This window comes from Kitasatospora sp. NPDC090308, from assembly GCF_044769485.1.
Taxonomy (GTDB): domain Bacteria; phylum Actinomycetota; class Actinomycetes; order Streptomycetales; family Streptomycetaceae; genus Kitasatospora; species Kitasatospora fiedleri.
In genome coordinates this window covers 638,633-694,200 of sequence record NZ_JBIVXY010000001.1, presented here as the reverse complement: position 1 = coordinate 694,200, position 55,568 = coordinate 638,633, and the positions used below count along the sequence as shown (strand labels likewise).

General features: G+C 75.3%; 51 protein-coding genes, 1 tRNA gene, 1 pseudogene and 1 riboswitch. Of the genes and pseudogenes, 24 read left to right on the top strand and 29 right to left on the bottom strand.

The window, feature by feature from the left end; translation table 11 throughout:
- Positions 1–1,128, bottom strand: coding sequence for a DUF2637 domain-containing protein (locus tag ACIQVD_RS02995; protein WP_400686678.1), 1,128 nt, complete (start codon positions 1,126–1,128; stop codon positions 1–3).
- Positions 1,129–1,344: 216 nt separating this feature from the next.
- On the opposite strand from ACIQVD_RS02995, the gene ACIQVD_RS02990 reads away from it, so the two are divergent.
- Positions 1,345–2,088, top strand: coding sequence for a Tellurium resistance (locus ACIQVD_RS02990; RefSeq protein WP_199847100.1), 744 nt, complete (start codon positions 1,345–1,347; stop codon positions 2,086–2,088).
- 135 nt (positions 2,089–2,223) lie between these two features.
- Here ACIQVD_RS02990 and ACIQVD_RS02985 read toward each other — a convergent pair whose 3' ends face one another.
- A complete protein-coding gene (locus ACIQVD_RS02985) occupies positions 2,224–3,315 on the bottom strand; it encodes a TerD family protein (protein WP_402285593.1) in 1,092 nt (363 codons plus the stop codon).
- A 357-nt stretch (positions 3,316–3,672) separates the two neighbouring features.
- Here ACIQVD_RS02985 and ACIQVD_RS02980 point away from each other — a divergent pair, with 357 nt between their 5' ends.
- The 3 genes and pseudogenes from ACIQVD_RS02980 to ACIQVD_RS02970 all read left to right on the top strand — a co-directional run bounded on the left by ACIQVD_RS02980 (position 3,673) and on the right by ACIQVD_RS02970 (position 8,545).
- Positions 3,673–4,845, top strand: a complete 1,173-nt coding sequence (locus ACIQVD_RS02980) for an HpcH/HpaI aldolase/citrate lyase family protein (protein ID WP_402285591.1) — start codon at positions 3,673–3,675, stop codon at positions 4,843–4,845.
- 329 nt (positions 4,846–5,174) lie between these two features.
- Positions 5,175–7,696 (top strand): annotated as a pseudogene (locus ACIQVD_RS02975) (phosphoribosyltransferase).
- A 30-nt stretch (positions 7,697–7,726) separates the two neighbouring features.
- Positions 7,727–8,545 (top strand): HAD family hydrolase, encoded by an 819-nt coding sequence (locus tag ACIQVD_RS02970; RefSeq protein WP_400686684.1) that lies wholly within the window; start codon positions 7,727–7,729, stop codon positions 8,543–8,545.
- A 38-nt stretch (positions 8,546–8,583) separates the two neighbouring features.
- On the opposite strand, the gene ACIQVD_RS02965 is transcribed toward ACIQVD_RS02970, so the two are convergent.
- Both ACIQVD_RS02965 and ACIQVD_RS02960 read right to left on the bottom strand, forming a co-directional pair.
- Positions 8,584–8,796: a zinc ribbon domain-containing protein gene (locus tag ACIQVD_RS02965; protein WP_402285588.1), complete on the bottom strand. Its 213-nt coding sequence runs from the start codon at positions 8,794–8,796 to the stop codon at positions 8,584–8,586.
- Positions 8,797–8,836: 40 nt separating this feature from the next.
- Entirely contained in the window at positions 8,837–10,090 is a 1,254-nt protein-coding gene (locus ACIQVD_RS02960; protein WP_402285857.1) for a hypothetical protein, read from the bottom strand.
- Positions 10,091–10,273: 183 nt separating this feature from the next.
- Between ACIQVD_RS02960 and ACIQVD_RS02955 the strand changes: the two genes are divergently transcribed.
- A tRNA-Val gene (locus ACIQVD_RS02955) sits at positions 10,274–10,345 on the top strand.
- Between the two features lie 95 nt (positions 10,346–10,440).
- Here ACIQVD_RS02955 and ACIQVD_RS02950 read toward each other — a convergent pair.
- The gene (locus tag ACIQVD_RS02950; protein WP_400686708.1) at positions 10,441–10,794 is read right to left on the bottom strand and encodes a hypothetical protein; all 354 of its coding nucleotides are present in this window, start codon (positions 10,792–10,794) and stop codon (positions 10,441–10,443) included.
- A gap of 146 nt (positions 10,795–10,940) precedes the next feature.
- Positions 10,941–12,287: an acyltransferase gene (locus tag ACIQVD_RS02945; protein ID WP_402285586.1), complete on the bottom strand. Its 1,347-nt coding sequence runs from the start codon at positions 12,285–12,287 to the stop codon at positions 10,941–10,943.
- Between the two features lie 316 nt (positions 12,288–12,603).
- Here ACIQVD_RS02945 and ACIQVD_RS02940 point away from each other — a divergent pair, with 316 nt between their 5' ends.
- A complete protein-coding gene (locus tag ACIQVD_RS02940; protein ID WP_402285583.1) occupies positions 12,604–14,163 on the top strand; it encodes an APC family permease in 1,560 nt (519 codons plus the stop codon).
- A 118-nt stretch (positions 14,164–14,281) separates the two neighbouring features.
- On the opposite strand, the gene ACIQVD_RS02935 is transcribed toward ACIQVD_RS02940, so the two are convergent.
- Complete coding sequence (locus ACIQVD_RS02935) at positions 14,282–14,932, bottom strand: NAD(P)-dependent oxidoreductase (protein WP_402285580.1); 651 nt, start codon at positions 14,930–14,932, stop codon at positions 14,282–14,284.
- Between the two features lie 334 nt (positions 14,933–15,266).
- Here ACIQVD_RS02935 and gcl point away from each other — a divergent pair, with 334 nt between their 5' ends.
- A complete protein-coding gene (gene gcl / locus ACIQVD_RS02930; RefSeq protein WP_402285578.1) occupies positions 15,267–17,048 on the top strand; it encodes a glyoxylate carboligase in 1,782 nt (593 codons plus the stop codon).
- Between the two features lie 59 nt (positions 17,049–17,107).
- Here gcl and ACIQVD_RS02925 read toward each other — a convergent pair whose 3' ends face one another.
- A complete protein-coding gene (locus tag ACIQVD_RS02925; protein WP_158585394.1) occupies positions 17,108–17,260 on the bottom strand; it encodes a hypothetical protein in 153 nt (50 codons plus the stop codon).
- A 99-nt stretch (positions 17,261–17,359) separates the two neighbouring features.
- Here ACIQVD_RS02925 and ACIQVD_RS02920 point away from each other — a divergent pair, with 99 nt between their 5' ends.
- The 4 genes from ACIQVD_RS02920 to ACIQVD_RS02905 all read left to right on the top strand — a co-directional run bounded on the left by ACIQVD_RS02920 (position 17,360) and on the right by ACIQVD_RS02905 (position 21,279).
- A complete protein-coding gene (locus ACIQVD_RS02920; RefSeq protein WP_402285575.1) occupies positions 17,360–17,986 on the top strand; it encodes a TetR family transcriptional regulator in 627 nt (208 codons plus the stop codon).
- Positions 17,987–18,085: 99 nt separating this feature from the next.
- Complete coding sequence (locus ACIQVD_RS02915) at positions 18,086–18,904, top strand: trypsin-like peptidase domain-containing protein (RefSeq protein ID WP_400686722.1); 819 nt, start codon at positions 18,086–18,088, stop codon at positions 18,902–18,904.
- A gap of 147 nt (positions 18,905–19,051) precedes the next feature.
- On the top strand, positions 19,052–19,648 hold the full coding sequence (locus tag ACIQVD_RS02910; RefSeq protein WP_400686724.1) for a TetR/AcrR family transcriptional regulator: 597 nt from the start codon (positions 19,052–19,054) through the stop codon (positions 19,646–19,648).
- Complete coding sequence (locus tag ACIQVD_RS02905) at positions 19,648–21,279, top strand: acyl-CoA dehydrogenase family protein (RefSeq protein WP_402285573.1); 1,632 nt, start codon at positions 19,648–19,650, stop codon at positions 21,277–21,279. Before ACIQVD_RS02910 ends, ACIQVD_RS02905 begins: the two co-directional genes overlap by 1 nt.
- 51 nt (positions 21,280–21,330) lie before the next feature.
- On the opposite strand, the gene ACIQVD_RS02900 is transcribed toward ACIQVD_RS02905, so the two are convergent.
- The 5 genes from ACIQVD_RS02900 to ACIQVD_RS02880 form a co-directional block, all read right to left on the bottom strand.
- A complete protein-coding gene (locus ACIQVD_RS02900) occupies positions 21,331–22,545 on the bottom strand; it encodes a sensor histidine kinase (RefSeq protein ID WP_402285570.1) in 1,215 nt (404 codons plus the stop codon).
- Positions 22,542–23,276, bottom strand: a complete 735-nt coding sequence (gene cseB / locus ACIQVD_RS02895; protein WP_402285567.1) for a two-component system response regulator CseB — start codon at positions 23,274–23,276, stop codon at positions 22,542–22,544. Before cseB ends, ACIQVD_RS02900 begins: the two co-directional genes overlap by 4 nt.
- The gene (locus ACIQVD_RS02890) at positions 23,273–24,145 is read right to left on the bottom strand and encodes a hypothetical protein (protein WP_402285564.1); all 873 of its coding nucleotides are present in this window, start codon (positions 24,143–24,145) and stop codon (positions 23,273–23,275) included. Before ACIQVD_RS02890 ends, cseB begins: the two co-directional genes overlap by 4 nt.
- A 160-nt stretch (positions 24,146–24,305) precedes the next feature.
- On the bottom strand, positions 24,306–24,932 hold the full coding sequence (locus tag ACIQVD_RS02885) for a class F sortase (protein WP_402285563.1): 627 nt from the start codon (positions 24,930–24,932) through the stop codon (positions 24,306–24,308).
- A 31-nt stretch (positions 24,933–24,963) separates the two neighbouring features.
- Positions 24,964–25,353 (bottom strand): sortase-dependent protein, encoded by a 390-nt coding sequence (locus tag ACIQVD_RS02880; protein ID WP_402285560.1) that lies wholly within the window; start codon positions 25,351–25,353, stop codon positions 24,964–24,966.
- A 261-nt stretch (positions 25,354–25,614) separates the two neighbouring features.
- On the opposite strand from ACIQVD_RS02880, the gene ACIQVD_RS02875 reads away from it, so the two are divergent.
- Positions 25,615–26,100: a hypothetical protein gene (locus tag ACIQVD_RS02875; RefSeq protein WP_400686736.1), complete on the top strand. Its 486-nt coding sequence runs from the start codon at positions 25,615–25,617 to the stop codon at positions 26,098–26,100.
- Here ACIQVD_RS02875 and ACIQVD_RS02870 read toward each other — a convergent pair.
- Complete coding sequence (locus ACIQVD_RS02870; protein ID WP_100836016.1) at positions 26,069–26,305, bottom strand: DUF2277 domain-containing protein; 237 nt, start codon at positions 26,303–26,305, stop codon at positions 26,069–26,071. The genes ACIQVD_RS02875 and ACIQVD_RS02870 overlap by 32 nt on opposite strands.
- 96 nt (positions 26,306–26,401) lie before the next feature.
- On the bottom strand, positions 26,402–27,082 hold the full coding sequence (locus ACIQVD_RS02865; protein ID WP_402285556.1) for a 4'-phosphopantetheinyl transferase family protein: 681 nt from the start codon (positions 27,080–27,082) through the stop codon (positions 26,402–26,404).
- Between the two features lie 168 nt (positions 27,083–27,250).
- Between ACIQVD_RS02865 and ACIQVD_RS02860 the strand changes: the two genes are divergently transcribed.
- The gene (locus tag ACIQVD_RS02860) at positions 27,251–28,666 is read left to right on the top strand and encodes a choice-of-anchor A family protein (RefSeq protein ID WP_402285553.1); all 1,416 of its coding nucleotides are present in this window, start codon (positions 27,251–27,253) and stop codon (positions 28,664–28,666) included.
- Between the two features lie 67 nt (positions 28,667–28,733).
- Here ACIQVD_RS02860 and kynU read toward each other — a convergent pair whose 3' ends face one another.
- Both kynU and ACIQVD_RS02850 read right to left on the bottom strand, forming a co-directional pair.
- Positions 28,734–29,963 carry a kynureninase gene (gene kynU, locus ACIQVD_RS02855; protein WP_402285550.1) on the bottom strand — a complete coding sequence of 410 codons (1,230 nt, stop codon included), beginning with the start codon at positions 29,961–29,963 and terminating at the stop codon, positions 28,734–28,736.
- Positions 29,964–30,026: 63 nt separating this feature from the next.
- Positions 30,027–30,854, bottom strand: a complete 828-nt coding sequence (locus ACIQVD_RS02850; RefSeq protein ID WP_400686746.1) for a tryptophan 2,3-dioxygenase — start codon at positions 30,852–30,854, stop codon at positions 30,027–30,029.
- A 165-nt stretch (positions 30,855–31,019) separates the two neighbouring features.
- On the opposite strand from ACIQVD_RS02850, the gene ACIQVD_RS02845 reads away from it, so the two are divergent.
- A complete protein-coding gene (locus ACIQVD_RS02845) occupies positions 31,020–31,457 on the top strand; it encodes an Lrp/AsnC family transcriptional regulator (RefSeq protein ID WP_199846969.1) in 438 nt (145 codons plus the stop codon).
- Here the strand turns inward: ACIQVD_RS02845 and ACIQVD_RS02840 are convergent.
- Positions 31,441–32,010 (bottom strand): TetR/AcrR family transcriptional regulator, encoded by a 570-nt coding sequence (locus ACIQVD_RS02840; protein ID WP_400686749.1) that lies wholly within the window; start codon positions 32,008–32,010, stop codon positions 31,441–31,443. The two genes, ACIQVD_RS02845 and ACIQVD_RS02840, sit on opposite strands and share 17 nt — an antisense overlap.
- Positions 32,011–32,120: 110 nt before the next feature.
- Here ACIQVD_RS02840 and ACIQVD_RS02835 point away from each other — a divergent pair, with 110 nt between their 5' ends.
- Complete coding sequence (locus ACIQVD_RS02835) at positions 32,121–33,518, top strand: MDR family MFS transporter (RefSeq protein WP_402285546.1); 1,398 nt, start codon at positions 32,121–32,123, stop codon at positions 33,516–33,518.
- 139 nt (positions 33,519–33,657) lie between these two features.
- Here ACIQVD_RS02835 and ACIQVD_RS02830 read toward each other — a convergent pair whose 3' ends face one another.
- Positions 33,658–34,296 carry a MarC family protein gene (locus ACIQVD_RS02830; RefSeq protein ID WP_400686753.1) on the bottom strand — a complete coding sequence of 213 codons (639 nt, stop codon included), beginning with the start codon at positions 34,294–34,296 and terminating at the stop codon, positions 33,658–33,660.
- A 17-nt stretch (positions 34,297–34,313) separates the two neighbouring features.
- Entirely contained in the window at positions 34,314–34,631 is a 318-nt protein-coding gene (locus ACIQVD_RS02825; RefSeq protein ID WP_400686755.1) for a barstar family protein, read from the bottom strand.
- A gap of 114 nt (positions 34,632–34,745) precedes the next feature.
- Between ACIQVD_RS02825 and ACIQVD_RS02820 the strand changes: the two genes are divergently transcribed.
- The 3 genes from ACIQVD_RS02820 (at position 34,746) to ACIQVD_RS02810 (ending at position 37,962) form a co-directional block, all read left to right on the top strand.
- Positions 34,746–35,309 (top strand): DoxX family protein, encoded by a 564-nt coding sequence (locus tag ACIQVD_RS02820; RefSeq protein WP_100836008.1) that lies wholly within the window; start codon positions 34,746–34,748, stop codon positions 35,307–35,309.
- A gap of 38 nt (positions 35,310–35,347) precedes the next feature.
- A complete protein-coding gene (locus tag ACIQVD_RS02815) occupies positions 35,348–35,869 on the top strand; it encodes a hypothetical protein (protein WP_400686757.1) in 522 nt (173 codons plus the stop codon).
- 266 nt (positions 35,870–36,135) lie between these two features.
- Complete coding sequence (locus ACIQVD_RS02810) at positions 36,136–37,962, top strand: glycosyl hydrolase family 18 protein (protein ID WP_400686759.1); 1,827 nt, start codon at positions 36,136–36,138, stop codon at positions 37,960–37,962.
- Between the two features lie 135 nt (positions 37,963–38,097).
- On the opposite strand, the gene ACIQVD_RS02805 is transcribed toward ACIQVD_RS02810, so the two are convergent.
- The gene (locus ACIQVD_RS02805; protein WP_100836005.1) at positions 38,098–38,661 is read right to left on the bottom strand and encodes a MarR family winged helix-turn-helix transcriptional regulator; all 564 of its coding nucleotides are present in this window, start codon (positions 38,659–38,661) and stop codon (positions 38,098–38,100) included.
- Between the two features lie 139 nt (positions 38,662–38,800).
- On the opposite strand from ACIQVD_RS02805, the gene ACIQVD_RS02800 reads away from it, so the two are divergent.
- A complete protein-coding gene (locus tag ACIQVD_RS02800) occupies positions 38,801–40,087 on the top strand; it encodes an MFS transporter (RefSeq protein ID WP_402285541.1) in 1,287 nt (428 codons plus the stop codon).
- Between the two features lie 100 nt (positions 40,088–40,187).
- Here the strand turns inward: ACIQVD_RS02800 and ACIQVD_RS02795 are convergent, their stop codons facing one another.
- Positions 40,188–41,207: a MerR family transcriptional regulator gene (locus ACIQVD_RS02795; protein WP_402285539.1), complete on the bottom strand. Its 1,020-nt coding sequence runs from the start codon at positions 41,205–41,207 to the stop codon at positions 40,188–40,190.
- A 121-nt stretch (positions 41,208–41,328) separates the two neighbouring features.
- On the opposite strand from ACIQVD_RS02795, the gene ACIQVD_RS02790 reads away from it, so the two are divergent.
- The gene (locus ACIQVD_RS02790) at positions 41,329–42,921 is read left to right on the top strand and encodes a dolichyl-phosphate-mannose--protein mannosyltransferase (protein WP_402285536.1); all 1,593 of its coding nucleotides are present in this window, start codon (positions 41,329–41,331) and stop codon (positions 42,919–42,921) included.
- A gap of 69 nt (positions 42,922–42,990) precedes the next feature.
- Here the strand turns inward: ACIQVD_RS02790 and ACIQVD_RS02785 are convergent, their stop codons facing one another.
- Positions 42,991–44,451 (bottom strand): hypothetical protein, encoded by a 1,461-nt coding sequence (locus ACIQVD_RS02785; protein WP_402285534.1) that lies wholly within the window; start codon positions 44,449–44,451, stop codon positions 42,991–42,993.
- 373 nt (positions 44,452–44,824) lie between these two features.
- Between ACIQVD_RS02785 and ACIQVD_RS02780 the strand changes: the two genes are divergently transcribed.
- Positions 44,825–45,142 (top strand): antibiotic biosynthesis monooxygenase, encoded by a 318-nt coding sequence (locus tag ACIQVD_RS02780; protein ID WP_111553581.1) that lies wholly within the window; start codon positions 44,825–44,827, stop codon positions 45,140–45,142.
- Positions 45,143–45,192: 50 nt separating this feature from the next.
- On the opposite strand, the gene ACIQVD_RS02775 is transcribed toward ACIQVD_RS02780, so the two are convergent.
- The 6 genes from ACIQVD_RS02775 to ACIQVD_RS02750 all read right to left on the bottom strand — a co-directional run bounded on the left by ACIQVD_RS02775 (position 45,193) and on the right by ACIQVD_RS02750 (position 52,117).
- Entirely contained in the window at positions 45,193–46,050 is an 858-nt protein-coding gene (locus ACIQVD_RS02775; protein ID WP_402285531.1) for an ECF transporter S component, read from the bottom strand.
- Positions 46,047–47,666 (bottom strand): ABC transporter ATP-binding protein, encoded by a 1,620-nt coding sequence (locus ACIQVD_RS02770; protein WP_402285529.1) that lies wholly within the window; start codon positions 47,664–47,666, stop codon positions 46,047–46,049. The genes ACIQVD_RS02775 and ACIQVD_RS02770 overlap by 4 nt, the downstream gene beginning before the upstream one ends.
- A 178-nt stretch (positions 47,667–47,844) precedes the next feature.
- On the bottom strand, positions 47,845–48,996 hold the full coding sequence (locus ACIQVD_RS02765; protein ID WP_402285527.1) for an energy-coupling factor transporter transmembrane component T: 1,152 nt from the start codon (positions 48,994–48,996) through the stop codon (positions 47,845–47,847).
- 2 nt (positions 48,997–48,998) lie between these two features.
- Positions 48,999–49,670, bottom strand: a complete 672-nt coding sequence (locus ACIQVD_RS02760; RefSeq protein ID WP_402285524.1) for an SCO2322 family protein — start codon at positions 49,668–49,670, stop codon at positions 48,999–49,001.
- A complete protein-coding gene (locus ACIQVD_RS02755; protein ID WP_402285520.1) occupies positions 49,667–51,199 on the bottom strand; it encodes a prenyltransferase/squalene oxidase repeat-containing protein in 1,533 nt (510 codons plus the stop codon). The genes ACIQVD_RS02760 and ACIQVD_RS02755 overlap by 4 nt, the downstream gene beginning before the upstream one ends.
- Before the next feature lie 96 nt (positions 51,200–51,295).
- Positions 51,296–51,376, bottom strand: a riboswitch (cobalamin riboswitch).
- Between the two features lie 66 nt (positions 51,377–51,442).
- Positions 51,443–52,117, bottom strand: a complete 675-nt coding sequence (locus ACIQVD_RS02750; protein ID WP_402285518.1) for a TetR family transcriptional regulator — start codon at positions 52,115–52,117, stop codon at positions 51,443–51,445.
- A gap of 220 nt (positions 52,118–52,337) precedes the next feature.
- Between ACIQVD_RS02750 and ACIQVD_RS02745 the strand changes: the two genes are divergently transcribed.
- The 3 genes from ACIQVD_RS02745 to ACIQVD_RS02735 are packed head-to-tail and all read left to right on the top strand — an operon-like array spanning position 52,338 to position 55,534.
- The gene (locus ACIQVD_RS02745) at positions 52,338–53,657 is read left to right on the top strand and encodes a glycosyltransferase family 4 protein (protein WP_402285516.1); all 1,320 of its coding nucleotides are present in this window, start codon (positions 52,338–52,340) and stop codon (positions 53,655–53,657) included.
- A gap of 60 nt (positions 53,658–53,717) precedes the next feature.
- Positions 53,718–54,458: a class I SAM-dependent methyltransferase gene (locus ACIQVD_RS02740; protein ID WP_402285513.1), complete on the top strand. Its 741-nt coding sequence runs from the start codon at positions 53,718–53,720 to the stop codon at positions 54,456–54,458.
- Positions 54,455–55,534, top strand: coding sequence for a prenyltransferase (locus tag ACIQVD_RS02735; RefSeq protein WP_400686786.1), 1,080 nt, complete (start codon positions 54,455–54,457; stop codon positions 55,532–55,534). The genes ACIQVD_RS02740 and ACIQVD_RS02735 overlap by 4 nt, the downstream gene beginning before the upstream one ends.
- The last annotated feature ends 34 nt before the right edge of the window (positions 55,535–55,568 follow it).

Below are 55,568 nucleotides of genomic sequence, written 5' to 3'. Positions count from 1 at the left end.
TCAGCCGAGCTGCTGCTCGATCGCCCGGAGCTTGCGCTCCAGCGAGTCCAGCTTCGGCATCGACAGGGTGTCCTCGTCCATCGTCAGGTCGATGCTCGACGCGTACGAGGAGGAGCTGCTGCTGCTCGACGCGTAGGGGGACGACGACGAGCTGCTGCCGGTGGACTCGACGGCCGCGCGGGGGCGGCGACCGGCGTTCAGGGCGGCGGGCTCCAGGGCGGAGGCGCTGACCCGGTCGAGGGTGGTCTCCTCGGCGGCTAGGGCAGGCTCCGTTGCGGACGGGGTGTCGCCACCGGCCGCGGCCAGGGCCGGGACCTGGCGGGCGTGCCGGGCCCGGGCCAGCACGCCGCCCTGGCGGGCGATCGCCTTCAGCTCGGCCCGCTCGCGGCGGTCGGCGCTGCGGGCGCGGAGCTTGGCGTCCATCTTGGCCTGGCGCTCCTCGCGCACCTCCTCGACGGCCTCGTCCAGGCTGCGGACGTTCTCCAGCAGCATCAGCGACCAGGCCGCGTAGGTCTCGCGCGGGGCGCGCAGCCAGCGGACCACCCGGATCTGCGGCAGCGGGCGGGGCACCAGGCCCTGCTCGCGCAGCGCGGCCCGGCGGGTCTGCTTGAGCGCCCGGTCGAACAGCACGGCCGCCGAGATCGACATGCCGGCGAAGAACTGCGGGGCGCCGTCGTGCGCGCCGCCGCGCGGGGCGTGCACCCAGTTGAACCAGGCGGAGGCGATGGCGAACAGCCACACCAGCATCCGGGAGCCGAGCGCGGCGTCGCCGTGGCTGGCCTCGCGGACGGCGAGCACCGAGCAGAACATGGCCGCGCCGTCCAGACCGAACGGGACCAGGTACTCCCAGCCGCCGGACAGGTTCAGGTTCTGCTGGCCGAAACCGACCAGACCGTGGAACGACAGCGCGGCGGCCACACCGGCGCAGCAGAACAGCAGCACGTAGGAGGCGCCGCCGTAGATGGCCTCCTTGCGGCGCCGGCGCTCCTCGCTCCGCTCCCACGAGTCGCCGGAGGACTCGTCGGGCTTGTTGTTCTTGAAGCGCAGGAAGGCCACCAGGATGGCGGTGAACAGCAGGGCTGCACCGCCTACCACGGCCCAGACCAGCTGTATGGAGGAGAGGTTCATCGCGGGGAGGGCCTCGGCTTTCCGCAGGGCAGGGGGAAGAGAGGTGACGCACGGTACACCTGTGCGGAGAGACGATATCGCGTCCGGGGAGCGGGCATCGTACGGGAGTGACGAACCCTCTGCCAGCAGGGCTCGCCGGGGCGTTGACGTTGACTCAGGGCCCTCCGGGTGGGTATGGAGAGGGCGAGGAAGGTACCGGTGCTGGGGGAGGACACGATGGTCTCGGTGTGGGAGTTCCTGAAAGGGGACCGCAGCAACAACTTCGACACCGGAGGGCAGTTCAAGGTCACACTGACCAAGTCCCGGCCGCACCACGCCATCACCGGCACCGCGGCCACCACCGGCTACCTGTACATCAACCTGCACTGGTCGACCCGCAGCGCCGAGGGCCAGGGCGGGAGCGGCGCCCTGCGCCGCTTCTTCGACCCGCGCATCCTGCGCCCGCTGGCACCCGCCACCGCCGGGGTCGCGCCGGTCAGCGTCGACCTCGACCTGGCCTGCATGTACGAACTCGCCGACGGCACCCGGGGCGTGGTGCAGCCGCTCGGCCGGCTGTTCGGCGACCTGAACCGGCCGCCGTACATCAAGCTCTCCGGCGACGACGTGTCGGGCGCGCCCTCCGGCGAGACCATGCACATCAACCTGGAGAAGAAGGACCAGTTCAAGCGGCTGCTGATCTTCGTCTACATCTACGACGACACCCCGGCCTTCGACCGCACCCAGGCCGTGCTCACCATCGTCCCGCAGAGCGGCCCGCGGATCGAGATCCAGCTCGACGAGCGCGCCCCGGCGGCCCGTTCGTGCGCGGTGGTGCTGATCGAGAACGACGGGGACGGCGAGCTGACGATCCGGCGCGAGGTGCGGTACGTGCACGGGTTCCAGTCCGACCTGGACCGGCTGTACGGCTTCGGCATGCAGTGGGAGCGCGGCTACAAGACGCCGTCCGAGCCCGGGAACTGACGGCCGCGCCGGGGAGACGGCGCGAGGGCCGCGCCGGGGTCACGAGGGCCGCCCCCCGGCCGCGCCGGGGCGGCCCTGGAGCGGGTGCCGCCGGGGTGCGGCGGTCGGCCCGGCGGCCGGCCCGGCGCGGGGCGCTCAGCGCGGCTGGAACTGCGGGCCCTGCGGCGGCAGGGCGAACGGGGCGCCCGACTGCTGCTGCGGGGGCTGGGCCTGGGGCTGCTGCGGCTGTTGGGGCTGGTGCTGGGGCGGCTGGGGTTGCTGCTGGGGGTAGCCGTAGCCCTGCGGCTGGGGCTGGGGCTGCGGCGGGGGGTAGCCGTACCCCTGGGCGGCGGCCGGCTGCGGGTAGCCGTAGCCGCCGGGCTGGGCCTGGGGCTGCGGGGGCTGGGGTTGCGGGTAGCCGTAGCCCGGCTGCGGCGGGGGGTAGCCGTACCCGGCGGGCTGCGGCTGCTGCTGGACGTGGTGGACGGTCGGCGGCAGCGCGGGCGGCGGCGGGGCGGTGACCGGCGCGGCCGGGGCCGGCTCCGGAGCCGGGTCCGAGGCCGGCCGGGAGCCCGCGGCGGGCGTCGCCGGGGCGATCGTCCAGTCGTCCTCGTCGACCGGCAGCGGCGCGGGCCGCGGCTCGGCGGCCGGGCCGGGGACGCGGACGTCGCCGCTGTGGTCGGTCAGGTCGACCGCGGAGCCGCCCGGGGCGGCGTCCTCGTCCTCGACGGCGATGCCGAAGTCGGTGGCCAGCGCGACCAGTCCGTCCAGGTAGCCCTGGCCGACGGCGCGGAACTTCCAGCCGCCGGCCCGGCGGTACAGCTCGGCGGCGACCAGCGCGGTCACCTGCTCGTGCTCGTCGATCGCGAACTCGGCCAGCGCGGGCGCCCCCTCGGGCGCCGCCGCGTCGAACAGCAGCACCCGCAGCCCGGGCACCGCGGGGAAGGCGCCGCCCTCCGCCGAACCGGCCAGCACCACCCGGTCGATCTCGGGCGGCAGCTGGGCCAGGTCGATCTCCAGCGCGTCCCGCACCGTCCCGTCCGCGGCCTGCTTGGGCAGGTGCCGGACCAGGCCCGACGGGTGCCGCGGCTGGTTGTAGAACACGAAGTCGGTGTCGTCGCGGACCTTGCCCCGGTCGGTCACCAGCAGCGCCGAGGCGTCCACGTCCGGGATGCCCGGGGTGTCCGTCCACCGCAGGACGGCACGGACGGCGTCGGCCGTCAGCGGGATGTTTGCGCCCTTCGCCATCACGTGCGTCATAGCGCACCATCCTGCCGTCTGCCGGGGGCCCGGGACAACGCGGGGCGCGGCATCGGCGAGCCCCGGCGGCGGGCCCCTTCCGGGCGCTCCGGGGGCGTTCCGGGGGCGGGGCGGCGCCTGGGCTGATGACAGCGCAGACAAACTTGCGAGAATTCGATGTTTCGAACTCTTTCTCGGAGGTCATCCGCCCGTACGATGAACCGCCAACGGCTCCGGCGCTCCGCACCCCGCGACGGTGTCGGCGTTCCGGCGAACTTTCCGGCCGCGCCGACCGTCCCATGGAGGGAGAGGCGTCAGCCGTTCCCGCCGTCGGCGGGCCCCACCAGACCACAGCGGGAGAGCACTTTGCGCCACTTCGGGCATCTCGCGGACGACGTCCGCACCCGGCTCTTTCACGAGCAGCCCGCCGCTTTCGACCGCGACAGCGAGGCGTCCGTCCTCGCCACCGCGCTCGGTGCCACGCTCTACAGCCCCGCCACCCGGCCCACCCTGGCCCGCGACATCCGGAAGCAGGCCGCCCGCGGGGTGGTCTCGATGGTGCTCTGCCTGGAGGACGCGATCGCCGACCACGAGGTCGACGACGCCGAGCAGAACCTGGTCGCCCAGCTCACCGAACTGGCCGGGCAGGGCGCCGACGCCGAACTGCCGCTGCTGTTCGTCCGGGTCCGGGCCGCCGAGCAGATCACCGACCTGGCCGGCCGCCTCGGCCCCGCGCTGCGCCTGCTCAGCGGCTTCGTGGTGCCCAAGTTCACCGAGGACAGCGGCCTGCCCTTCCTGGAGGCGCTGACCGACGCCGAGGAGCGCACCGGGCAGCGGCTGTTCGTCATGCCGGTGCTCGAATCGCCCGAACTCGCCCACCTGGAGAGCCGCCGCGACCAGCTGCACGGCATCGCCCGGCTGCTCGACAAGCACCGCCCGCGGGTCCTCGCCGTCCGGCTCGGCGTCACCGACCTGTGCTCCGCGTACGGGCTGCGCCGCTCGCCCGACCTGACCGCCTACGACGTGGCCCTGGTGGCCGGCGTGATCGGCGACGTGGTCAACGTGCTCGGCCGGGCCGACGGCACCGGGTACACCGTCACCGGGCCGGTCTGGGAGTACTTCCCGCTGCACGAGCGGATGTTCAAGCCGCAGCTGCGCCGCACCCCGTTCACCGAGGCCACCCCGCCCGCCGACCGGGTCCGCCAGCGGCTGATCGAACACGACCTGGACGGGCTGATCCGGGAGATCGAACTCGACCGGGCCAACGGCCTGCTCGGCAAGACCTGCATCCACCCCAGCCACGTCGCCGCCGTGCACGCGCTGTCCGTGGTCACCCACGAGGAGCTGTGCGACGCCCGGGACATCCTGCAGCAGCACCGCGGCGGCGGCGGGGTCAGCCGCTCCGCGTACACCAACAAGATGAACGAGGCCAAGCCGCACCGGGCCTGGGCGGAGCGGGTGCTGCTGCGGGCCGAGGTGTTCGGCGTGGCCCGGCCCGAGGTCACCTTCGCGGAGCTGCTGTCGGCCTGCGTGTGCTGACCGGCGGGGTCCTCGGCGGGCGGGTCCTCGGCGGGTGGGGCCCTTGACGGGCAGGCCCTTTGACGGTGCGTCAGCCGATCGGTCGATGGCCGGGTCGGCCGTTCGGCGCGCCGGGAGTGGCCGGTCGGTGCGCGGACGCTGGCCGGTCGGATGATCCGGGGGCGGTGGCGCGCCCCGTAGGCTCGAACCCGAACCGCACAGCCGTGCGCCCGCGTCCGTCCCACTGGCACCAGCTGTACCGAGCCGCACCAGCCGTACCGTCCACACCACCCGTACCGCTTGAACCACCCGCGCCGTCCGTACCTGCCTGCCCGTCGAGAGGAGCCCCGATGACCACCGACACCGACACCACCGCCCCCGGGCCGGTCGGGGCCGACCCCTGGCCCGGCCAGTGGGTCACCGACCGGCTCGGCCTGCGCCTCACCGGCGGGCCCGAGCTGACCGGGCTGATCGGCCTCGCCCTGCGGGTCAACCCCCGGCGGGCCCACCTGCTGGTCTCCCAGGTGCTGGGCAAGCACGTCCCGCAGCGGCCCGCGGCGGTGCACGGCGCCGGGCTCGACCTCGGCCGCCGGGTCGCCGACCTGCTCGGCCCGGCGGACGCCGCGCGCGCCGTCGTGCTCGGCTACGCCGAGACCGCCACCGCCCTCGGCCACAGCGTCGCCGACGGGCTCGACGCCCCCTACCTGCACTCCACCCGGCGGCCCGTCCCCGGCGTCGCCCCGCTCGGCGGCTTCGAGGAGGAGCACTCGCACGCCACCAGCCACCTGCTGCTCCCCGAGGACCCGGGGCTGCTGGCCGGCGACGGCCCGCTGGTGCTGGTCGACGACGAGTTCTCCACCGGCACCACCGTCATCAACACCATCCGCGCCCTGCACGCCGCCCACCCGCGCGAGCGGTACGTCGCCGTCGCCCTGGTCGACCTGCGCACCCCCGCCGACCGGGCCCGGCTGCACGCCGCCGCGGCCGAGCTCGGCGCCCGCCTCGACCTGGTCGCCACCGCCGCCGGCGGCGTCGACCTGCCCGCGGACGTGCTGGACCGGGCCCGCGAGCTGATCGCCGCCGCCCCCGCGCCCCCGCCGCCCACCGGCCCGCTCGGCGAACTGACCAGGGCCGACCTGCCCTGGCCCGCCGACCTGCCCGACGGCGGCCGGCACGGCTTCACCCCCGCCCACCGCCGCCGCCTCGACGCCGCCCTGCCCGCCCTCGGCACCGCCCTCGCCGAGGCCGTCGGCCCCCGCCTCGGCCGGGTCCTGGTGCTCGGCTGCGAGGAGCTGATGTACGCCCCGCTGCGGCTCGCCGGGGCCCTCCAGCAGGCCCGGCCCGACGCCGAGGTGCGGTTCTCCACCACCACCCGCTCCCCGGTGTTCGCCCTCGACGACCCCGGCTACGCCATCCGCACCCGCCTCGCCTTCGCCGCGCACGACGACCCGGCCGACCGCTCCACCGAGCGCTACGCCTACAACGTCGCCCCCGGCGCCGACCCCGCCCGCCGCTTCGACACCGTCGTCCTGGTCGTCGACGACCCCGCCGACACCCCCGCCCTGCACCACGGCCCGGCCGCCCTGCTGCCCGCCCTGCGCACCGCCACCGACCGGGTGGTGCTCGCCGTTCTCCCGTCGTACCGCCCCGCGACACCCGCCTGACGCCCCGCTGCCCGAGCATGTCCCTTACTCGTCGAAGGCACAGCATGACCGCACACACCGTCCCGTCCCCGCCCACCGCCCGCCCGCTGCACGGCCCGGACTTCTCCAGCTACCCGGCCGCCGACGTCACCTGGCTGCTCAAGGACCTCTCCGACGTCCACCTCGAAGCGCCCACCGAGGAGCGCGAGGAGGCCGTGCAGTCCGGCGGCGCCCACTACGCCGAGTCGCTGCCCGTCGAGTACCAGCCCAGCCCCGAGTACCAGCAGCTCTTCCACACCGCGCTGGCCGCCTCCACCACCCGGCTGGCCACCGCCGTCGGTGCCGTCGCCGAGACGCTGCTGCGCGAGCGCGGCCCGCACCTGGTGCTCGCCTCGCTCGCCCGGGCCGGCACCCCCGTCGGCGTCCTGATCCGCCGCTGGCTGGCCCACGCGCACGGCCTCGACGTGCCGCACTACACCGTCTCCATCGTCCGCGGCCGCGGCATCGACCAGGTCGCCCTGCGCCACCTCGCCGCCCACCACCGCCCCGCCGACGTGGTCTTCGTCGACGGCTGGACGGGCAAGGGCGCCATCACCCGCGAGCTCGAAGAGGCCCTGGCCGGCACCGGCTTCGACCCCGAGCTCGCCGTCCTCGCCGACCCCGGCGGCTGCGTGCGCACCTACGGCACCCGGGACGACTTCCTGATCCCCTCCGCCTGCCTCAACTCCACCGTCTCCGGCCTGGTCTCCCGCACCGTGCTGCGCGCCGACCTGATCGGGCCGGACGAGTTCCACGGCGCCAAGTTCTACCGCGAGCTGGCCGGGGGCGACGTCTCCCGCCAGTTCGTCGACACCGTCGCCGCCGCCTTCCCGGCCGTCGCCGACGCCGTCGCCGCCGAGGCCGCCCGGCTCGCCGCCGCCGACCGCACCCCCACCTGGGAGGGCTGGGCCGCCGTCGAGCGGATCAGCGCCGAGTACGGCATCGACAGCGTCAACCTGGTCAAGCCGGGCGTCGGCGAGACCACCCGGGTGCTGCTGCGCCGCGTCCCCTGGCGCATCCTGGCCCGCCGCGGCGCCGGGGCCGACCTCGACCACGTCCGCCTGCTCGCCGCCCAGCGCGGCGTCCCCGTCGAGGAGACCGACGACCTGCCGTACACCTGCGTCGGCCTCATCCACCCGCGCTACACCCGCGGCGCCACCGGCGCGGACGGCACCGCCGTCCAGACCTGACCCCGCCCCCGAACGAAGGAGACCCCGCCCGTGCCGCAGTTCCTGGTCGCCAGCGACCTCGACCGCACCCTCGTCTACTCCAACCGCGCCCTCGCCCTGGACGTGCCCGACCGGCTCGCCCCACGGCTGCTGTCGGTGGAAGTGCACGACGGCAAGGCGCTCTCCTTCATGACCGAACAGGCCGCCGCGCTGCTCGCCGAGATCGCGGTCCTCGCCCCGGTCGTCCCCATCACCACCCGCACCCGCACCCAGTACGAGCGGATCAACCTCCCCGGCCCCACCGCCGACTGGACCCCGCCGTACGCGGTCTGCGCCAACGGCGGCCACCTGCTCGTCGACGGCGTCCCCGACCAGGACTGGCAGCGCGCGATCCGCGCCCGCCTCGACGCCGAGAGCGCGCCGCTGGCCCAGGTCGTCGAACACCTCGCCATCGCCGCCGACCCGGAGTGGACCCACAAGCGGCGGGTCGCCGACGAGCTCTTCGCCTACCTGGTCGTCGAACGGGCCGAGCTCCCGCCCGGCTGGATCGCCGAACTCAGCGCCTGGTGCGCCGAACGCGGCTGGAAGGTCTCCCTCCAGGGCCGCAAGGTCTACGCCGTCCCCGCCCCGCTCTCCAAGAGCGCGGCCCTCGCCGAGGTGCGCCGCCGCACCGGGGCCGAGACCGTCCTGGCGGCCGGCGACTCCCTGCTCGACGCCGAACTCCTGCTCGCCGCGGACCTCGCCTGGCGCCCCGGCCACGGCGAACTCGCCGAGACCGCGTGGACGGCGGAGGGCGTCACCGCCCTCACCGAGATCGGGGTGGGCGCGGGGGAGGAGATCCTCCGGCAGATGCTCAAGCACCTCGGCTGAGGGACCCCGCGCCCCGCGCTGTACGCACCCCGTGCGCGCTACCCGCAGCAGCCCCCGCCACAGCACCCGCCGCCGCCGCCAGCGGGGGCCGGGGCGGAGGCCGCCGCACCGGTCACGGCGACGGTGGAGAGCAGCTTGACGGTGTCGGGGTGGCCCTCCGGGCAGGTGGCCGGGTCGTTCGCCCGGGCCATCGGACGGTTGAGCTCGAAAGTGGCGCCGCAGGAGCGGCAGCGGAAGTCGTAGCGAGGCATACCGAGCAGGGTACCCAGCGGCCGGGAGTCCGACCGGGGTTCAGTGCCCGCGGATCATCGAGACCACCTCGGCCGCGGTCTCCCGGACGGCGGCCAGCTCGGTCAGGAAAAGCCAGTAGTCGGGGTGCCGGCCGGCCTCCTCCAGGGTGGCGACGGCCCGGTCGAGGCGGCCCACCGCGGCGTCCAGCGGGCCCGCGTGGCGCGGGTCCGGGGCCTGGCGGCCGGCCATCGCGAGGCGCTGGGCGTCGCGCAGCGCGAACCGGGCCCGCTCGATCTCGCGGTGCGGGTCGTGCTGGACTTCGTTGAGCTGCTGCAACCGGTCGTTGACCGCGTCGACCGCGCCCCCGGCGGTGTCGAGCAGGGCGCGCACGGTGCCGATCGCGGCCGTCGCGTCCGCCCAGCGCTGCTCGTCACGGGCCCGGCCCGCCTCGGTCAGCCTGGCGCGGGCGGTGCGGACGGCGTCGGCGGTCTGCGCGGGCACCTGCTGGAGGTCCTGCCAGCAGGCCGTCGAGAACCGGCGGCGCAGCTCGCTGAGCGCCGGGTCGACGGTGTGGGCCCGGTTCTCCAGCGCGTCGATCCGGGTCCGCAGCGAGGCCACCCGGCGGTCGATCTCGGCGGCCCGCTCCGGCAGGTGCGCGGCCTCGGTCCGGACGGCCTCGGCCCGCCGGGCCACGTCCTCGGCCCGCTGCAGGGTGGCAGGCACGCCGTGCTGCGAGACGCCCTGGTTGAGCCGGGTCAGCTCGGGCGCCAGCTCGGCCAGCCGGGCCGCCAGGTCGTCCGCGCGCAGGCCCGCGCCGCGGACCTGCTCCAGGGCGGTGGTCGCGGCGAGCAGCGCCTGCTTGGCCCGCTCGACCGCGGGCGTGACCCGGATCAGCTGGGCCTCGGCGTGGTCGAGGACCGGCTGCAGGCGGCTGACGAAGGTGCCCAGCTCGGTCCGCTTGGCGTCCAGCTCGCGCTTGGCCTGCTCCAGCTGCTGCTTGGCCCGGGAGGCCGCGCCCGGGTCGGTCTCGGGGGACTCCAGGTCGACCGCGTCCAGCGCGCTCAGGTAGGCGACGGTGACCTGGTCGATCCGGGCGGTCAGGTCGGCGAAGTCCTGCTCCACCCGACGCGCGGTGGCGGGCTCGCCCGCGGACTTCACGGTCTCCACCGCGAGCAGCGCGTCCCGCTGGGCCGAGTCCAGCTCGTAGAACGACTCCTGGGCGGCCTCCCGCGCCGCCCGGGCGTCCGCACGCACGCCGTCCCGCCGGCCACCGCCCCACCAGCCGCCCCGACCCCCGCCACCGCCGCCGGCCACCCTCACCACGTGCTCCCTGCTCCGTATCCGTCCCGCCGCTTCCCCGCCATTCTTGCCGATCACCCGCCCCGTCCGGCACCCCCCGTCCGTCTCCCCCGCCGGACAGGGGGCGGCGGAGCACCCCCCGGACCGGGTAGTCTGTCCACTCGTCGTGTGACCGGCCGCGCCGGTCCACTTCGGCGAGGGCGCATAGCTCAGCGGTAGAGCGCCGCCCTTACAAGGCGGATGTCGGCGGTTCGAAACCGTCTGCGCCCACTCTGGAGATGCAGGTCGAAGGCCCCGCCACCGAACCGGGTGGCGGGGCCTTCGGCGTGGGCGGCGCCTGGTGGCGCCCGGTGGCGCCTCGGCGGCTACCGGAACTCGTGCACCACCTGGATGTCGCCGACGAGGTGGGTGTTGAACTCGTCCAGTTCCTCGGCGGGGACCCACAGTTCGAGGATGGTCTCGCCGCCCGCCTGCCGGACGGGGTACCGGCGCAGGAACTCCGACTCGACCTCGAAGCGGGTCACGAATCCGGCGCCGTCGTGCTTGACGTTCCAGTCCCGCGCGATCCGGATCGCGTAGTCCTCGTTGAGGACCGGGTAGAAGATCGGCTGCTCGGGCAGGCGGGGCGGCCAGGCGCGCCAGCTCAGTTCGCGGACCAGTTCCAGTTCCCTGGGGCCGGTGGGTCGCCACAGGGTCGTCGTCGGACGCTCGCTGGTCATGGGGCTGCTCTCCGCACTCGGCCGGGCCGCCGGTGCGGCTCGGGGGAGACCGGACGCTACCGGTGTCACGAGCCTTCCGGCCAGCGAGTTTCGGGCCGGGCCGTCCACCGGGCGGAGGGCGGAGGACGGAGGGCGGCGGGCGCGGTTCAGAGGAGTCGGCGCGGGGCGACGGCCGGGGCGGGGTCGTCGGGGTGGCGGTGCGGGTGGAGGAGGGGGGTGGCGGTGCGGAGCCTGGCGGCGGTGCGGGTGGGGAGGACCAGGGTGTAGAGGTGGCCTTCGCCGCGCGGGCCCTCGACGAGCCATGAGGTCCAGGGGAGTTGGAGGGTCGCGGCGGGGCTGAAGGCGATCGGGCGGTGGCCGGCCAGGGGGAGGTCCTGGAGGCCGAGGCGGCACCAGCTGGAGATGGTGAGGGTGCGGCGGGCGGGGTCGAAGCCGGCCGGGACGCAGTCGGTGACGCGGTCGCGGCCGATCGTGTCGAGGAAGCGCAGGTTGCTCCGGACGCTGAGGTGCTTCTCGGTGAACTCCTCGACTGCGGTGCGCAGTTCGGCGGCGTACCGGGCGGGTGCGGTGCCGGGGCGGTAGGGCAGCCGGATCTCGCCGAGCAGGTTGCCGAGGGTGCCGTCGGGCAGGCCGAGGACGCGGCGGAGGTTGACCGGCATGGTGAGTGTCTGCTCCTCGTCGCCCGCGCCGTCGAGTTCGCGCAGGACGTGCAGCAGGTGGGCGCAGAGCGCGTCGTTGGCGGAGAGGCGGCGGCCGGCCTCGGTGCTGTACGCGGTGCGCAGGCGGTTGGTCTCGGCGGGGGAGAACCAGACCTGCACGGTGCGGTTGGCGAGCGGGGCGCCGGCGATGGCGCGGCGCAGTTCGGCGGCCTCGGCGGGGTCGGGCAGCCGCAGGGCGGGGGTGCCGCAGTCCTCGGCGGGGAGGTGGGCGTCGAGCTGGAGGTCCCGGTCGGGCGCGCGGAGGACCTCGGGGAGGGCGGTGCCCTCGGTGCACGCGGACCAGGTGCGCATCAGCAGGGCGAAGGTCTGCATGTCGCCGACGGCGTGGTGCCAGGAGACGCCGAGCGCGGCGGCGCCGTCGGCGAGCCGGTTGAGGCGGACGGTGAGCAGCGGCAGCGGTTCGCGGCGGGCCTGGCCGGCCCGGACGTGGTCGACCAGGCCGTTGGCGGGCAGGACCATCCGGTCGAGGGCCTCGGTGAGGGTGTAGGGGGCGTCGGCGACGGTGAAGGGGACGCCGGAGTCGTCGGGGTCGATCCAGAGGCCGCCGCCGTCGTCGGTGCGCAGCCGGCCGGCGAACTCGGGGAGGTGGCCGAGGGCGCGGGCGAGGCCGTCGGCGAGGGCGTCGGGGTCGAGCGGCCGGTCGTGGAAGAAGACCACGGAGACGGGCAGGTCGGCGAGCAGCAGGTCGCCGACGGAGCAGCGGACGGGCCCGGGGCCGGGGCGGCCGGCCCGGACGGTGCGGATCTCGGTGTCGGACGTCAGCGTGCCGGTCATGCCGGTCCCCTCCCTGGAGTGACGGGGGAACGATAGGGGCCCGCGGGCGGCGGAAACCAGAGGTGCCCGAACGGTCGGTTCCGCTTCGCACGGGTATGTGGCGTTTCTCATACTCATGACCGAAAAGGCGGAAACGGGGTGGGGTGCGGTTTTCGTCCCCGGTCGAGCACGGGCTCGGAAGGCCGAAACGAAGGCGATAAGCACTCGAAGATCATGTAATCAACGGAAACAAACCCTATCATCGCGATGAAACCAAGGCGATCTCCCGGCTTCCGCCTCGGCCTACTGCGGAAACAGTGGGGGTTACGGTTCCGGCATGGTTCAGCTCCACAACCGCCCGAGCCCTGGCGCCGACGCCGCCGCCAGTGCCCCCGGGGGCGTCCGCTCCAAGGGCCTCGACAGCAACTCGGTGGGCCTGCTCGGCAACGCGGTGATCGGCGTGTCCACCGTGGCCCCGGTGTACTGCCTGACCACCACCCTGGGCACCACCGTGGCCGCCGTCGGCCTCCAGATGCCGGCCCTCTTCCTGGCCGGCTTCCTGCCGATGATGCTGGTGGCCTTCGCCTACCGGGAGCTGAACAAGGCGATCCCGGACAGCGGCACCTCGTTCACCTGGACGGTCAAGGCGTTCGGCCCCAAGGTCGGCTGGATGTGCGGCTGGGGCCTGGTGATCGCCACCATCATCGTGCTGTCCAACCTGGCGGGCGTCGCCACCGAGTACCTGTACCTGCTGCTGGGCGAGATCACCCGCAGCGACTCGGTGGCCGCGCTCAACGACGACAAGCTGATCCACGTGGTCACCTGCCTGGCCCTGATCGCGGTCGCCACCCTGATCAGCTACCGCGGCATGACCGCCACCAAGGGCGTCCAGTACGCCCTGGTCGGGCTCCAACTGGCGGTCCTCGCCCTGTTCGGCGTGATGGCGATCGCCAAGGCCACCGGCCACGGCGCGGCCGGCTCGCTGGACTTCTCCTGGAGCTGGCTCGACCCGTTCCGGGCCGGCTCGTTCACCTCCTTCGTGGCGGGCCTGTCGCTCTCGCTCTTCATGTACTGGGGCTGGGACGCCTGCCTGAGCGCCAACGAGGAGACCGGCGGCAGCGAGAAGACCCCCGGCCGGGCCGCGATGCTCGCCATGGCGGTGCTGGTCGGCTCCTACCTGTTCACCGCCGTCGCGGTGCAGATGTACGCGGGCACCGGCACCACCGGCACCGGCCTGGGCAACCCGGAGACCTCCTCCAACGTGCTCGCCGTGCTGGCCGGCCCGGTGATGGGCACCGGCCTGGGCGTGCTGCTGTTCGTCGCGGTGCTGGCCTCCGCCTCCGCGAGCCTGCAGACCACCTTCATCCCGGTCAGCCGCACCGTGCTGGCGATGAGCGTGTACGAGGCGCTGCCCGCCTCCTTCACCACCGTCAACGAGCGCCACAAGACCCCCGGCCGGGCGATCGTCACCGCGGGCGTCGGCACCGGCGTGTTCTACACCGTGATGACCCTGGTCAGCTCGCACGTGCTGGCCGACACCATCGCCGCGCTGACCCTGATGATCTGCTTCTACTACTCGCTGACCGCGTTCGCCTGCGCCTGGTACTTCCGCCGCGACCTGCGGGCCTCGGTCCGCGACGCGCTGCTCAAGTGCGTCTTCCCGCTGATCGGCGGGCTCACCCTGGCCGCGATCTTCGCCAAGTCGCTGGTCGACATGGCCGACCCCTCGTACGGCAGCGGCAGTTCGGTGTTCGGCGTCGGCTCGGTCTTCGTGGTCGGGGCCGGGCTGCTGGCCCTCGGGCTGGTGGTGATGGCCGTCATGATGCGCCGCAGCCCGGCGTTCTTCCGCGGCGAGGTGCTCACCCGGGACACCCCCGCCCTGGTCATCCCCGACTGAGCCGGGGAGAGCGCGGAGGGCCCCGGAACGCGTTCCGGGGCCCTCCGGCGTACTCCGATCCGGGGCGCCGTACCCGAATCCGGCGCCCGGCCCAGCGCGCGGTGCGCGGCGCGCCCGGTCAGTACGCGACGGTGAAGCGCTCGCCGAGGTGCTTCGGGTGCTCGACCTCGTCCAGCAGCGCCACCGCGTAGTCCTCGGTGGAGATCCGGCTCTCGCCGTCGGCGCCGACCAGCAGGTCCTCCAGGCCCTCGCGGTAGCCGCCGGTGCGCTCGCCGGGGGCGATGGTGCCGGCCGGGGAGAGGTTGGTCCAGCGCAGGTCGGTGACGGTGCGCAGGTAGTCGAGCGCGTCGCCGTGGGCGTGCATGATCTGCAGCAGGAACTCCGGCAGGCCCTCGGCGTCCCAGACCCGCTTGCCGTCGGGGGTGCGCAGCGAGCCCGCGCCGCCCACCGTGACCAGCCGCGGCGCGTCGGCGCCCAGCGTGCGCAGCCCCGCCACCAGCGACTCGAAGGACGGCGCGATCAGCGCCTGGTGGCCCGGCCCGTCGCCGCCGCCGACCGCGCTGACCACCACGTCGGCACCCTTGGCGTGCTCGGCCACCGAGGCCGGGTCGAGCACGTCGCCGACCGCCACGGTCAGCGCCGGGTGGGCGGCGGTCAGCTTGGCGGGGTCGCGGACCACGGCGGTCACGGTGTGGCCGCGGCGCAGCGCCTCGTCCAGCACGCGGGAGCCGATGGTGCCGGTGGCGCCGTACAGGGTGATGGTGCTCATCGCGGGGGTGTCTCCTCTGGTGGGTCTGCTGTGGATCGCCGAGGCCGCCGGGTCCGCCGGGTCCGCCGGGTCCGCAGTGGGCCCGCCGCTTGGCGTTTTCCGTCGACAGCACGACCGTACGGGCGTTCCGGGCAGGTGGGCGAGGTGCCGGGCCGACAGGGCCTGGTGAAAAACGGACAGCCGGTGGCGGCGGGGGAGCGGCCCCGGGACGCGACTCTGCAACGGTTTGTTGAAACGCACCTTGACGACCCCGGCGCGGCCGCCTTAGCTTGCTTTCGCATCCCAAAACTATTCTTCCGCATCGCGGAAGAAGCGTCGACGGCAGGAGTAGCCGATGCCCCGCATGACAGCCGCCCGCGCGGCCGTGGAGATCCTCAAGCTCGAAGGCGTCGAGGTGGCGTTCGGTGTGCCCGGCGCCGCGATCAACCCCTTCTACGCCGCGCTCAAGGCGGCCGGCGGCATCCGGCACACCCTGGCCCGGCACGTCGAGGGCGCCTCCCACATGGCCGAGGGCTACACCCGGGCGAAGGCGGGCAACATCGGCGTCTGCGTCGGGACGTCCGGCCCGGCCGGCACCGACATGATCACCGGCCTGTACTCGGCCACCGCCGACTCGATCCCGATCCTGTGCATCACCGGCCAGGCGCCGGTCGCCCGGCTGCACAAGGAGGACTTCCAGGCCGTCGACATCGCCTCGATCGCCAAGCCGGTCACCAAGGCCGCCACCACCGTGCTGGAGGCCGCGCAGGTCCCCGGGGTGTTCCAGCAGGCGTTCCACCTGATGCGCTCCGGGCGGCCCGGGCCGGTCCTGGTCGACCTGCCGATCGACGTCCAGCTCACCGAGATCGAGTTCGACCCCGAGGCGTACCAGCCGCTGCCGGTCTACAAGCCCGCCGCCAACCGGACCCAGATCGAGAAGGCGATCGCGCTGCTCCAGGAGTCCGAGCGGCCGCTGATCGTGGCCGGCGGCGGCGTCGTCAACGCCGACGCGGCCGAACTGCTGCTGGAGTTCGCCGAGTTGACCGGCGTCCCGGTGGTGCCCACGCTGATGGGCTGGGGCGTCGTCCCGGACGACCACGGGCTCAACGCGGGCATGGTCGGCCTGCAGACCTCGCACCGCTACGGCAACGAGAACTTCCTCGCCTCCGACTTCGTGCTCGGCATCGGCAACCGCTGGGCCAACCGCCACACCGGCGGCCTGGACGTCTACACCGCGGGCCGGAAGTTCGTCCACATCGACGTCGAGCCCACCCAGCTCGGCCGGATCTTCCCGCCCGAGCTGGGCATCGCCTCCGACGCGGGGGCCGCGCTGGTGCTGCTGCTGGAGGTGGCCCGCGAGCTGGCCGCCGCCGGGGAGCTGAAGGACCGCCGGGAGTGGGCCGCGAGCACCCAGCGGCGGCGGGCCGAGCTCCAGCGCAGGACCCACTTCGACGACGTGCCGCTCAAGCCGCAGCGGGTCTACGAGGAGATGAACCGGGCCTTCGGCCCCGAGACCCGGTACGTCACCACCATCGGGCTCTCGCAGATCGCCGGCGCGCAGCTGCTGCACGTCTACCGGCCCCGGCACTGGATCAACTGCGGCCAGGCCGGACCGCTCGGCTGGACCGTCCCGGCCGCCCTCGGCGTCGCCACCGCCGACCCGGAGGGGCAGGTGGTCGCGCTCTCCGGCGACTACGACTTCCAGTTCATGATCGAGGAGTTGGCGGTCGGCGCGCAGCACCGCATCCCGTACGTCCACGTGCTGGTCAACAACGCCTACCTCGGGCTGATCCGGCAGGCGCAGCGCACCTTCGACATCGACTTCCAGGTCAAGCTGGAGTTCGAGAACATCAACGCCCCCGAGCTGGGCGTCTACGGCGTCGACCACGTCCGGGTGGTCGAGGGCCTGGGCTGCAAGGCGATCCGGGTCACCCGGCCCGAGGAACTGCTGCCCGCGTTCGAGCGGGCGAAGAAGCTGGCCGCGGAGTTCCGCGTCCCGGTGGTGGTCGAGGCGGTCCTGGAGCGGGTCACCAACATCTCGATGGCCGCCGCGGACATCGACAAGGTCGTGGAGTGGGAGGAGCTGGCCACCGCGCCCGGCGACGCCCCGACCGCGATCAGGCCGCTGGCGGTGTGACCCCGGGCCGGGCCGGGCCTCTCGCCGGCGGCCCGCCCCCTCACCGGCGGCCCGCCCCCTCATCGGCGGGTCGGCCGCCCGGTGCCGCGGTGGTGCTTGCCGAACAGGGCCCACGCGGCACCTGCGGCGAGGGCGGCCAGCAGGACCGGGACGGAGAGGTGGGTGATGGCCCAGGCGATCAGGGCCAGCGCGATCAGGGCGACGAGCAGCATGGCGGCACCTCCGCTTTCGGTGAACGAGTGTTCGCTGATTGCCGTTCCGTACTCTACGGGGGCTGGCCAAATTCGGCAAACGACTGTTTACTGAACGCCGTGACGACGCACTCCGCCCCCGGTGTCCGCCAGGCTCGGAAGCAGGCCAGCCGCCGCGCCCTGCTGGACGCCGCCCTCGGCCTGCTGGCGGAGCAGAACCTGAGCGGCCTGGGGGTGCGCGAGGTGACCCGGGCCGCCGGCCTCTCGCCGGCCGGCTTCTACCGGCACTTCGCGGACCTCGCGGAGCTCGGCGTGGTGCTGGTGGAGGAGTCGCTGGCCAACCTGCACGGGATGATCCGGGCGGTGTTCGCGGGCCGCGGCGAGGCCGAGCTGCTGATCGACCGCTCGGTCGAGGTGATCGCCGCGCACGTGGCGGCGCACCCCGCGTACATCCGGTTCCTGGCCCGCGAGCGGCACGGCGGGGTGAAGCCCGTACGGGACGCCGTCGCGGCCGAACTGGACCGGTTCGCCGAGGAGTTGGCGGCCCTGCTGGCCGTCCAGCCGGACACTGCCGACTGGTCGGCGCGGGACCGCCGGATGCTGGCGGAGCTGTACGTGGACCGGATGGTCTCCACCGCGCTGGCCCTGGTCGAGGCGGGCCCGGAGGAGCGGGCGGCGATCGCGCGGACGGTGCGCACCCAGCTGCGGCTGATCAACCTGGGGAGCCGTCACTGGACGGCGGACTGACGGCCCGTCAGGGGCGGGTGCACTCTTGACACAGTGTCATGGGCGCGCCAATTTAGGGGAACCCCAGTGGTACCCCCACACCCCCTGAGAGGCACCCTCATGAAGAAGCCGCTCACCGGCGCGCTCTGCGCGCTCGTGCTCGCCGGGGCCACCGCCCTGGTCAACGCCGCCCCCGCGTCCGCCGCCACCGTCAACTTCGCCGGGACGGTCGCGCTCAGCAACTGCTCCGGCTCGCTGGTGCGGATGCCCAACTCGGTGGACAGCGACCCCGGGCTGATCCTCACCAACGGGCACTGCCTGGAGAGCGGCATGCCCGCGGCCGGCCAGGTGATCACCAACCAGTCGTCCAGCCGCAGCTTCACCCTGCTCAGCTCCAGCGGCGGCAACCTCGGCACCGTCAAGGCCAACCGGGTCCTCTACTCGACGATGACCGACACCGACGTCACCCTCTACCGGCTGAGCAGCAGCTACGCCACGATCAGGAACACCTACGGGATATCCCCGCTGACCATGGCCACCGCCCACCCGGTGGCCGGCAGCGCGATCAAGGTGGTCTCCGGCTACTGGAAGAAGATCTACTCCTGCAGCGTGGACGGCTTCGCGTACCGGCTCAAGGAGTCCAGCTGGACCTTCAAGGACTCGGTCCGCTACACCTCCGGCTGCAACATCATCGGCGGCACCTCCGGCTCGCCGGTGGTCGACGCCGGCAGCGGCCAGGTCGTCGCCGTGAACAACACGATCAACGAGGACGGCCAGCGCTGCACCCTGGACAACCCCTGCGAGGTCGACCAGAACGGCACCGTGACCATCCACCAGGGCATCGGCTACGCCCAGGAGACCTACACCATCCCCAACTGCTTCGCCCCGGGCAACGTGCTCGACCTGACCCGGTCCGGCTGCGTGCTGCCCCGCCCGTAGGCCCGCAGCCGCACCCCCTCCGCAGCCACCCGCGCTCCCCTCCGCGGGTGGCTGCGCGCGTTCCGCGGCCGGACGGCCCCCGAGAGCACCGGGAAGCCCCGGCCGGGCCCTTCCGTGAAGCAGTGAATCAGTGCTTCAATCCTTTCCATGGCCTACCGACGCACCGCCGCCGTCCAGGCCCGGCTGGACGACCGCCGCGAGACCGTCCTGCGGGCCGCCACCGCCCTGCTCGCCGAACGCGGCTACGCCGGCTGCTCGGTGTCCGCCGTCGCCGAACGCGCCGGCATCGCCACCGGCAGCGTCTACCGGCACTTCGACGGCAAGGCCGACCTCGCCGTCACCCTGTTCCGCACCGTCTGCGGACGCGAGATCACCGCCGTCACCGAGGCCGCCGAACGCGCCGCCGACCCGCTCGACGGCATCGCCGCCCTGGTCGCCACCTTCGCGGCCCGCGCCCTCCAGGCCCCCCGCCTCGCCTACGCGCTGCTCGCCGAACCCGCCGACCAGGACGTCGAGGCCGAACGCCTGGTCTTCCGCCGCGCCTTCCGCGACCTGATCGCCACCCGGATCGACCGGGCCGCCGCGCTCGGCCGCCTCCCCGCCCAGAACGCCGAACTGACCGCCGCCGCGATCGTCGGCGCGGTCGCCGAGGCCCTGGTCGGACCGCTCACCGACGGCCGCCCGCCCGGGACCGTCCTGCCCGAGATCGTCACCTTCACCCTGCGCGCCCTCGGAGGCCACTGATGGCAACCACCCACGAGGTCACCAACCAGGTGCCCGCCCCGTACGGCCACGACGTCGCCGCCGACCCCACCCTGCTGGACGCCCTGCACCGGGCCGGCGCCGACTGGGCCGTCGAGGAGCTGCACGCCCTCGGCCGCCTGGCCGGCACCGAACAGGCCGCCGACTGGGCCCGCCTGGCCAACGACAACCCGCCCGTCCTGCGCACCCACGACCGCTACGGCCACCGCGTCGACGAGGTCGAGTTCCACCCGTACTGGCACGAGTTGATGCGCACCGCGGTCGAACACGGCCTGCACGCCGCCCCCTGGCGCGACGACCGCCCCGGCGCGCACACCGCCCGCGCCGCCAAGTTCCACGTCTGGGGCCAGGTCGAGGCCGGACACACCTGCCCGGTCTCGATGACCTACGCCGCCGTCCCCGCCCTGCGCACCACCCCCGCACTCGCCGCCGCCTACGAACCGCTGCTCACCGCCCGGGAGTACGACTTCGGCCTGCGCGAACCGCACGGCAAGCGCGGACTGATCGCCGGCATGTCGATGACCGAGAAGCAGGGCGGCTCCGACGTCCGCACCAACACCACCCGCGCCGTCCCCGCGGGCGACGGCACCCACCGCCTCACCGGCCACAAGTGGTTCACCTCCGCCCCGATGTCGGACGTCTTCCTCACCCTCGCCCAGGCCCCCGGCGGCCTCTCCTGCTTCCTGCTGCCCCGCGTCCTGCCCGACGGCACCCGCAACGCGCTGCGCCTGCAACGCCTCAAGGACAAGCTCGGCAACAAGTCCAACGCCTCCGCGGAGATCGAGTACGAGGACGCGGTGGGCTGGCTGGTCGGCGAGGAGGGCCGCGGCGTGCGCACCATCATCGAGATGGTCAACATGACCCGCCTCGACTGCACCACCGGCGCCGCCTCCGCGATGCGCCACGGCGCCCTGCGCGCCCTGCACCACGCCGGCCACCGGCGGGCCTTCGGCAAGGACCTGGTCGACCAGCCGCTGATGCGCAACGTCCTCGCCGACCTGGTCGTCGAGTCCGAGGCCGCCACGGCGATCGCCATGCGGCTGGCCGAGGCCACCGACCGGGCGCTGGCCGGGGACGAGCAGGAGGCGCGCTTCCGGCGGCTCGGCCTGGCCGTCGCCAAGTACTGGGTCTGCAAGCGCGGCCCCGGCCACGCCGCCGAAGCGCTCGAGTGCCTGGGCGGCAACGGCTACGTCGAGGAGTCCGGCATGCCCCGGCTCTACCGGGAGGCCCCGCTGGTCTCCATCTGGGAGGGCTCCGGCAACGTCGCCGCGCTCGACGCGCTGCGCGCGATGGCCCGCCAACCGGAGAGCCTGGCGGCCGTGTTCGCCGAACTCGACACCGCGAGCGGGCTCGACGCCCACTACGACGGCGCCCTCGCCGCCCTCCGCAAGGACCTCGCCGACCCCGAGCACCTGGAGTACCGCACCCGCCACCTGGTCGAACGGCTCGCCCTCGCCCTCCAGGCGTCCCTCCTGCTGCGCCACGGCCACCCCGCCGTCGCCGAGGCCTTCACCGCCACCCGCCTCGGCGGGCGCTCCGGCCTCGCCTACGGCACCCTGCCGACCGGCCTGGACACCACCGCGATCCTCGGCCGCGTCCCCGACCTGCCCTGACCGGCCGACGGCCCGGTCGGACGGCCGGTCGGGCGGCCGGTCAGCGGCCGGTCAGCGGCCCGGCCCGGGCAGCACCAGGCGGGCCAGCGCGCCCCCGTCGGGGTGGTTGGCCAGCCGCAGCCGGGCGCCGATCGCCTCGGCGTGGCCCTGGGCGATGGTGAGGCCCAGGCCGTGGCCGCCGCCGCGCTCGCGGGCCCCGGTGCGGAAGCGGCGGGGCCCCTCGCGCAGCACCTCCTCCGGGTAGCCGGGGCCGTGGTCGCGGACGGTCACGACACCGCCCTCGACGGTGACCAGGACCGGGGCGCGGCCGTGCCGGTGGGCGTTGGCCAGCAGGTTGGCGAGGACCCGGTCGAGGCGGCGCGGATCGGTGCTGACCACCGCGTCGGTGGCGATCCGCAGCTCGGCCCCGGTACCGGCGGCGGCCACCACCCGGGTCAGCAGCGGCCCGAGCGGCAGGTCGGCCAGCTCCGGGGCGTCGGCCCCGGAGTCCAGCCGGGAGACCTCCAGCAGGTCCTCGGTCAGGTCGCGCAGCGCCCGCACCCGGTCGCGGACCAGCTCGGTCGGCCGGCCCGGCGGCAGCAGCTCGGACGCGGTCAGCAGGCCGGTCAGCGGGGTGCGCAGCTCGTGCGCCACGTCGGCGGTGAAGCGCTGCTCGCCGGCCAGCCGGCCGCGCAGCGCGGCGGACATCGAGTCGACCGCGGCGGCCAGTTCGGCCACCTCGTCGCGGGGCCGGCCGAGCGGCCCGATCCGGGCGTCCGGGTCGCCCCCGGCGATGGTGCGGGCGGTGCGGGCGGCGGTGCGCAGCCGGCTGCTGATCCGGTCGGCGGCCAGCACCCCGGCGAGCACGGTGACCAGCACGGACAGCGCGGCGCCGACCGCCACGGCGCGGTCCAGGTCGGCGATCGCCCGGGCGTCCCCGGCGTAGTCCATCCGCACCGACAGCACCCGCCCGTCGGCGCCGGCGGCGGCCCACAGCGCCGGGCCGTTCGGGCCGGGGCCGAGCACCGAGCCCCGCCGGCCGCGCTCGGCGAGCCGGCGCAGGTCCGCGGGCAGCGCCGGGTCGTCGGCGGCGGCGTGCCAGCCCGCGACCAGCTCGCCGGTCGCGTCGTAGCCGGTGAGCACCGAGTCGAGCGCGGCCATCGCGGACGTCCGGGCCTGGTCGGTGTGCTGGCGCACCGACGCCTGGTGGACCAGGACCCCCACCGCGAGCGCGACCAGGCAGGAGACCAGCGCGATCACGGCGGCGATCTGCCGCCGCAGCGTCACGGCGTCCGCCGCAACTTGTAGCCGAAGCCCCGGACGGTCTCGATCCGGGCGGCGCCGATCTTCGCCCGGAGCCGCTGGACGTGCACGTCGACCACCCGGCTGTCGGCGCCCCAGGAGTAGTCCCAGACCCGCTCCAGCAGGGTCTGGCGCTCCATCACCACGCCCGGCGCGGCGGTGAACTCCAGCAGCAGCCGCAGCTCGGTCGGGGTGAGCGGCACCGGGCGCCCGGCCACCTTGACCTCCATCGCGCCGGTGTCCACCTCCAGGTCGTCGATCACCCGCACCGGGTGCGCCGGGTCGGCGGTGGTGGCGGGAGAGGCGGCGGGGGCGGCGGGGGCGACCGGGTCGAAGGCGGTGCGCCGCAGCACGCTGCGGATCCGGGCGACCAGGACGGCGGTCTCGAACGGCTTGACCACGTAGTCGTCGGCGCCCGCCTCCAGGCCGGAGATCACGTCGATCGGCTCGGTGCGGGCCGACATCATCAGGATCGGCAGCCGGCTCTCCTCGCGGACCCGGCGGCACAGCCCGACCCCGTCCAGCAGCGGCAGCATCACGTCGAGCAGCAGCAGGTCCGGCGGGTCGGCCCGGAAGCGCTCCAGGCCCTCCAGGCCGTCGGCCGCGGTGACCACCGGGAAGCCGTAGCGCTCCAGGGCGAGTTGGGTGGTCTCGCGGATCACCTCGTCGTCCTCGACCAGCAGGATGCGCGGGGCGCCGGGCACGGGAGTGGTCATCGGGTCCTCGTCGGGGCGGGTCGGGCGGTGTCGCGGGCTGGGCCGTCCGGCACCGGGGTGGCCCGGGCCGGGCCGTCCTGCGCGGGGCCGTCCTGCGGGGGGACGGCGGTCCGGCCGGGGGCCGGGGCGGGGCTCGCGGAGGGGACGGGCGTCGGCGCCGGGGTCGGGGCGAGCACCACCAGCGGCCCGCAGGCGTCCGCCAGCAGGCAGCCGGAGACGTCCACGCCCGGCCCGAGGACCTTGATCCGCCGGTCGACGAAGACCATCCGGTCGGTGTTCCAGCGGTAGGTGCTGCTGGTCTCGGCGAACGGGCCGGTGGGCTCGTGCACCACCAGGTCCGCGCCGACCGTCTCGGCGGTGAAGTCCGGCGCGGCCGGCACGGCCAGCACCGGCAGCACCTCGCGGCCGCGCAGGGCGTAGACGTGCAGCACGGCCCGCGGGGAGTCGGGGCCCGCGTCGAACAGCACGGCGGTCAGCAGTTCGGGGCGGCCGTCCCCGTCGAGGTCGCGGTACTGGGCGGGGCGGACCGCGCAGTGCGCGCATCCGGCGGCCAGGGCGGTCCGCTCCGGCGGGCCGAGGGCCGGGTCCGCGGCGAGCAGGGTGCGGGCGTCGGTCCCGGTGAGCGCGTCGAGCGCCAGCCCGGGCAGCGGGGCGGGCTTCTGCTGCTCCACCGCGGCGGGCCGGGTGGGCGCCGGGCCGGCCGCGGCGTCCGGCCACAGCGGCTGCGGGCTCGGGTGGGCCCGGACCGGCCGGGCCGCCCCGGCGTCCTCCAGCGCGCCGGGCGCCCGGCAGCCGGTGGCCGCGACGACGGCCAGCAGGACGAGCAGGAGGCACCTGGACAGGCCGGTGCCGGGGGTCCGGGTCCTCACGTCGAACGGCGCCTTTCGGGGGTCGGGCGGGGGAGCTGCCAGTCTGCACCACCGGAGCGGGCCGCCCCCCCGCCCGGGGGGCGGCCCGCTCCGGCGGGCGGTCACGGCGACGCCGCCGTGACCGTCACGGTCACGGTCACCTGCGGCGCCACGGCGACGGTCACGGCGACGGCGGCAGCGGGTCGGCGAAGACCACGATGTTGTCGGAGTAGTGGCCGTTGCCGCCGAGCGTGCCGCCGCAGGTGACCAGCCGCAGCTGCGGGCCCGGGGCGTCGCCGTAGACCAGCTCGGTCGGGAACGCGTCCTTGGGGTACTGGTGCAGTTCGCGCACCCGGTAGGAGAGCGTGCTCCCGTCCGCCCGCCGGACGTCGACCCGGTCGCCCGGACGCAGCCCCGGCAGGCCGTGGAACACCGCCGGACCCTTGCGGGTGTCGTAGTGCCCGAGCAGCACGGTCGGCTCGTCCGGCCCGGGCACCGGGCCGCTGCGGTACCAGCCGACCTGCCCCGGCCGGTCCAGCGGCGGCACCTGCACGGCGCCGTCCGGATCGAGTCCGACCCCCTCCACCGGCGCGTCCACCCCGATCCGGGGCACCAGCACCCGCACCGGCGGCGAGAACGCGGCCCGGACCGGCGCGGAGGCCGTGGCCGCCCCGGACGGCGGCGCGGCGACGGCGGCCGTCCCGGCCGGACCGCCCACGGCGATCCGCACCGGCGCGGGGTCGGCCCCGCGGGCGGCCACCAGCGTCGCCCCGCCGCCGATCAGCAGCCCGACCGCCAGGGCCGGCACCCACCAGTGGCGCCGGCCCCGGCGGTCCTCGTCAGACCCGGGCGCCGGCACGACGCCGGACGACGAGCAGGCCGATCCCCGCCGCACCGGCCGCCGCCAGCCCGGCCCCGAGCACGAGCCCGGTCGCCGAACCGCCGCCGCCCGCCCCTTCACCGGTCTGCGCCCCGCCCTTGGGCAGGACGCGGCTCCCCCCGTCGGCGGGCGCGGCCGCGGCCCGGGTGGGCGCCGGGCTCGGCACGGGGGTGGCGGCGGCGTCCGGCCGGGCGGACGGCGCGGCCGAGACGGCGGGAGCCGGGGCGGCGGGCACCGGGCTGGCGGAGTCGGCGAACGCGACGGCGCCCGGCAGCGCGAGCACACCGACGGCGACGGCCGGAGCCAGCGCGAACCGCACCGCGCTGCGGATGGACGTGGTACCTGACATGCGGGAACCTCCCCTTGCGCGTCCCCCGCCGCCGGACGGCCGCGGGTCGACGACGCTCACGCTAGGAAGCCCGCCCCTCGGCCGGCCGCCGACCGCGTAACGGCCACCGCCCGGCTCTGTAACAGTCCGCCGCCGTCGCGCCGACGCGCCGTGGTGGGGCCGTCCGTCCGGCGGGCTTTCCGCCGTCGGGCGGGCGGATAAGCGCTGCTAGCGTGACCGGAATTCCGTCCCCCGTGTCGTGGTTGAAGGGTTGCGCCCGCGATGGCCAAGTTCCTGCTGAGTCTGCACCTGCTGGTCGTGGCGCTGTGCATCGGTCCGGTGGCGGTGGCGGTGAGCATGTTCCCGCGGAAGGCGAGGGCCGCGCTCGCGGCGGGCCCGGAGCAGCCGGGCGCGCAGGTCTCGGTGCGGCTGCTGCACCGGATCAGCAACGTGTACGCGCTGATCGGGCTCGGCATCCCGGTGCTGGGCATCGGCACCGCGCAGGTGATGGGGGTGCTGGGCAACGCCTGGCTGATCACGTCGATCGTGCTGACGGCCGTCGCGGCGGGCGTGCTGCTGCTGGTGGTGCTGCCCGGTCAGCAGGCGACCGTGGACGCGCTGGACGCGACCGAGGACCGGGACGCCGAAACGGCCCGCGCCACCGGCAGGTTGCGGACGCTGCCGATGACGGCGGGCGTGTTCAACCTGCTCTGGGCGGTGGTCCTGGTGCTGATGGTCATCCGGCCGGGGTCGACGAACGGGGCGTGACCCCGCGGACCTCGATCGAGGCGAGCAACTGGGCGGTGGCCGCCGCGACGGCGGCCACCGCCGCGTCGAACGCCTCCCGGTTGTGCGCGGCCGGCGCCCGGAACCCGGAGACCTTGCGGACGTACTGGAGCGCCGCCGCGTGCACGTCCTCGGGGGTGGCGTCGGAGGTCATCGGCGGGCGGAGCGTCTTGATGCTTCGGCACATGCCTCCAGTCTGCCGCGCCCGGCCGACTCCCCGCCGGGGTTCGGGGAAGCCGCCGGGACCGCGCCGACCGCCCCCGTCCCCGGCGGGCCGCCGCCGTCAGGGCGCGCCGACGGGCCCGGCCGGCTCCACCAACCGGATCGGGAGGGTCGCGGCGGCGGTGAACAGGGCGTCGGGGGTGGTCAGTTCGAGGTAGTGGAGGTCCTGGTCCCGGTGCTGGAGCGGCGGGTCGAGGGGGAGGTGGGACAGGTCGAGGCTGCCGAGGGTGTCCAGGGAGGCGCGGCCGAGCTTGATCAGCGCCTCCTTGCGGACCCACAGGCGCAGGAAGGCCCCGGTCGGGTCCGGCCGGCTCCGGACCAGGGCGCTCTCGGCCGCGGTGAGGACGTGCCGGAGGGTGGCCGGGTCGGTGCCGCGGGCGCCGAGGTGCTCGACGTCGACGCCGATCGGGACGGGCCCGGCCGCGGCGGCGATGATGCCGCTGGTGTGGGAGAGGCTCAGGTGCGTGTCGGGGCGGTCGGTCAGGTGGGGGCGGCCGTGCTCGGTGCTGCCGCAGCCGGGGCACCGCTGGCCGAAGGCGATCGCGGCGGGCTCGGTGCCGAGCTGGGCGGCGGCGCAGTACCGGACGAGCAGGTGCGCGGCCAGGTAGTCGTCGCGGTCGGCGGGGCGCCGGAACCGCCCCAACCGCTCGCGTTCGAACGCGGTGAGCAGCCGCTCGTCGGCGTCCGGCCGGGCGAGGACCTCGGCGGTGGTGGCGAGCATGGCGAACGGCGGGTTCGGCACGGTTCTCCCTTTCCGGGCTGGCACCTTCACTGACGGAATATCAAAGTAGTCCGTTCGAATGATCGTCCGGCGCGTCCGGGCCGACCCGTCCGGGAGCGGTGTGCCGGTTCCTCTTTGCTGGCCGGTGTCTGCTGTCTGCTGACCCATCCGTCAACGAGAGGGGTGCCCGTGCGACACGGTGTCCGCGGCAAGAACCCGCTGCTCCGCTTCGCCGTGGTGGCGGCGCTCGCCGCCGCTCCGCTGCTCACCCTGGCCTCGGTCGGCCAGGCCGACCAGCTGGCCCCGCCCTTGGGGCCGTGTTCGGGCCCGGACTGCCCGAGCACCTGGGGCCCGCCGCACACCGGGCCGTTCAACGGGGCCGACGCCTCGCTCAACATCTACGTGGGCGGCGACTACCTGGTGCGGCAGAACGCGGCCGAGGCCGAGGGCAAGATCGCGGTGGTCGGCAACCTCGACATCAACAAGGCGATGGGCGGCGCCTTCAACATGGGCGTGGTGGGCGTCGGTTCGATGGTCACCCCGCCGAACGCCTCGGACCACGTGACGGTGGGCGGCTCGGTCGCCGTGGACGCCTCGCAGGCGAACCCCAGCCGGCTGTTCATCGGCGGCACCGACTTCTTCGTCCAGCCGCCGAAGGCGCTGTGGGGCAACCTCAAGTACGGCACCACGCTGACCGGCGCCTACGACATCACCCCGGACGGCCAGGCGATCCGGGACCCGGCCGCGATCGACGCGTTCCGCGGCCTGACGCCGGTCATCGAGGACCACTCCGCCTGCATGGCCCGGCAGACCGCCACCGGCACGGTGGTGGACGACGGGACCACCGTCACCTTCACCGGCGACGGCACCAGCGCCCGCCAGGTGTTCACCTACGGCCAGAACATCGGCACCGACGGCGGGCGCCGCTCCCTGGTGTTCGCGGGCGTCCCGGCCGGCGCGACGGTGATCGTCAACATGACCGGCAGCGACGTGACGGTCAACACCAACAGCGGCACCGGTGCGGCCGACGACCCGCTGACCGTCCTGCGGCCGAACCTGATGTGGAACTTCCCGACCGCCACCGGCGTGACGGTCACCGGCGACGCCCAGTGGCAGGGCTCGATCATGGCGGGCAACCCGGCGGGCACCACCACGCTCTCCAACCCCGGCACCAACGGCCGGGTCTACCTGGCGGGCAACCTGCTCCAGCAGGGCAGCGCCGGCACCGAGATCCACAACTACCCGTTCAACGGCGACCTGCCGGTCTGCGGCGAGAGCCCCAGCCCGTCCCCGTCGCCCACGGACAGCACCAGCCCGAGCCCGAGTCCGTCGCCGAGCGACTCGACCAGCCCGACGCCGTCGCCGTCCCCGTCGGACAGCGAGAGCCCGAGCCCGTCGCCGAGCACCAGCACCAGCCCGGCGCCGTCGCCGAAGAGGAGCACGCCGGTGCCGACCGGGTCGGCCTCCACCCCGGTGGGGCCGCCGCTGCCGGACACCGGCGGCGGTGACCTGGTCGGCCCGGCGGCGGGGGCCGCCGCGGTGCTGCTGGGCCTGGGCGGCGGCGTGATCGCGCTGGCCCGCCGCGGCCGGGGCCGCCACAGCTGACGCGGCTGCCGCACCAGGACGGCCGGGGCCCGCGGGCCCCGGCCGTTCGCCGTGCGGGCACGGAGGGTCAGGTGACGTCGCCGCGGCGGGCGAAGCGCTCCGCGCGCCACTCGCCGCCGGCCAGCACCTCGCGCAGGGCCGTCGCGGCGTCGTGCACGTCGGTGCGGGAGAGGTAGAGCGGGGTGAAGCCGAAGCGCATCAGGTCGGGGGCGCGGAAGTCGCCGATCACGCCGCGGGCGATCAGCGCCTGGACGACCGCGTAGCCGTCGGGGTGCCGCAGCGCGACCTGGCTGCCGCGCCGGGCGGGCTCCCGCGGGGTGACCGGCTCGACGTCCAGGTCGGCGGTCAACTCCAGGAACAGGTCGGTCAGTTCGAGGCTCTTGGCGCGGACGGCGGCCGGGTCGGCCAGCTCCCAGACCTCCAGCGCCGCCTCCAGCGCGGCCAGGCCGAGGATCGGCGGGGTGCCGGTGAGGAAGCGGGTGACGCCCGCGGCGGGCCGGTAGCCGGGCTCGAAGTCGAACTGCCGGGCGTGGCCGAACCAGCCGGTCAGCGGCTGCCGGGCGGCCTCCTGGTGGCGGGCCGCGGCGTACAGGAAGGCGGGTGCGCCGGGGCCGCCGTTGAGGTACTTGTAGCCGCAGCCGACGGCGAAGTCGACGCCCGCCGCGTCGAGTTCGACCGGCAGCGCGCCCGCGGTGTGGCACAGGTCCCAGACGGCGAGCGCCCCGGCGGCGTGGATCCGCTCGGTGACGGCCGCCATGTCCAGCAGTTCGCCGGTGCGGTAGTCGGCGTGCGAGAGCAGCACCACGGCGGTGTCCCGGTCGAGGGCGGCGTCCAGGCGGGCGGCGGAGTCCAGCAGCACCGGCCGGGTGCCGGGGTGCAGCGCGCCCAGGCCGTCGGCGATGTACAGGTCGGTGGGGAAGGCGTGCCGCTCGGCGAGCAGCGCCGGGCGGCCGGGGCGCAGCCGCAGGGCCGCGCCGAGCACCTTGAACAGGTTGACCGAGGTGGAGTCGCAGACCACCACCTGCCCGGGGGCGGCGCCGAGCAGGTGGGCGCCGAGCCGGTCGCCGAGCCGTCCGGGCTGGTGGAACCAGCCGGCGTCGTTCCAGGACCGGATCAGCCCGCCGCCCCACTCGCCCTCGACGACCTTCGCCAGGTGGCCGGGGGTGCGGCGGGGCAGCGCGCCGAGCGAGTTGCCGTCGAGGTAGAGCACCCCGTCGGGCAGCGCGAACTCGGCGCGCAGGGCGTGCAGCGGGTCGGCGGCGTCGCGGGCCGCGCACTGCTCACGGGTGGGGGTCACGGCGTTGCTCCCGGGGGGTGCTCGGAGGGCGCGTTCATCGGGTGTCGCGTTCGCGGGTCGCGTTCAGAGGTCGTTGCGGACGGCCCACAGTTCGGGGAAGACGTCCTGGTCGGCGGCGTGCTTGAGCCAGCTGAGGCCGCTGGAGCCGCCGCTGCCGGGCTTGCCGCCCATGGTGCGCTTGACGGCGGAGTAGTGGCGCTGGCGCCAGCGGGTGACGCGTTCGGCGGTGTCCAGCAGGGCCTCGCCGAGCCGGACCAGGTCGGCCAGCGCGGGGTCGGTGTAGACCGCCCGCCAGGCGGCCTCGACCGCCTCCTCGTGCCGGTGCCGGGCGGTGACCGGCCGGGCGGGTATCGCCAGGCCGCGCCGGGCCAGCACGGCCAGCGCCTCGTCGTACAGGCTGGGGGTGCGCAGCGCGGCGAACAGCGCGTCGTACTCGGCGGGGGAGTCCCGGTACATCTCCAGCAGGCCCTCGCTGCGGTTGCCGAGCAGGAACTCCAGCCGCAGGAAGGCCGAGGACTGGAAGCCGGACGCCTCGCCGAGGACCGGGCGGAAGGAGTTGAACTCGGCGGGCGTCATGGTGGCCAGCAGGTCCCAGGAGCCGGTCAGCACGTCCTGGGTGTGCTGCCCGCGGCGCAGCGCGGCCAGCGCGCCGTCCAGGTCGTCGGCGTGCAGGGCGGTGCGGGCGGCGGCCCAGTCGCGCTCCAGCAGGTCGAACAGCAGCTCCATCACCTGGGTGGTGACGATGAACGCGTACTCGGCGGGCTCGGCGCTGCGCGGCCGCTGGAGGGAGTGCAGCTCGGCCAGGCGCACGTACCGGGCGTAGGGGGTGGACGGGCCGGGCTCCTGGTCGGGGCCGAACCGCAGGTGGGGCTGGTGGGTCTGGCCGGTCATGGCCGCTACCTCCTCGGTGCCGCCCGCTCGGGTCGCGGCGGGCGCCCCCCATTGTGCGGCGCGGCGGCCTGCTCTTGAATGGGCGTCGTAGCCCGGATGGGGGCACCGGCCTGCCGTTCGCAAGGCGCTGCCCCCCGATCGCCTGACGAACGCAAAGGAGCCGCCGTGGACGCGGTGGACCGCCTGCTGCTGGCCGAACTCCAGGCCGACGCGCGGCTGTCGTACAACGAGCTGTCGCGCCGGGTGAACCTCTCCCCGCCGGCCGTCGCGGAGCGGGTGCGCCGGCTGGAGGCGGACGGGGTGATCACCGGCTACCACGCGCACCTGGCCCCGGCGAAGGCCGGGGCGGCGGTGATGGCGCTGGTCACGGTGGAGTGCTACGGGGTGCGCTGCCTGCTGCGCGACCCGGAGGTGGCGGGCTGGCCGGAGGTGTTCCAGCTGCACCGGGTGACCGGCGGGGCGTGCTGCGTGCTGCTGGTCGGGGTGCCGGACATGCCCTCCTTCGCGCGGCTGACCGACCGGCTCGGCGGCTACGGGCAGCCCACCAGCTCGATGATCCTGTCCAGCCCGGTGCCGTGGCGGCCGCTCACCCCCGGAGCGTGACGAGCGGGAGCAGGACGTCGTCGACGATCTCCTCCAGCACGTGGTCCGGCACCGGGGCGGAGCTGGTCAGCATCTCCTGCCGGAGCAGGTCGAAGGGCAGCGCCCGGATCCGCGGGGTGAGCCGCGCCGGGTCGGCCTCGCCGCGGGCGACGGCGCGCTCGTACAGCGCCTCGGTGCCGTCCGGCCCGGTGGCGTCGAGGAGTTCGGCGGGCGGGGTGCCGGTCGCCCGGTGGTAGCCGGCCAGTTGGACGCTCATCAGCGCGACCAGGTCGGAGCGGGTGGCGTTGATGGCCCGCATCAGGGTGAGCACGTCCCCGCGCAGGCTGCCGGTGTCGGGCACCGCCAGCCGGGAGCGCTCCAGCACGTGCCCGATGGCGGCCCGGGCCAGCGCGTCCCGGTCCGGCCAGCGGCGGTAGAGGACGGGCGGGCTGGTGCCGGCCCGCTTGACCACGGCGTCCACGGTGAAGCCGGCGTAGCCGGTCTCGGTGAGCTCCGCCCAGGCCGCGTCCAGCAGGGCCGCCTCCAGGGCCGCGCCGCGGCGTCGTTCGGCCATCCGCTCCTCCTCGGTCTCGGTCGCACCTCTAGATAGAGTTGCCTATCTTATTCGCGGGCCCTACGGTGGGGACCGCAAGATAGGACTCTATATCTTAAGGGGGCCCTGCCGTGATCCGGCACGCCCGCGCGACGGCCACCGCCGCCGCCCCGCCCGAACCCGTCGACCCCGCCGTCCGGCGCCTGGCCGCCACCGTCGTGGTCGGCGCCCTCGCCGTGGTCTTCGACACCACCATCACCAGCGTCGCCCTGAACGACCTCGCCGCCGACCTGCACGCCCCGCTCGCCACCGTCCAGTGGGTCGGCACCGGCTACCTGCTGGCCGTCTTCACCACCATCCCGCTGGCCGGCTGGGCCCAGGCCCGGCTCGGCGGCAGACGCCTGTGGACCGGCGCCCTCGGCGTCTTCCTGCTCGGCTCGCTGCTCTGCGCCCTCGCCCCGAACGCCCCCGCGCTGATCGGCGCCCGCGTCGTCCAGGGCGTCGGCGGCGGCGTCATGATGCCGCTGATGGCCACCCTGGTCATCCAGGCCGCCCGCGGCCGGGGCCTCGGCCGGGTGATGGCCGCCGTCACCCTCCCCACCGCGCTCGGCCCGATCCTCGGCCCCGTCCTCGGCGGCCTGATCCTGCACCTCGGCGACTGGCGCTGGCTCTTCCTGGTCAACCTCCCGTTCTGCGCCGCCGGCGCCTGGCTCGCCCACCGCAACCTCCCCGACGACCGCCCCGCCCCCGGCGCCCCGCGCCCCCGCCTCGACACCGTCGGCCTGCTGCTCCTCCCGCCCGGCACCGCCGCCCTGCTCTACGGCCTGTCCCGGACCGGCACCGGCGGCGCGCCCCTCCCGCTGCTCGCCGGAGCCGCCCTGCTCACCGCGTTCACCGTCCGCGCCCTGCGGCGCCCCGGCGCGCTGGTCGACCTGCGACTGCTGCGCCACCGCCCGCTGGCCTCGGCGTCCGCGCTGGGCTTCCTCGGCGGGGTCGTGCTGTACGGGGCGATGGTGCTGCTGCCGCTGTACTGGCAGCAGGTGCGCGGCCAGGACGCGCTGGGCGCCGGACTGGCGCTGATCCCGCAGGGCGTCGGCGTCCTGCTGGCCCGCGCCCGGGCCGGCGTGCTCACCGACCGGCTCGGCCCGCGCCCGGTCGCCCTCGGCGGATTCGCCCTGACCGCGGCGGCCACCGTGCCGTTCGCCCTCGGCGCGGACGGCGGACTCCTGCTCGGCGCGGCCCTCCTGCTGCGCGGCGTCGGCCTGGGCACGGCGATGGTCCCGCTCGGCAGCGCCGGCTACCTGGGCCTGGACCGCGGACAGGTCCCCGACGCCAGCGTCATCACCCGGGTCGCCCAGCAGATCGGCGGCTCGGCCGGCACCGCCCTGCTGATCGTCGTCCTCCAGCACGCCACCACCGCCACGGGCACCCCGGCCGACGGCTTCACCACCGCCTTCACCTGGTCCGCCGCCCTCACCGCCCTGGCCGTCCCGCTCTGCCTGCTGCTGCCCCGCCGGGGGAGTGCCTGACGGCGCGCGGGCGCGGGCGGGGGCGCCTGGCGGTGGGCGTGGGGTCGGGGAGGGATCGGCCCGGGGGAGCGCCTGGCGGTCGTGTGGGCGCGTAGCCGGGAGGGGGGAAGGACGGGAGGAACCGTCCGGTGTCGGGTGGTCAGTGGCCGTTCTTCGGTTCGGCGAGGTGGACGCCCAGGCTCTCCAGGCCGTAGAGGACCATCTCCACGCCGACCGCCGCCAGCAGGAGGCCGAGCAGGCGGGACACCACCTCCAGGGAGGTGCGCCGACTGGCGCGCAGCAGGGGGCCGAGCAGCAGGACGCAGGCGCAGTCCACCGCGATCACCGCCACGTACATGGCGGCGACCGTGGAGTGCCAGCCCAGGGTGTCCCGGGTCAGCGACTCGACCAGCAGGGCGGTGATCGCCAGCGGGCTGGCCACGTACGGCAGCAGCAGTTCGCGGATGCCGTCGGCGAGCGGGTTGGCGAGGTGCTCGCCGTCCTTGCCGCCGCCCAGGTGGATGCCCAGGACCAGGGCCACCGCGTAGATGAAGAAGATCACCCCGCCGGCGATCTGCAGCGACTGGTCGGAGATGTGGAACAGCGCGGCCGTGAAGTCCGCGCTGTACGCCAGCACCAGGCCGACCAGGGCCGCGACCAGCGAGGAGGCCAGGGTGAGCTTGCGCAGCTCGGCCGGGGTCCGGGTCTGGCTGAGCTGCGCGAACGCGAGCAGCACCTTGGGCGGGCCGACCACGGCGAAGAACGTGACGAAGACGGTGCTCAGGGAGATCGCCGACATGCGCCCATGATGGGCCGTCAGCGCAGCCGGACGGTGACGCCACCCTGGCGCAGCACGTCGAGGACCGCGTCGAAGTAGGAGCGCTCCTCCTCGTCGGGGCCGGTCACCCGGCGGGTCAGCGCCTGTGCGGAGGCGGTCGACCCCTCCCAGACCAGGGTGAACGGCGGCCGGGGGCCGAAGCCGCCGCGCAGGCAGTCGGCCAGGGCGTCCAGGTTGCGGCCGTAGTAGCCGTCGGGGGCCTGCACGGCGCGGCCGAGCTCGGCCCAGAGCGAGGGCTCGTCGGTGATCCGCTGGCCGTGCAGGACGTACGCGGACGGCTTCGGTGCGGTGGGCATCGGGTGCTCCTGTCTGGCGGTGCGCGTCGCCCGGATGGGTTCGCCGGGTCGAACGGGGCCGGTGCGCGCGTTGGGATGGGCCCCAAGTCTTCTCTTCCACCCCTGGGGCAACACATGACCTGTCTGCACCGCAAGGATCTCGGCCTGCTGGCGCTGCGCACCGCCGTCGGGGGTGTCCTGTTCGCGCACGGGGCGCAGAAGCTGTTCGGCTGGTTCGGCGGCCCCGGGCCGGAGGGCACCGCGCAGGCCATGGAGCACATGGGCTTCCTGCCGGGCGACCGCAACGCGCGGGCGGCCGGCCTGGGCGAGGCGGGCGGCGGCGCGCTGCTCGTGCTCGGCCTGGCCACCCCCGCGGCCGGCGCGGTCGTCGCCGGGACGATGGCGGGCGCGATCTCGGTGCACGCCCCGGCGGGCTTCTTCGCGCAGGGCGGCGGCTACGAGTACCCGGCCCTGCTGGGCGCCTGCGGCGCGGCGCTGGGCGTGGCCGGCGCGGGCCGCTACTCGGTGGACGCCGCGCTGGGGCACGCGCTGGCCCGCCCGTGGGTCGGCGCGCTGGCGTTCGCGGCGAGCGCGCTGGGGGCCGCCGTGGTGGTGGCCCGCCGGCAGGACGAGGTGCGCCGGCGGGAGGCGCGGGCCGCGGACGAGGCGGCCCGCGAGAACGGGACCGGGCTCTCCTGAACCGCGCCGTCCGCTCACGACCGAAGGGATCCGCACCGATGAAGAAGCGATCGACCCGGGCCGCCGCCGGCTGGACGGCCGCCGCCCTGCTGGGCGCCGCGGCGCTGTCCGGCTGCTCCTCGGACGGCTCGCCGTCCCCCGCGACGTCCTCGGCGCTGGAGGGCGCCAAGTCGGCGGTGGCCTCGGCGGCCTCCTCGGCGACGGCGGCGATCGGCTCGGCCGCCTCCTCGCTGGGCGCCTCCGCGCAGGCCGCCGCCTCCTCGGCGCTGGCGAGCGTGAAGGGCGGGCTGGACGCGAAGGACGACGTGGCGCTCGGCAAGGCCGCCACCGGCTCGGACGGGAAGCTCTCCGTCCCGCTGACGATCACCAACCACGGTTCCCAGTCCGGCAAGTACACGATTCAGGTCAACTTCGACGACGGGTCGGGGAACCTGCTGGACGCGGTGGTGGTGAACGTGCCCGAGGTGGCGGCCGGGGCGTCCGCGCAGGCCACGGCGGAGAGCAACCGTTCGCTGGAGGGCAGCGTGACGCCCGTGGTGGCGAACGCGCTGCGGTACTGACCGGCCACCGAACCTTAAGCGTGGCGTAAGCGTCAGGTTCCGCTCTTGACGGTCGAGTTGGTCTAGTCCATTTTACTTGGCAGGTGCAGGGAGCCCCTGGGCCGGCGTCGGTGGTTCAGACCACCGGCGCCGGTTCGGCTTATCCGCACCCGGTGTTCGTGCAGGCCACCGCTCGATTCCCCCGCCATGCCCAGGTCGTGCGACCCCACCTCGCACGGTGCGTGCCTGGACCTGACGGGACCCCCACAACCAGGAGTCACGCAGCCATGCTTCGTTCCGTTTCCCCCCAGTCGCCCTCGCGGCGGCGGCCGAAGAGCTGGGCCGCGCTCGCGGCCGGCACCGCGGCCTCCCTGCTGCTCGGCGGCACCCTGGCGCTGACCGGCGGCACCGCCCAGGCCGCGCCGACCAACTCGACCGGCGCCCCGGCCACCAGCGGCGGCATCAAGGTCGCGTACTTCGACCAGTGGTCGATCTACTCGAACGCGTACTACCTCAAGACGATGCAGGACACGGGCGCCGCCGGGAAGCTCGACTACATCATCTACGACTTCGCGAACATCAACCCGACCACCCTCTCCTGTTTCGAGGCGAACAAGGCCGCGTCGCAGAACGAGGACGACCCCAACGCGGGTGACGGCGCGGGCGACTCGTTCGCCGACTACCAGAAGAGCTTCGGCGCCGACATCTCGGTCGACGGCGTGGCCGACACCTGGAACCAGCCGATCGTCGGCAACTTCAACCAGATCAAGAAGCTGAAGGCGAAGAACCCGAACCTCAAGGTCCTGCTCTCGATCGGCGGCTGGACGTACTCCAAGTACTTCTCCGACGCCTCGGCGACCGACGCTTCCCGCAAGAAGCTGGTCTCCTCCTGCATCGACATGTTCATCAAGGGCAACCTGCCCTCCGAGGGCGGCTACGGCGGCCCGGGCACCGGTGCCGGCGTCTTCGACGGCTTCGACCTCGACTGGGAGTACCCGGGCGGCGGCGGCCACACCGGCAACCACGCCGCGCCGGCCGACAAGCAGAACTTCACCTCGCTGCTCGCCGAGTTCCGCAGCCAGCTGGACGCCCAGGGCAAGACCGACGGCAAGACCTACGGCCTGGCGGCCGCGGTCGGCGCCGGCCAGGACAAGATCAAGAACGTCGAGACCGACAAGATCGGCCAGTACCTGACGTTCCTCGACATCATGACGTACGACATGCACGGCGGTTGGGAGGCCCAGGGCCCGACCAACCACCAGGCCCCGATCTACACCAACCCGAACGACCCGATGACCCCCGTCCCGGGCGGCAACGGCAAGTACTCGGTGGACGCGGCGGTCAAGGCCTACACCGTGGGTGACCCGCAGTACGGCATCCCCGGCGGCTTCCCGGCGAAGAAGATCAACGTCGGCGTCCCGTTCTACTACCGCGGCTGGACCGGCGTCTCCGCCGGCACCACCCACGGCCTGTTCCAGAAGGCGTCCGCCCCGGCCCCCGGCGGCACCTACTCCGGCGGCGTCGCCGGCATCAAGATGTACAAGGAGCTGACCGGCTTCGTCGACAACCCGGCGTACACCTACTGGGACGACACCGCCAAGGCCGCGTACTTCTACGACGGCACCACCTTCTGGTCCGGCGAGAACGCCCAGTCCGTCCAGGCCAAGCTCGACTACGCGCACTGCAACGGCCTCGGCGGCTCGTTCATGTTCTCGATGTACGACCTGGGCACCCAGACCGCGCTGTTCGACAAGACCGTGAGCGCCACCAACGGCTCCGCCGCGTCCTGCCCGGCCGCCCCGACCCAGTCGGCCACCCCGTCGGCCTCGGCCTCCGCCTCGCAGTCGGCCAGCCCGTCCGCGTCCGCCTCGCCCTCGAAGTCGGCCAGCCCGTCCGCGTCGGCCTCGCCGTCGCAGTCGGCCAGCCCGTCGGCCTCCGCCTCGACCGGCACCTGCTCCGGGGCCCCGAGCTGGAGCGCCTCGGCGGTCTACGCCACCGCGGGCACCAAGGTCTCCTGGAAGGGCCACTACTACACCAACAAGTGGTGGACCACCAACGAGGACCCGTCCCTGAGCGGCCAGTGGGGCGCCTGGACCGACAACGGCGCCTGCTGACCACCGGTCGGCCGGCTGATCCGCTGAGCTGAACCCCGCGAGGGGCGCGAGGAGAGTGATCTCCCCGCGCCCCTCGTTCGCGTTCCCGCTCCGGTCGTCCCGGGCGTCCCGGTCGTCCCGGCCGCCGGTGCCGGGTCAGCAGGTCAGGTCGTCGGTGCGGCCGAGCGCGTCCGGCTGGGTCTCCTCGATCCGGCGCAGCATCCGGGTCAGGGTGGCGGCCAGCTCGGGGCGGGCCCCGCCGGGGACGTCCTGGAGCAGGTCGGCCTCGAAGACGGCGGCCATCCGCATCAGCTCCAGCCACTTGTCGCGGCCCTCGGCGGTCAGCTCGATGATCACCCGGACCCGGTTGGCCTCGTCGCGCGCCCGGGTGACCAGGCCCTCGGCGACCATCCGGTCGATCCGGTGGGTCATCGCGGCCGGGGTCAGGCCGAGCCGCTTGGCCAGCTCGCCCGGGCCGAGCTGGTAGGGGGCGCCGGTGAACACCAGGGCCTTGAGCACCTCCCACTCGGCGGAGGTGATGCCGAGGGTGGCCAGCTGGCGGCCGTAGGCCACGTTCATCCGGCGGGCGAGCCGGGAGACGGTGGAGACGATGGTCTCCACCTGCGGGTCCACCAGCGGGAACTCCCGCTGGTAGAGGGCCACCTGCTCGGCGATGCCGAGCTCGGCGGCGGTCTGGGGCTCCGCTCTGCGTGCGCTCATGCGGTCATTGTCCCACGCAGGGTGCAGCTGTTAAGCCTTTGCTGTCGTAAGCTTTCTCTGGTAAGACTTTAGGTCTGAAATCTTACGGAGTAAAGCCGTGGCGGGGAGCCCGGCCCGACGTGTGGAAAAGGGGTGTCCAGTGAAGGAGTGGGGCGGTCGACTGCGCCGCGTCCAGATCGGCAACGCGCTCAGCGCTTTCGGCAGCGGCTTCACCTTGCCGTACATGTTCGTGTACGTGGACCAGGTGCGGGGCCTCGGGGCCGCGGCGGCGGGCGCGGTGTTCACCGTGTTCGCGCTCGCCGCGCTGGCCGTGCTGCCGTTCACCGGCCGCGGCATCGACCGGTACGGGCCGCGCCCGGTGCTGCTGGCCGGCACCGCGATGGCCGCCGTCGGCGCGTTCGCCTTCGGGCAGGCCGCGAGCACGTCCGGGCTGCTGCTCTCCTCCTTCCTGTTCGGCGCCGGCGTCACCACCTGCCAGCCCGCGCTGGCCACGATGATCGTCCGCTGCACCGGGCGCACCGAGCGCTCCCGGGCCTTCGCGCTCCAGTTCACCCTGGTCAACCTCGGCATGGGCATCGGCGCCCTGGTCGGCGGCCAGATCGTCGACACCGCCGACCCGGCCAGCCTGACCAGGCTGTTCACCATCGAGGCGCTGACCTTCCTCGGCCTGGCCGCCGTCACCGGCACCGCGAAGATGCCCCCGGTCGCGGTCGAACCGGCCCCGGCCGGCGCGGCGGCGAAGCGCGGCGGCGGGCTGCGGGCGATGGTCGCCGACAAGGCGATGCTGCGGCTGTGCGTGCTCGCCGGGCTGATCTTCTTCACCTGCTACGGGCAGTTCGAGTCCGGCGTGGCCGCGTTCGCCACCGACACCGTCGGCACCGCGCCGTCCACCCTCGGCCTGGCCATCGGCGCCAACGCGCTGACCATCGTGCTGCTGCAGATGTTCGTCGTCCGGATCACCGAGCGCCGCCGCCGCACCACCGCGATGGCCGCCGCCGGCGCGGTCTGGCTGGCCGCCTGGGGCATGGCCGTGGTCGCCGGGCTGATCCGCACCGAGGCGATGGCCGCGACGGTGGCGATCGTCGCCGTCTACGCGCTGTTCGGCGTCGGCGAGTCGCTGCTCGCCCCCACCATGGGCCCGATCGTCGCGGACCTGGCGCCCGCCCGGCTGCTGGGCACCTACAACGCCGGGTACGCCCTGGTGAAGCAGATCGCCGTCGCGGTCGGCCCCGCCGTCGGCGTGCTGCTGGTCGGCTCCGGCACCTGGCCGCTGTACCTCGCCGCGATGGCGCTGTGCACGCTGCTGATCGTCGCCCTCGCCGTCCGGCTGCGCGAGCACCTCACGCCCGCGCAGGACAACGTCCGGGTGCTGTCCGTCCCGCGGCGCGAGCAGCGGGAGGCGCGGGAGCTGCAGACCGCGGCCTGAGCGGGGCCCGAGCGGACACGGCGCCGCCCGTCCGGGAGGAACTCCTCCCCGGACGGGCGGCGCCGTCGTTCCACCGGGCGTCGGGCTCCGGACGTTCCGCTCAGCGGGCGACCGGCATCAGCAGGGAGAAGGTGTCGGCGCGGGCCGGGAAGCGGATGGCGAGCGGGGCGATCGGGCCGCCCAGCTCCAGGACCAGCTGCTCGGCGCTGCCCGCGGCCTCCAGCAGGAAGTCGCGGTTGACGTGGACCAGCAGGCCGGCCGGGGAGCCCTCGCCCGGGAGGGCGTCGGCGGCGGTGGCGGTCAGGGCGGCCACCGGGGCGCCGGTGTCCTCGGCGGTGGACCCGGGCAGGGCCCGCAGCTGGGCGGCGGTCAGGGTGACGCGGTGGGTGGGCTCCAGGCGCAGCAGGCGGCGGTAGTCCGGGAAGTCCGCCCCGCCCCGCTCGCCGGAGAGCGAACGGCCCGCCGCGCGGACGGTGAACTGCCCGCCTTCGAAGGTCAGTTCGGCCTCCTCGGCGTCGGCCAGCAGGGCCCGGGCCGCGTCCGCGAGGGCGGTCGGCAGCAGCGCGGAGGCCGGCGGGCCGTCCAGCGCGGCCGGGCAGTCGGCGACCGCCAGCCGGTAGCGGTCGGTGGCGACCAGGTGCAGGACGCCGTCCTCGGCGTCCAGGAAGATCCCGGCGACGGCGGGCAGCGCGGCGTCGGCCGGGGCGGCGAAGCGCACCGCGTCCAGGGCGGCGGCCAGGGCGGGGGCGGGAACGGTCAGGCGGGTCTGCGGCACGGGGAACTCCCGGGAGTCGAGGAGGGCGCGGACGGTGGAGAGCTCCCGGCGGGCGTCGGTCAGACCGTCCTCCAGGCGGCGCAGGTGCGCGTCCAGCTCGGCCCGGGCCTCGGCCGGGGAGCCGGTCAGCACCCGGGTGATCCCGGCCAGCGGCAGCCCGACCCGGCGCAGCCGGGCCAGCAGCCGGGCGTCCGGCAGCTGCTCGTCCGCGTACCAGCGGTACCCGGTGCGCGGGTCCACGGCGGCCGGGACGAAGACGCCCGCGCGGTCGTAGAACCGCAGGGTGCCGGGACTGAGGCCGCTGGCCCTGGCCAGCTCGCCGATGCTGCGCATGGTGCTCTCCACGGGACCGACCCTCGCCCCTCGACCTGGTAGAGGGTCAACCGTAACCGCGCGGGGGGCAGGGTGGAGAATGCTGCGAGCACCCCTGGGCAGCACCCGCGGACGTCCGCGGCCGCAGGCTAGGATGCGGACATTGCGGACAAGTCGTCAACTGCGGTCGAACGGGGAGGGCATGGCGCTGGCGGTGATGGAGCGGCGGCAGCAGGAGGCGGTGCACGCCGCGCCGACGGAGCAGGCGAAGGACAGGTACCGGTGGTGGGGCCCGCTGGCGGTGGCCGTGTTCGCCGGGGTGCTGCGGCTGTGGAACCTGAAGTCCCCGCACGCCTTCGTCTTCGACGAGACGTACTACCCCAAGGACGCCTGGTCGCTGTGGCACGACGGCTACGAGTCGGTCTGGCCGGACAACGCCAACCAGCAGATCCTCGGCGACCCGCAGATCGTCCCGCTCGGCCGGGCCGGCACCTTCATCGCGCACCCGCCGCTCGGCAAGTGGGTCATCGGCCTGGGCGAGTACGTCTGGGGCCTGAACCCCTTCGGCTGGCGGATCGCGGTCGCCCTGCTCGGCACGCTCAGCGTGCTGATGGTCGCCCGGATCGGCCGCCGGCTGTTCCGCTCCACCCTGATCGGCTGCGTCGCCGGACTGCTGCTGTCCGTCGACGGCCTCCAGTTCGTGCTCAGCCGGGTCGGCCTGCTCGACGGCGTCTCCGCGTTCTTCGTGCTCGCCGCGTTCGGCGCCCTGCTGATCGACCGCGACCGCACCCGCGACCTGCTGCGCGCCGCCCGTGCCGAGGGCGGCCTGGCCGCCGACGAGGTCCGGTTCGGCCTGCGCCCCTGGCGGCTCGCCGCCGGACTGCTGCTCGGCGCGGCCTGCTCCGTCAAGTGGACCGGCGCGCCCGTCCTCGCCGTCTTCACCCTGCTCGTCCTGCTCTGGGACCAGGCCGGCCGCCGCGCCGCCGGCGCCCACCGCCCCTGGCGCTCGATGCTCCGCCGCGACCTGTGGCCCGCCGCGCTCTCCCTGCCGGTCAGCGCCCTGGCGGTGTACGTGCTGTCCTGGACCGGCTGGTTCGCCACCGGCGGCGGCTACGACCGGCACTGGGCCGACGGCCGGGCCGGGAGCTGGGTGCCCGGCCCGCTGCGCAGCCTGTGGCACTACCACGCGCAGATCTGGGACTTCAACACCCACCTGACCTCCCCGCACACCTACCAGTCCAACCCGTGGAGCTGGCTGGTCCAGGGCCGCCCGGTGTCCATGTACTGGGAGCAGCTGAAGCCCGGCGAGCGCGGCTGCACCGCCCCCGACGGCTGCGCCAGCCAGATCCTCGCGCTCGGCACCCCGTTCCTGTGGTGGACGGCCTGCTTCGCGCTGGCCTACGCGCTCTACCGCTGGTTCTTCCGGCGGGACTGGCGCTCCGGCGCGATCCTGGCGGCCGTCGCCGCCGTCTACCTGCCCTGGTTCCAGTACCAGCAGCGCACCGTCTTCTCGTTCTACATGGTGGTGCTGGTGCCCTTCCTGTGCCTGGCCGTCGCGCAGATGCTCGGCGCGATGCTCGGACCGGAGGGCAGTACGCCGATCCGCCGCCGGTGGGGCGCGGCCGGGGCCGGGCTGATCGTGGCGGCGGTCTTCGGGTGCTTCGCGTTCTTCTACCCGCTGTACACCGGGGAGCTGATCCCGATGTCCGAGTGGCACACCCGGATGTGGTTCGAGAGCTGGGTCTGACGGTCCGCCCGGGACGGGACGAGTAGGGCCAGGCGGGCCGGGACGAGCGGGGCCGGGCCCGGCCGGGCGTCAGCAGTCGGGGGTCTTCGCCGCGGCCTGGAGGGCGACCTGGGTCGGGGCGTCGTACACGCCGGGCTGGAAGTTCTTGAGCTTCTTCGCCCTCTGCTGGCTGCTCTGGAAGTCCGTCAGGACGAACTGGGTCCAGTTCCCGAAGCCGGGTCGGCCGTCGGGGGTCTGGTCGACGTAGAGGTTGCCGATCAGGTTGCAGCGCGCCGTCATCAGCAGGCGCTGCATCTGCGTCACCTCCGGGCCGCTGTCGCCGATCTTCAGCGCCCGGGTCGCGGCGGACGAGGACGGCTGGGCGGAGGAGCGCGAGGCCGACGTGCTGGGGGAGGGGCTGGGGGCGGCCGCCGGCGGGGCCGGATCGCTGGTGGCCGGGGCGTCGGCGGCCGGGGCGCTGCTGGTCGCCGTCTGGCTCGGGCGGGCCTTGGTGCGGGTCGGCGAAGGGCTCCCCGCGGACGGCTCCGGGGACGCGGTCTCGCTCGGCGCCGGAGCCGGGGCGGGATCGGCCGAGGAGACCGTTGCCGGGGCCGTCGGCGCGGGCAGCGCGTTGTCGACCGTGGACGGCGACGAGGACAGCAGCATCGCCAGGCTCACGGCCAGCGCGGTCACCCCGACCGCGCCGCCCGCGATCACCAGCCGGCGGCGGTCGGCGCTCTGCCGGCGCCGCTCCCGGTGGTCGGCCCGGCTGACCGGGCCGTCCGCGCCGTCCTCGCGGAAGGTGAACATGCCCAGGTCGGCACCGGCCGCGGCGGGCCACGGCTCGTCGCCGTTCGGGCCGTTCGGGCCGCCCGGACCGCCGACCGGGGTCAGCCGGGTGGTCTCGTCCGGCCCGGCGCCCCGGCCCGGCGCGGGCCGCTGCGGGGGCGCCTTGACCGGGCCCAGGGTGAGCGGCATGGTCTGCTCGGCCGCGGGCACCTGGCCCGGACCGGCGGCCGCTCCCGGCGGCGGGATCGGCACGAAGCGGCCCGGTGCGCCGGACGCCCGGGGCGGCTGCTGCTGCGCCGGGACGGGCGGCAGCACCTGGGTCGCGTCGGCGTCCGGCCGGGGCTGCTGCGGCGGCTGGACGGGGACGGGCGCGGGCTGCGGCGGGCCGAACGGGCTGGCGGCCTGCGGGACGTGCGGGGGACGGTTCGGGGGCGGCGGCGGGCCGGAACCCGGCGGCGGGCCGGTGATGGGCTGCACGGCGGGCGGCTGCGCCGAGCTGGGCGGCACCGCGACCGGGGGGCCGGAGGGCGGCGGGGCCGCGGTGATCGGCTGCACCGGGGGCGGCACGGGCCGGGTGGCGAACGGGTCGCCCGCCGGGTCGCCGGGTTCCACCACGGCCGCTCCGGCCACGTACGGCCGCACCAGCGGCGGGCCCTCCAGGTGCGGGAGGACCGCGGTCTCCTCGGCCGGGGAGACGGCGTTGCACGCGCAACTGCCGGCCGTGCGTGCGGTACCGCAGCGGGGGCAGCGCTCTGCCGGCATGGGCCGGTCCTCCTCGGGTCGGAATCGAACGGGGTGATTATGCAGGAGCATTCCACGGGACGACAGGGAGGTCCGGGCCCGGGTCGGCTTCCCGCCCGGATTGCCGGGTTTTGGGTGGATCGTCAGCGACTGTCGGGAGCCGCCCGGGGCGCGACCCCGGCCGTCCGCTCCGGCGCGGGCCCCGGCCGCCTGCCCCTCGGGCTCCCCCGTCACCCTCGCCGGCTGCGCCTCCTGCGCCCCCGCGCTCCTCCGCCGTGCCCGCCGTCGAACGCGGGCGGGTGCGCGGGTACGGGTGCCGGATGGACGAGACTGCTCGTACGTGATCGAGGTCCGGCCGTCGTTCGGGTCGGACGGGCAACTTGAGGGGTGTCCTGTGGGTAGCGTCGTGAAGATCAATGTGCTGACCGTTCCCGCCGAGCAGCGGGAGGTGCTGGAGCGGCGGTTCGCCTCGCGTGCCGGGGCGGTGGAGGGGTCGGACGGGTTCGAGTGGTTCGAGCTGCTGCGGCCGGTGGAGGGGACGGACCAGTACCTGGTGTACACGCGGTGGCGGGACGAGGAGTCGTTCCGGGCGTGGATGGAGGGGCCGATGAAGGAGGCGCACCAGGGCGGGGGCGAGCGGCCGCGGCCGGCGGCGAGCGGGTCGCAGGTGTGGTCGTTCGAGGTCGTGCAGCAGGCGGGGCCCGAGGCGTAGCGGTGGGAGGGGCGGTGGGGCCGGTCCGGGGAGACCGGCCCCGCCTTCCCTCAGCGGAAGGCGGCGCGGCGGGTGGCGCGGCGGAGGGTGCGCAGCAGGGGGCCGCCGACGGTGAGGCAGAGGACGGCGGTGAGGGCGGCGCGGGGGAGGTCCCAGCCCAGGGAGGTGGTGAGGCAGTAGAGGGCGAAGCGGGTGAGGTTGGCGGCGAGCGGGTCGCCGGGGACGAAGGAGATCGAGGTGCCCAGGCCGCCGATGTAGGGCCAGCCCTGGAGGTTCATGACGGTGCCGTAGCCGATCGCGGAGAGGGTGCCGTAGGCGGCGAGCAGCAGGAGTTCGGGGCGTCCGCGCAGGCGGGCGGCGCCCGGGAGGAGCCCGGCGCCGAGGCAGACCCAGCCCATGGCGAGCATCTGGAACGGCAGCCAGGGGCCGACGCCGCCGGTGAGCAGGGCGGAGGCGAACATGGTGAGGGCGCCCAGCACGAAGCCGAAGCCGGGGCCGAGGGCCCGGCCGGAGAGCACCATCAGGAAGAACATCGGCTCCAGCCCGGCGGTGCCCGCGCCGAGCGGCCGCAGCGCGGCACCGGCCGCGGCCAGCACGCCCAGCATGGCGACGGCCTTGGCGTCCAGGCCGGGCGCGCCGGTGGCGTCGCGGCCCTCGGAGAGCTGGGCGACCAGCACGGCCAGCAGCAGGGGCATCAGCAGCGCGAACAGCCAGGGCGCGTCGGCGGAGTGGCCGACCAGGTCGGACTCGCGGGAGGCGAGCAGCGGCCACCCGAAGGCGGCCGCGCCGATCGCGGAGACCAGGGAGAGGAAGAGCACCGAGCGCCGCCCGAGCGGGACGGGACGCGAGAGCAGGGGGCCGGGGGCGGTGCGGCTGGCGGGGGCGGTGCGGGTGGCGGGTGGCTTCATCGCGGCGGTTCCGGGGCCAGGGCGGCGGCGACGTCGGGGACGGTGAGGTGGGGCGGGAGGATCTTCGCGGTCTGCGGGGCGAAGGTGGGGGAGGCGAGCACGACGTCGGGGGTGGGGCCGTCGGCGACGATCTCGCCCTCGGCCAGGACGGCGGTGCGGTGGGCGAGTTCGGCGGCGAGTTCGACGTCGTGGGTGGCGAGCAGGACGGCGTGGCCCCGGTCGGCGAGGGAGCGCAGGACGGTGACCAGGCGGGCCTTGGCGGCGTAGTCGAGGCCGCGGGTGGGTTCGTCGAGCAGGACGACCGGGGGGCGGGCGGTCAGCACGACGGCGAGGGCGAGCGTGAGGCGCTGGCCCTCGGAGAGGTCGCGGGGGTGGCGGTCGTCGGCGACGCCGGGCAGCAGGGTGGCCAGCAGGGCGCGGCAGGTGCCGGGTTCGGCGCCGGCGTCCTGGTCGGCGGCGGCGCACTCCTCGGCGACGGTCTCGGCGTACAGCAGGTCGCGCGGGTCCTGCGGGACGAGGCCGACGGAGCGGATCAGGTCCTCGGGGCGGGTCCGGTGCGGGGTGCGGCCGTCGACCCGGACGGTGCCGGAGGCGGGGGCGTGCAGGCCGACCAGGGTGCCGAGCAGGGTGGACTTGCCGGCGCCGTTGCGTCCCATCAGGGCGGTGATCTGCCCTGCGGCGAGGGTGAGTTCGACGCCGCGCAGGGCCGGGACGGCGCCCCGGGAGACCACCAGGCGGCTGACGGTGGCGACCGGTTCGACGGGTGCGGCCGGTCCGGCGGGCGGCGGCTGCGGCGCGGGGGCGGCGAGCCGTTCGCGCAGGGCGGTCGCCCGGCGGCGGGCGTCGCGGACGGTGAGCGGCAGCGGCGTCCAGCCCGCCAGCAGCCCGAGTTCGACCACCGGCGGCCGGACCGGGGAGCGGGCCATCAGCGCGGCCGGGTCGCCGAGCACCGGCGGCTCGCCGGGGCCGGGCAGCAGCAGGACCTGGTCGGCGTACTGGACGACCCGCTCCAGCCGGTGCTCGGAGAGCAGCACGGTGGTGCCCAGGTCGTGCACCAGGCGCTGGAGGACGGCCAGCACCTCCTCGGCGGCGCCCGGGTCGAGCGCGGAGGTCGGCTCGTCCAGCACCAGCACCTTCGGGTGGACGGTCAGCACCGAGCCGATCGCGACCCGCTGGCGCTGCCCGCCGGAGAGCGAGGACAGCGCGCGCCCGCGCAGGTCGGCCAGGCCCAGCAGGTCGAGCGTCTCCTCGACCCGGCGGCGCATCACGGCCGGGGCCAGGCCCGTCGACTCCATGCCGTAGGCGAGTTCCTCCTCGACGGTGTCGGTGACGAAGTGCGCCGACGGGTCCTGCCCGACGGTGCCGACCACGTCGGCGAGGTCGCGCGGGCGGTGCGTCCGGGTGTCCCGCCCGGCCACCGTGACCCGGCCGGTCAGGGTGCCGCCGGTGAAGTGCGGCACCAGCCCGGAGACGGTGCCCAGCAGGGTCGACTTGCCGGACCCGGACGGCCCGACCAGCAGGCACAACTCGCCCTCGGGGACGGTCAGCTCGACGCCGCTCAGGGCCGGTGCGGTGGCGTCGGCGTACTGCACGCCGACCTGCTCGAAAGTGATCACCGGGTGCTCCGGGGCGGCTCGGGGGAGACGGGGACGGGCGACGGGGACGGCGGTCGCGCGGCGACGTCCGGGCGGCGGCCGGACGATGCCGGAGCCGGTGCGGCGGCGCGCGGGCCGGCGGACCGGCGGCCGGTGTGCCGCGCACCGCCGGGACGCGTGCCGGTCCGGCCGGAGGCGGTCACCGGGTGCTCCGGGGCGGCTCGGGGGTGACGAAGGCGGGCAGCAGGCCGACCAGCGCGGCCAGCGCGGGCAGCAGCGGCAGGGCGGGCGCGGCCGGCGGCACGACGCTCGGGGACAGCGCCAGCGGCCAGCGGCCCGCGTACCAGATCAGCACGGCCGCGACCAGCGCCCCCGAGGCGGCCGTCAGCCACTCCGGGAGCGCCCACGGGTCGGGCCGGTAGCGGGTCCGGACCGAGCGCCGGCCGCCCAGCGCGAGGCCGCCGCTGGCCGCGGCGGCGCCCGCCAGCAGCACCGGCAGCGCCCACGGGTGACGGCCCGCGGCGAGCAGCCCGTACGTCGCCGAGCACACCGCCAGCAGCCCCGCGAGGGTCAGCGCCCCGGCGGCGCGCACCAGCCGCCGCGGGACGTCGGCCGTCCGGCCGAAGCCGCGGGTGTCCATCGCCGCCGCCAGCGCCACCGAACGCTCCAACGCGCCCTCCAGCACCGGCAGTCCGACCGAGAGCACCGCCCGCACCCCCCGGTCGGAGCGCCCGCGCAGCCGGCGCGCCGCGCGCAGCCGCCGGACGTCCGCGACCAGGTTCGGCGCGAAGGTCATCGCCACCACCGCCGCCACCCCCGCCTCGTACAGCGCGCCCGGCAGCGAGCGCAGCAGCCGCGACGGCGAGGCCAGCGCGTTCGCCGCGCCCACGCAGGCCAGCAGGACCGCCAGCCGCAGCCCCTCGTACAGCGCGAACAGCATCCCCTCCAGCGTCACCGCACCGCCCAGCCGGACGCCCTGCGCCCAGGCGGGCAACGGGAGTCGCGGCAGCGTGAAGAGCACGTGGGTGCCGCCGACCGGGGAGCCCAGCAGCACCGCGAACACCACCCGGGCGGCCAGCACCAGCAGGCCCAGGCGCAGGAACGCCGCGTACGAGCGCGACCAGGGCGCGTCGCCCCGGCGGGCCGCCACCACGTAGCCCGCCACCGCCAGGAGCAGCAGCAGGAGCAGCGGGTTGGTGGTCCGGCTGGCCGCTGCCGCCAGGCCCAGCGACCACAGCCACCACGCGCCCGGGTGCAGCTGCCGGGGCAGCGCCCGGCTGTGCGCGGCGGCCGGACGGCCGCCCCCCGCGACGGGGTCGGCGGCCGGGCGGCGCAGACGGTGGACGGACATGCTCAGCGGGTGCGGCGGCGACGGGCCTGCCAGACCGCCCCGGCGCCCAGCAGCACCACCGCGCCGGCGCCGGCGACCAGGCCCAGCGCCGGACCGCCGTCCCCGCCGTCCGAACCGCCGCCGCCGGTACCGGAGTTCGAGCCCGCCGCGACCGGCTCGCCGCAGCCCGCGCGCGGGTAGTCCGCGATCGCGCACAGCAGCGCGCCGGAGTCGTAGCGCAGCGGCGCGGCGACCGCGGCCAGCACCTCGGCGGAGTTCGCCGCCGTCGGCACCGAGGCGCACGAGGAGCGGGCGGCGGGCGGCTGTTCGCCGCCGGGGGCGTCCTGCGCGGTGCCGAAGTCCAGCACCACGGCGACCCGCTTGTGGCCGCCGCTGGGCGCGGTGTCCCGGCAGATCGCCGCGAAGTCGGGGGCCGGGCCGGGCCGGGGCGTGTCCTGGCCGCCGTCCGGGCTCAGCACGAACCGCCAGCCGTCCACCGCCCCGTCCGCCGGCACGTTCCCGGCCGGTCCGACCTGCTGGTACGCCCAGCCGTCGGCACCGCCCTTCCAGAACGACCAGTAGCGGTAGTCGGCGGCGGCGGAGGACCCGGCGGCCGGGCCGAGCAGCGCCGCGCCCGCGGCGAGGAGGGTGAGGAGGAGGACGGCGAAGCGGACGCGGGGGGCCCGGCCGGTCATCGGTCCCGCTCCGGGCGGTCCTGCTCCGGGTGCTCCTCGGTGGCCGCGTCCTCGGCGGCCGTGTCCTTAGAGCCCGTGTCCTCGGAGCTCGTGTTCTCGGCGGTGGGGCCCTCGGCGGCAGCGTCCTCGGCGGTCGGGGCGGGCTTGTGGCGGCGGCGGTTGAGGCTGAGCAGGAGGCCCGCGCCGACGCCGACCAGCAGGCCGACGCCGATCAGCCAGCCGGCCGAGAAGCCGCTGTTCTCGTCGGGCTCGGTGATCGCGGAGCCGGGCGCGCGGGTGGCCTGCGGGTCGCCGGCCGCGGGGGCGGACTTCGGCTTGGGGCCGGAGTCGGCCAGCAGCTGGACCAGGTTGGCGCCGCCGAAGTTGTACGGGTCGAGCTTGGCGGCGCGGGCGGTCAGCACCAGGGTGGCGGTGGCCGCCGGGTCGATGCCGTTCTTGCCCTGGGCGGCCCACGGGTAGGCGTTGCCGGCCAGCCAGTCGGCGGCGTCGGCGGCCTCGGCGGGGTGGCCGGCGGCGACCAGGCCGAGCACCGTCCAGGCGGTGGAGTTGTAGTCGGGGGTGGCGGTGTCCGCGCCGGGCGTCGTGGCCGTCAGGTGCCCGCCGCCGGCGGCGAGCCGGCCGGTCAGCCAGGCGGCGTCGGCCTCGGCGGAGTCGGCGTGCGCGACCGGGCCGGCGGCCTGGCCGCCGTCGCAGGCCAGGGCCTTGGGCGGGCCGTCCCGGCGGTCGGTGGCGGTGACCGGGAGGTGGCCGCCCGCGGCGGCCAGCAGCGACTGCGCGGAGGCGATGGTGTCGGCGGCGGCCGGGACGCCCGCGGCGGGCTGGTACAGGAACGCGCCGCGCTGGTCGGCGGCGTCCGCGCAGCCGAGCTGGAAGGAGGCCAGGCCGTCCCAGCCGGAGCGGCCGCCGACGGCGATCCCGGCCGGGTCGAGGCCGGCCGCGAGCAGGCCGTTCAGCACCACGGCGGTGGAGTTGGCGTCGCCGGGCGAGCCCGGGTTGTACGCCCAGCTGCCGTCCGGGTTCTGGTGCGCGCGCAGCCAGTCGGTGGCGCGGGCGACGGGCTGCTGGTGGCCGCCGAGCGCGGTGAGCGCCTGGACGGCCAGCGAGGTGGCGTTGGTGTCCTCGGTGGCGGGGGTGCACGGGGTGCCGCCGGCCCGGTACGAGGGCCAGCCGCCGTCCTCGCACTGCTGGTCGAGCAGCCAGCGCACGGCGGCGTCGGCGGGTTCGACCTTCTCCTGCTGGAGCGCGATCAGCGCCAGCGACTGCCGCCACACCCCGTCGTACTGCGGGTCGCCCTTGCCGTACAGCCCGGCGGGCACGCCCGAGGACGCGGACGGCGAGCCGGACGCGGAGCCGGTACCGGACGCGGAGCCGGAGCCCGACGCGGAGCCCGAGGCGGCCGGGGCTGCGGCGTTCGACGTGGCGGAGGACGGCGCGGGCGAGGCGGTGTCGGCGAGCGCGGGCGCGGCGGCGGTGCCGGCGAGCAGGGCGCCGGTCAGCGCGGCGGCGCCCAGGCGGGCAGCGGTCAGCATGGGGGTGAAGCCTTTCTGAGCGGTCGCAGCGGGCCGGGTGGTACCCCGGTTCCCGCCCGTAGACCCACGACGGAGGAGGGCCGCTCGCCTCCGGCCGGGCAGTCCGACTGCGCCGCGCCCCGGTGGCGGGGGCGGCTCACGGTTGCGGGTCAGTACCGGAATCGCACCGGCTTCCCCCGGCCTCGGAGGCGGATGATGAAGTTGTCGGGCGGTCCGGTCGGGCCGGGCCGCGCCTCCACGACTCTAGCCGCCGGTCGGCGCCGCCCCGGCGGCAGGTGGTGGAACGGGTTGCAGTTCCGCCGGGGCGGGCGGGGCCTCGGGGCCCGGCCAGGCGGGGGTCAGCAGCCGGGCGGCCGTGTGCAGGTCGGCCCGCACCTCCGCCAGCGAGGCCCGCCCGGACAGCCACACCAGCAGGGTGGCGTGCCAGGTGTGGCCGACCACCCGCAGCGCCGCCTGCTGCTCGGCGGTGGGCGGTCCGGGCAGCCGGGCGGCCGCCAGCACGATCGCGGTGGTCACCTGGGCGACCTCGTCCACCTCGCTGCCCACCGAGCGGTCCGCGAAGGACAGCGCCCGCACCATGGCCTCGGCCAGCCGGGGTTCGCGCTGCAGCGCCCGGAAGGCGGCGGTGAGCGCCTCGGCGACCCGGGAGGCCGGGTCCGGACCGGTCGGCGGGTGGCGGCGCACCTGCTCGCGCAGGAGTTCCAGCTGCTCGCGCATCACCGCGACCAGCAGGTGCACCTTGGACGGGAAGTACCGGTAGAGGGTGCCGAGCGCGACCTGCGCGCCCTCCGCGACCTCGCGCATCTGCACCGCCTCGTAGCCGCCCCGGGCGGCCAGCGCGGTGGCCGCCCGCAGGATGCCCCGGCGCCGCTCGGCCTGGCGCGGCGTCAGCGGCCCGTCGGCGGCGGTGGCGGTCACGTGGACTCCAGGAACGGCGGTCGTGGGGAGCGGTCGCGGCGTGGTGCGAATCACCCGCCGGGGCTCCTGACGACAAGCTACGGGCCGGTAATCTTCGAGGTCCCTCGTTGTTCACTTTCTCCAACGACGAGCCCGCACCGCTGTGAAACGTGATCTACTTTACCGGTCGGCGGCCTTCTCCGTCGCCGGTCCCGGTGAGTAGCGAAGAAGGGGACTGGGGATGACCGCTGTGTCGCCGCCGCCGCTGCGGATCGCCCTGCTGTCGTACCGCGGCGACCCGTTCTGCGGCGGCCAGGGCGTGTACGTGCGCCACCTGTCGCGGGAACTGGCCCGGCTCGGCCACCACGTCGACGTGATCGGCGCCCAGCCCTACCCGGTGCTCGACCGGGTCGAGGGCCCCGGCACCGTCCGGCTGGTCGAACTGCCCGGCCTCGACCTGTACCGCGCCGACGACCCGTTCCGCACCCCCGCGGTCGGCGAGTTCCGCGGCCCGGTCGACCTGCTGGAGTACGCGGTGATGCGCACCGGCGGCTTCCCCGAGCCGCTGACCTTCTCGCTGCGCGCCCGCGCCTTCCTGGCCCGGCACCGGGGCCGCTACGACGTGGTGCACGACAACCAGACCCTCGGCTACGGCCTGCTCGGCCTGGCCCGGCACGGCTTCCCGCTGGTCACCACGGTGCACCACCCGGTCACCGTGGACCGGCGGCTGGAGATCGACGCGGCCCGCACCCGGCTGGAGCGGCTCGGCAAGCGCCGCTGGTACGCCTTCACCCGGATGCAGCGCCGGGTCGCCGCCCGGCTGGCGCACGTCATCACCGTCTCGGAGAGCTCGAAGGCCGAGATCGCCGAACAGCTCGGCACCGACCCGGACGCCCTCGCCGTCGTCCCGATCGGCGCCGACACCCGGCTCTGGTCGCCGTCCGCCGAGGTCGCCCGGGTGCCCGGCCGGATCGTCGCCACCTCCAGCGCCGACGTCCCGCTCAAGGGCCTGGTGCACCTGGTCGAGGCGCTCGCCAAGGTCCGCACCGAGCGGGACGCCCACCTGGTGGTGGTCGGCAAGCCGCAGAAGGAGGCCGGGCCGGTCACCGCGGCGGTGCGCCGGTTCGGGCTGGAGGGGCACATCGAGTTCCGCACCGGCCTGAGCGACGCCGACCTGGTCGACCTGTACCGCTCCGCCGAGGCTGCCTGCGTCCCCTCGCTCTACGAGGGCTTCTCGCTGCCCGCCGCCGAGGCGATGGCCACCGCCACCCCGCTGGTCGCCACCACCGGCGGTGCCATCCCCGAGGTGGCCGGCCCCGACGGCGAGACCTGTCTGGCGGTGCCGCCCGGCGACGCGGGCGCGCTGGCCACCGCACTCGGCCGGCTGCTGGACGACCCCGCCCTGCGCGAACGGCTCGGCGCCGCCGGGCGCGAGCGGGTGCTGACCCGGTTCACCTGGGCCCGGGCCGCCGAACTCACCGTCGAGCGCTACCGGGCCGCGATCGCCACCGGCGCCGGCGCCGCCGCCCGCTCCGGCCCCGGCTGGCGCTACGTCGGCTGACGCGCCGTCAATCTCCTGGTACCACTGGTACCACCCCCCTTCGTGAATGGGAGCCCCGCAGTGCTGACCGTCGACTTCTCCCGCTTCCCGCTCGCCCCAGGCGACCGGGTGCTCGACCTGGGCTGCGGCGGTGGCCGGCACGCGTTCGAGTGCTACCGGCGCGGCGCCAACGTGGTCGCCCTGGACCGGAACGCCGAGGAGATCGCCGAGGTCCGCAAGTGGTTCGCCGCCATGGAGCAGGCCGGCGAGGCCCCCGCCGGGGCCAGCGCCACCGCCATGGAGGGCGACGCGCTGAACCTGCCGTTCGACGACGACACCTTCGACAAGATCATCATCTCCGAGGTGATGGAGCACATCCCCGACGACAAGGGCGTCCTCGCCGAGATGGTCCGGGTCCTCAAGCCCGGCGGCCTGCTCGCCGTCACCGTGCCCCGCTACCTGCCGGAGAAGATCTGCTGGGCGCTGTCCGACGAGTACCACGAGGTCGAGGGCGGCCACATCCGGATCTACAAGGGCGACGAACTGGTCGGGAAGGTCCGCGAGGCCGGCCTCACCCCGTACGGCAGCCACCACGCGCACGCCCTGCACGCCCCGTACTGGTGGATCAAGTGCGCGGTCGGCGTCGACAACGACAAGGCCCTGCCGGTGCGCGCCTACCACCGGCTGCTGGTCTGGGACATCGTCGGCACCCCCGTCATCTCCACCCTCACCAAGGCCGCCGAGAAGGCGCTCAACCCGGTGCTCGGCAAGTCCTTCGTCGTCTACGCCAGCAAGCCCCGCGAGGCCGGGGCCGACGCGTGACCGCCGCCGTCCCCGCCGCCCTGCTGCTGGACGGCGTGCTGGACGCCGCGCAGGCCGCCGACACCGTCCGCTCGATCCTCGCGCACCAGCAGCCCGACGGCGCCCTCCCCTGGTTCCACGGCGGTCACCTCGACCCCTGGGACCACACCGAGGCCGCGATGGCCCTCGACACCGCCGGCGAACACACCGCCGCCGAAGCCGCCTACCGGTGGCTCGCCGAGCGGCAGAACCCCGACGGCTCCTGGTACGCCGCCTACGCCTACGGACAGCCCGGCGTCCCCGACGGCACCGCCACCGACCTCGCCCGCGAGACCAACTTCTGCGCGTACGTCGCCGTCGGCGCCTGGCACCACCACCTGTCCACCGGCGACGACCGCTTCCTGGAACGGATCTGGCCCACCGTCAGCCGCGCCCTCGACCACACCGTCCGGCTCAGCCTCCCCGGCGGCGCCATCGCCTGGCGCCAGGACGAGGACGGCACCGCCGCGACCGAGGCGCTGCTCACCGGCTCCTGCTCCATCCTGCACGCCCTGCGCTGCGGACTCGCCGTCGCCGACCACCTCGACCGGCCGCAGCCCGACTGGGAACTGGCCGCCGGACAGCTCCGGCACGCGATCGCCCGGCACCCCGAGCGGTTCCTCGACAAGAACCGCTACTCGATGGACTGGTACTACCCCGTCCTCGGCACCGCCCTGCGCGGCGAGGACGCCACCCGCCGGCTCGCCGCCGACTGGGACCGCTTCGTCGTCCCCGGCCTCGGCGTGCGCTGCGTCAGCGACCGGCCCTGGGTCACCGGCGGCGAGAGCGCCGAACTCGCGCTCGCGCTGTGGGCCGCCGGGCAGTCCGACCAGGCCGTCGACATCCTCCGCTGGATCCAGCACCTGCGGCACGAGGACGGCTCCTACTGGACCGGCTACGTCTACGAGGACCGCGCGATCTGGCCCGAGGAACGCACCACCTGGACCGCCGGCGCCCTGCTGCTCGCCGTCGCCGCCCTCGGCGGGGACGACGCGACGGTCAGCGTCTTCGGCGGCGAGCGCCTGCCGGCGGGGCTGGCGGTCAACGACTGCTGCTAGGCGTTCCGGCGTCGGGCCGTCCGGCGGGTGCGCG

Coding starts and splice junctions, on each gene's coding strand:
- ACIQVD_RS02945 (WP_402285586.1), bottom strand. CDS start 12,287: ATGACCGGCACGCTGACGTCCGACACCGAGATCCGCACCGTCCGGGCC.
- ACIQVD_RS02830 (WP_400686753.1), bottom strand. CDS start 34,296: ATGTCGGCGATCTCCCTGAGCACCGTCTTCGTCACGTTCTTCGCCGTG.
- ACIQVD_RS02910 (WP_400686724.1), top strand. CDS start 19,052: ATGGCCTACCGACGCACCGCCGCCGTCCAGGCCCGGCTGGACGACCGC.
- ACIQVD_RS02965 (WP_402285588.1), bottom strand. CDS start 8,796: ATGCCTCGCTACGACTTCCGCTGCCGCTCCTGCGGCGCCACTTTCGAG.
- ACIQVD_RS02880 (WP_402285560.1), bottom strand. CDS start 25,353: ATGTCAGGTACCACGTCCATCCGCAGCGCGGTGCGGTTCGCGCTGGCT.
- cseB (WP_402285567.1), bottom strand. CDS start 23,276: ATGACCACTCCCGTGCCCGGCGCCCCGCGCATCCTGCTGGTCGAGGAC.
- ACIQVD_RS02745 (WP_402285516.1), top strand. CDS start 52,338: ATGACCGCTGTGTCGCCGCCGCCGCTGCGGATCGCCCTGCTGTCGTAC.
- ACIQVD_RS02850 (WP_400686746.1), bottom strand. CDS start 30,854: ATGACCGGCCAGACCCACCAGCCCCACCTGCGGTTCGGCCCCGACCAG.
- ACIQVD_RS02985 (WP_402285593.1), bottom strand. CDS start 3,315: ATGGCGAAGGGCGCAAACATCCCGCTGACGGCCGACGCCGTCCGTGCC.
- ACIQVD_RS02815 (WP_400686757.1), top strand. CDS start 35,348: ATGAAGAAGCGATCGACCCGGGCCGCCGCCGGCTGGACGGCCGCCGCC.
- ACIQVD_RS02760 (WP_402285524.1), bottom strand. CDS start 49,670: ATGACCGGCCGGGCCCCCCGCGTCCGCTTCGCCGTCCTCCTCCTCACC.
- ACIQVD_RS02810 (WP_400686759.1), top strand. CDS start 36,136: ATGCTTCGTTCCGTTTCCCCCCAGTCGCCCTCGCGGCGGCGGCCGAAG.
- ACIQVD_RS02905 (WP_402285573.1), top strand. CDS start 19,648: ATGGCAACCACCCACGAGGTCACCAACCAGGTGCCCGCCCCGTACGGC.
- ACIQVD_RS02870 (WP_100836016.1), bottom strand. CDS start 26,305: ATGTGCCGAAGCATCAAGACGCTCCGCCCGCCGATGACCTCCGACGCC.
- ACIQVD_RS02765 (WP_402285527.1), bottom strand. CDS start 48,996: ATGTCCGTCCACCGTCTGCGCCGCCCGGCCGCCGACCCCGTCGCGGGG.
- ACIQVD_RS02935 (WP_402285580.1), bottom strand. CDS start 14,932: ATGAGCACCATCACCCTGTACGGCGCCACCGGCACCATCGGCTCCCGC.
- ACIQVD_RS02915 (WP_400686722.1), top strand. CDS start 18,086: ATGAAGAAGCCGCTCACCGGCGCGCTCTGCGCGCTCGTGCTCGCCGGG.
- gcl (WP_402285578.1), top strand. CDS start 15,267: ATGCCCCGCATGACAGCCGCCCGCGCGGCCGTGGAGATCCTCAAGCTC.
- ACIQVD_RS02875 (WP_400686736.1), top strand. CDS start 25,615: ATGGCCAAGTTCCTGCTGAGTCTGCACCTGCTGGTCGTGGCGCTGTGC.
- ACIQVD_RS02785 (WP_402285534.1), bottom strand. CDS start 44,451: ATGCCGGCAGAGCGCTGCCCCCGCTGCGGTACCGCACGCACGGCCGGC.
- ACIQVD_RS02925 (WP_158585394.1), bottom strand. CDS start 17,260: ATGCTGCTCGTCGCCCTGATCGCGCTGGCCCTGATCGCCTGGGCCATC.
- ACIQVD_RS02995 (WP_400686678.1), bottom strand. CDS start 1,128: ATGAACCTCTCCTCCATACAGCTGGTCTGGGCCGTGGTAGGCGGTGCA.
- ACIQVD_RS02755 (WP_402285520.1), bottom strand. CDS start 51,199: ATGCTGACCGCTGCCCGCCTGGGCGCCGCCGCGCTGACCGGCGCCCTG.
- ACIQVD_RS02950 (WP_400686708.1), bottom strand. CDS start 10,794: ATGACCAGCGAGCGTCCGACGACGACCCTGTGGCGACCCACCGGCCCC.
- ACIQVD_RS02805 (WP_100836005.1), bottom strand. CDS start 38,661: ATGAGCGCACGCAGAGCGGAGCCCCAGACCGCCGCCGAGCTCGGCATC.
- ACIQVD_RS02825 (WP_400686755.1), bottom strand. CDS start 34,631: ATGCCCACCGCACCGAAGCCGTCCGCGTACGTCCTGCACGGCCAGCGG.
- ACIQVD_RS02790 (WP_402285536.1), top strand. CDS start 41,329: ATGCGGACATTGCGGACAAGTCGTCAACTGCGGTCGAACGGGGAGGGC.
- ACIQVD_RS02820 (WP_100836008.1), top strand. CDS start 34,746: ATGACCTGTCTGCACCGCAAGGATCTCGGCCTGCTGGCGCTGCGCACC.
- ACIQVD_RS02775 (WP_402285531.1), bottom strand. CDS start 46,050: ATGAAGCCACCCGCCACCCGCACCGCCCCCGCCAGCCGCACCGCCCCC.
- ACIQVD_RS02990 (WP_199847100.1), top strand. CDS start 1,345: ATGGTCTCGGTGTGGGAGTTCCTGAAAGGGGACCGCAGCAACAACTTC.
- ACIQVD_RS02940 (WP_402285583.1), top strand. CDS start 12,604: ATGGTTCAGCTCCACAACCGCCCGAGCCCTGGCGCCGACGCCGCCGCC.
- ACIQVD_RS02840 (WP_400686749.1), bottom strand. CDS start 32,010: ATGGCCGAACGACGCCGCGGCGCGGCCCTGGAGGCGGCCCTGCTGGAC.